The following is a 47,747-nucleotide window of genomic DNA, read 5'->3' as shown; positions in this document are numbered from 1 at the left end:
GTTATCGCCACGTTCATCACCGGCTTTATGCCGGGCAAAGACCAGCTCAATCCACAATATTAACCAGCGGTCAATGCGTAACTTCTAATATCGTAAATAACAAACTCATCACCTTTAGAAAATATCCTTTTTATTATGTTTCCAACGGTATCCGTTCCACCAACAACAAATTTTGCCATCTTTTCTTTGGTTTCCTTTTTATAATCTTCTTGCTCTTTTTGCTCTTCCGTTAAAGGCCGTGGTTGATTTTCTACCTGTTCTTGTTGAGTCATCAGAATCACCTTAACAAATAATCAATGGGGAGAGGTTAAAACCCAGCTATTTAAAATCGACGACACTGCCCCCGTTATTTACCCGGAAGATTGTTATCAACCATTTTCGATCCGAATAATGTAGACACTGCGGCGACTCCTGCGAGTGCCGGCTGAGCTACGCCTAGCGAGGCATCTATAGCAACGAGTGCTGCACCGCCAACAAGATAAGAAATTCTTCTCCAATCTTTTTGTACTGCTTTCTTTGAATCCAAAGCTTTTTCAGCATTTTCAAGTTGTTCTAAAGAGTTGTTTAATAGTGCTTTAGTTGCTTCTAGATGACTTTTAAGTTTCAGTCGATAATCTCCTGACAATGAAATAGTCTCTTTCCATTGATTTCTTGTTTGCTTAATCAGGATTTTTTTTGCATTGAAGCTTAATCCTGCTTTTTTTAGTGCCGTATTCTCAGCAGGTATAAACACTGTATCGAAGATGTTGATCTCTGTGACAATTTTTTCGTGATCGGTTTCGGTAGCCACAAGTCGTTTAAACAACTCCTCATCGGAAAGCATTAGATCAATCGAATTACATGCGCTTCGAAGTGATCGACGCATCTCCTTAGCTCTGAGAGTGCTATTTTTATCTTTCTTTTCTAATAGCCTAATTATTTCGTTAAGCGATTTAGCTAGTTCTTTATGAGAATCGGGCATTTTTCTCTTTCCTTACGATAAATTCAAAATATAAGACTAACGCGAAGCTCCATTGGGACGTTGAGTTAGGCGAGGGATTAGATAAACATACGGCGCAAAGCGCTATAGCTATACGCCTTACCGTGTTTAGCGCCTAAACGAATTAGCGCATTTTATTGCGTTTATGGCCTTTATTGTCATGAATCAATGCCGTTTGCAGAGCTTTGCTGATAGAGTCTTTGTTTTCAGGGACACCTGTGTTAGGGACAGGCTCGGCTTTGGTGACAATCTGTTGCCAATAGGCTTGGTAATAGGGATTACTGGCGGCAGGTTCGACGGTATAGAAATCGGTGTTTGCTTGCATCAGGTAGCGGGGTATTGCACCAGCACCTGCGTCTTGGCTGAAGGCAATGAGGTTGCGGGTGGCAGTGGCGGTGAGATATTTTGCCACATTTTGAGCATCGTCTAGACATTGGCTCGTGCAATTGGTGTTGAACACTAAGCCGTCCACATACATCACCGGCTTTTCTCCATTGCCCATGGGCGCGGAAATGACATGCAGCGGTGGGGCATCTTGGGGCCGGGCAGAAAGGATGTTAAACAGATTTTCGGTATATCCGACATACCCATTCGCCTCCCCTCGGGCGAATGCTTCCATAGCCAGAGAGTTGTCTTTGTAAGTACCATCTAAGCAGGGATTTTTCCCGTGAGAATCAGCACAGGAATGGACTGCTGTGTTGAGACTCTGCACTGTGGTGTCTTGCAGGGGAAGTCGAAGTGAGGCAGGCAGCTCTTTTGGGCTATTGGTATTGGTATCAGCCCAAGCGTCTGTATAGAAACCGGACAGAGTCCAACTTCCATTGTAATTGCCAATCAGTGAAGGCTTGTCAATCTGGTATTTTGCCAGAATCTTTACCAAATCTTTCGAGTTTTCAACCTGTTCAATGTCGGCAGGTGAATAAATAACATTGCTACATAAGTAAGTGGGGACGGAGTACAGAGTCTCGTTAATCATGGCTGCATCCAATGCTTGTGTCACAGTGTCGGTGGGGTGAAAACTGAGTGGCTGCACCAGCTTTTCTTTAACCAAGTTGCCCAGCATAACCGTATCAATCTCAACTAGTTGCGCCGCATCTGGATTTTTGCCCAACAGATTGGATAAGGTCGGCATGTCGTAAACATCAATATTTGGGTCTATCGTGAGATTAAGAGCAATATCCGGGTTATCCACTTCGAAGCGTTTTTTTAATTTGGCAATCAGAGCAGCGTATTGATCGTGGTTAGCATCGGGGATATAGCCAAACAATACTACATTGATCGTTCTGGGCGCGGCTACAGCCGAGGCTGTAGCAAGGCTAAGGAACATAGCGATCAGAAATTTATCAAGCCGATGAGAATTGAAAATTTGGGGGGGAAGGGTACGCATGATTTTGTCCTAATGTTATTGTGAAAGGAATTTGTCAAAATTAACTCGATAAGGTGTATTCCGTAGCATTCCGATCGGGTAGAGATGACGGGATTGCGCCCGTCATCTCCACCCGATTAGATTGCGTCTTACCGTGTTGATGTCCTTGTTGAATGGCCAATTAGGCGCCGCCAGCGGTCCAAAATTTGCGCAATGCTTCTGCTGAACCATTGAAATAGTCCCGGTCGCAGCGGCCAATTCCTGGCACTTGGTGTGGCTCATCGCCTGCCCCACCATCTGTATATTGCCAGAATGTCCAGTCTTGCCAAATCTTTGGTACGAGCGGTTTGGCACCGTAGCGTGCATACCAAAGCCAGCATTTTGATAGCTCTGTTTTTTCTGGAGAGGAAATGCCCGCAGTAATGAGAGCCTCCGAGATAGTGTGACCAGAGTACAGTCCTGGGTAGCGCCCAGTCTTAGTGAATACGTGGTGGACAAATTGTTCAGCCTCGAGTAACGACATGTCATGCCCTTGAGGATTGGACTCAAAGTCCAGAACAAGTAGTTCGGAATCACCTGCAACGGACAAAAAGAACTCTGCCTGTGCAATAGGGTCGCCTGCAGTTCCGAAATGATATGCACCGAAGTGAATGTCAGCATCATGGATGTTCTTTCGGTTTGTATTAAAAGTAGGATCCTTATATGTAAACCCTTGGGTAGCTTTTTGAAATACTCCAATGATTCCTGATTTGGCAACCTCTGAGAAGTTTGAAATGTTGTTGTGATGGGATATGTCGATAACAGCATTTAGCATGGATTATTCTCCTGGGCAATAAGATTAGATTATGAAAAGCATGCAACCCAACGCTTCTATTTAGCCCCAGTTAGTCCCTCGAATTGTGAGGCAAATTTGTTTACGGCATATGGCGCAAATAGCGTCATACCGGAAACGAGATAGCTCACGACCCCTTTTAATTCGTCGGACAGCTCGCCAGCTGCACCAAAAGAATATAAGGCGAAGATTCCAAACCCTATATACATGAACATTATTGCAATCATTCCCATTAACGCAATGACACGACTAGAGCTGGCTCTCATCTCCGGCAGGAGAACCGGTTTATCATCTTTGTCGAGGACATCCTCGACGATAGTCACTAGATTCCCATTTGCGTCATGAGTAGTTGTGGTTTTCGTGGCAGGCTTTATTGCGACTTCTTCCGATAGCGCATCGGCGAGCGACCAAGTTTCTGGAAGTGCTTTTCTTACGTTTGTGATTCCAATAATCGTACCGAGAAACACGACTATCGGAACGGAGTAGAGCATCCATTCGCTTGGAGCAATCCAATGGTTGTTTTTAGAAAGGGTATTTTCCGATATGGCAGTGGCGGTTTTTGGGGCCGGGCTTGTCTCTTCGGCGTTAACCGTAGGAACCATTACGATGAAGACGGCTAAGATGGATAATGTAAGTAGACAGGAATAGAAATATCTACTCATTTTTACTGCACATTCAATGTTGCTGTTCAATTCAAGCTTCTTGGTTATCATATATGCCTCTTAATAAATTTGTTATTGGTTAGTAGTTCGTTTAATGATTAAGCTTGCTTGCGAAGCAATTTGTTAGGCAGCAGTCATGTCGGGTATAAACAGCATGCCCGATGGGGGCATCACTCAACTCCCCAACACCGCCTGCTGCACCGTGCTCCACTCCCCATGGGGTGCGCTTTTATCCCACCAGCGCAGCCGGTATTCGCGGGTTTCATGCGTGTTGCCGGGCGCCAGGGGCCGTTCGTCGAGATAGGGTTTTACCGTGTCGATGGCGAGAAAAGCCCAGTCGCCGCCGTTGATGCGGCTTTCTATCCAGATGCCGTCATGGCCGTATTTTTTAAAATCGATACGCACCCTCGAACCGGTCGCGCCCAGTTCCACTGTAACCGTAAACTCGGGAACGGGATGATCCACGTTATTCGCTACAGCAATGACGCCTAGGTTATGACCGATAGCCTCGTTGTAGTTGGCGCCGGCCTTGATGCGGACGATTTGGCTGAATAGGCGTTTTTGGATGCCGGGCGCGGGAATCGGCGGCGGATCGGGAAAGGTGGACGCTTGCGGATGGTTGACTTTATCGTTGCTGCTACCGTTTATAATCAGTTGCTTAAAAGCGGTGGCTTCCTTTGCGTCGCGTTGTACGGCGGGATGCCAATGTTGCAGCAGCCAGACATAATAACGGATGTCCGCTAAGGTGCCGGCGATTTCCTCATCGTCGATGCCGCAGGCGGAGCCGTGGATAGGAAGCTTTGAGGAATAATTGCTGAGCCAGACAATTTGCCCGGCCTCTGTTCTAGGGAAAAAACTGTTGCTACTCATAATCGAATGGAAACTCCTGCCGGATTGTCTAGCGATGCTGAAACAGTTTGGAAAAAGGCGAATGTTATCGGTGCGATTGCCGGAAATAATCCCTCTATCACTCTGGGGTTTAGACTATGCCTTATTTATGTTAGCCGTCAATCAATTTATTGCAGTACCGGCGCGAAAATCTTTATTACTTGCTTTAGCCGTTGCGGGGCACGGGAAAAAACTTTTTGTGAGTTCCCAAAAAGTTTTAGTAAGCGCACAAAATCTTTTTGCGGGTTTACAGAAATGTTTTAGCTAACCCTTGAAAATAGCCGTTTTGCAGGCATTTTTCCTTTTTTTTCGGTTGTGCGGAACAGAAAAACTTTTAGGGAAAGCGCAAAAACTTTCAGGGAGGACGCAAAAACTTTTTGGAATGTAGAGAAGATTTTTGGTGGATTGCAGAAAACTCTCAGCGACAGACAACAAATATTTTGTAATTGGCAAAAACAGTTTGGGAGTAGATAAAAACTTTCCTGCGGGTTACAAAAACATTTTGGCTTACCTACAAAACATCCGATAGTGTCCCTGATGTTTAAGTCGATTTATACGCGTTTACCCGGCCATCAATAGAGCGGAGGATGTAAATCGGAGATATTTCGTGTATCCTTTTTTAAAGGCTGATGTTATACCACAAAGTGATTAATCGTCGCCTAATGACTGAAGAGCTAAAAATGAATACAGCAATTACCGAAGTAAAGTCTTTACTGGAAAGACTGCCGGAAGATAGTACTTACGAAGATATTCAATATCACTTGTATGTGATAGAAAAAATTCGACGCGGTATTGATAGGGCTGAGCTGGAAGGAACACTGAGCCAGGATGATGTAGAGTTGAAATTCGGTCAATGGATTACAAAGTAAACTGGTCGCCGGAAGCAATAGAAGATCTGCAATCAGTCGCAGATTATATTGCAAAAGACTCTCGCGTTTATGCGCAGTCAGTTATAGCAAAGGTCTTTGAAGTTTCCAAAAGCCTTGCTTCGCATCCATTAATTGGGCGTATTGTTCCTGAGATTGGGACTACTGAACTTAGGGAGCGTTTCATTTACAGTTATCGGCTTATTTATCAGATAGGCGGTAATAAAATTCTTATTGTCGCTGTTATCCACGGAAAAAGATTGATAATGTCTTGGACCGTTTAGACTCATAAAATCGTAATATCATCGTGAAAAACCTTGTTCCACACTATTTAGTCGGCATCGACCTCGGCACAACGCATACCGTAGTCGCTTATGCCAACGCCAATGACGCCTCCCAGCAGATACAAATTTTCCAGATCGAACAGCTGGTAGCGCCCGGCCAAGTCGCGGCAAGAGCGCTGTTGCCGTCGGTACGTTATCATCCTGCCGTCGGCGAATTGTCCGAGGCCGATCTTTCGTTTCCATGCGGAACGCCAACGGAAGAGGATGCGGCGGTCATTGGCGAAGCCGCGCGTCTTTTGGGAGCCAAAACCAAAGGGCGGTTTGTGACCAGCGCCAAAAGCTGGCTTTCTCACCCGTCGGTTGACCATGGCGCGGACATTTTGCCGTGGGGCAGCAGCGACGACGTCGCCAAGGTTTCGCCGATTGCGGCCAGCGCCAGCTATCTAGCGCATATACGGACTGTTTGGGGGCATAAATTTCCCGATGCGCCGCTGGAACAGCAGGATATTGTGATTACCGTTCCGGCCTCGTTCGACGAGGCGGCCAGATCCCTGACGCTGGCCGCCGCAAGGCTTGCCGGCTTATATAACGTCAGGCTGTTGGAAGAACCGCAAGCGGTTTGCTATGACTGGCTAAGACGCCATGGCGGCACCATCAAACAAGCACTGGCGAATGTGCATCTGCTGCTGGTTTGCGACGTCGGCGGCGGCACCACCGATTTGACGCTGATTAAAGTAGAGCAGGGTGAACAGGAACCTAAATTAACCCGTATCGGCGTCGGCGATCATTTAATGCTTGGCGGCGACAATATCGACTTGGCGCTAGCCCATCTTGCCGAAAGCCGTTTAGCGACCGGTGAAAAACGCCTGTCGGCGGCGGATTTGTCGCAACTGATCGAACAATGCCGGATTGCTAAAGAACGTTTGCTGGCGGAGGATGCGCCTGAGCAAATCAGCGTCACGTTGCTGGGCGGCGGCTCCAAATTGATCGGCAGCTCCCGTTCCGTTGCATTGACGAAAGAAGAAGTCAGGGAGATTGCGTTGGACGGTTTCTTCCCGCTGTCGGGTCTTGACGATTTACCGGACAGGAAGCGTAGCGGCGTGGTCGAGTTCGGTTTGCCGTATGCGGCGGAACCCGCGGTCAGCAAGCATATTGCGGCATTTTTGAAACTGCACAGCGCGGCATCCCGTGATGCCTTGCATGGGGAAGGTACTGTGCCCGATGCGTTGCTGTTGAACGGCGGCGTGTTTCGCAGCCAGCCGATTACCCTGCGTATCGTCGATTTAATCCGCTCATGGCGCTCCAGTCCGCCGGTCCTGTTGGAAAACAAGCATCCCGAATTGTCCGTTGCTTTTGGGGCGGTCAGCTATGCGATTGCAAGGAAAGACAAAAAACTGAAAATCGGCGGCGGTTCGGCGCGCAGTTATTTTCTGTTGGTCGATACCGACGATTCCAGCAGGCAGCAAGGCCCTTCGACTTTACTCAGGACAGGCATTTGCATCCTGCCCAAAGGCAGCGAAGAAGGCGATGAAGTCATCCTGAAAGATCGGCGTTTTGCGTTGCGCTTAGGCGTGCCGGTGCGTTTCCACTTGGTTTCGTTATCCGGCGACGGCGATTTCAAACCGGGCGATGTGGCAGAAATTACCGATTTGTTCCATTCCCTGCCGCCGTTGGCCGTGGCATTCGAAGGCGACGACAGCAAGCCGAATGCCGAGGTTGTCGTCGAGCTGGCGGTGACCCAAACCGAAGTCGGTACGCTAAAAATTCAGTGTATTGCTGTTGAAGACAGCAGCCGGCGTTGGGATGTCGAGTTCCAAATCAGGAAAAAAGCAGCTGCTTTGCCGACGGACGCGGCACTGCCGGCCAATTTTGACCGGATTGCCGAACAGGTACAGACGATTTTTGGCGCTAAGTCCAAACAGGTCGATCCCAAAGCGGTAAAGAACCTGCGCGCCGACCTGGAAAAGCTCACCGGCACGGCACGTACCGAATGGAATACGCCGTTGTTAAGAGCGATGTTCGGCGTTTTGTTGGACGGAGCAAAATACCAGCGCCGTTCCGAAAACCACGAACGCGTTTGGCTGAGCCTAACCGGCTTTTGTTTACGTCCCGGTTTCGGTTATCCGCTCGACGATTGGCGCGTCGAGCAGTTAGGGAAAAACTATCCGCACGGCATCCAGTTTGTTAACGAAACCCAAAACTGGACCGAATGGTGGACATTGTGGCGGCGGATTGCCGGCGGCTTGAATGCGGAAGCGCAGGAAAGAATTTTTGCCGATATTGCAAAATTTATAAACCCGGCAGCGGCAAGACAGCCCGGTGTCGCCAAGCAAATCAAGAATCGCGGTTACGACGACATGGTACGGCTGTCCGCTGTTTTGGAGCGCCTGCCGGTTGCGAAGAAAATCCAGCTTGGCGAATGGCTGTTAAAACGCCTGGAAAAAGCCGGCGAGCCCAGCCAGACTTGGTGGGCCGTTGGCCGCATCGGGGCGAGGATGCCGTTTCACGGCAGCAGCCATAATGTGATTCCTGCCGATATTGTCAGTTTGTGGTTACAGCAGATGTTGGCAATAGATTGGAAGAAAATTCCGCAAGCAGGCTTTGCCGCGACACTGATTGCCCGGATGAGCGGCGACAGGGCGCGGGATATTGATGATGCGATGCGTCTGCAAGTCATCGAAAAACTAAAACTGGGTAAAGCGCCTGCATCCTGGATAGACATGGTTGAGCAGTTCAGGGAGCTGGACGAAAAAGAAGAAAAACAAATTTTCGGTGAAGCGTTGCCGCCGGGATTAAAACTTATCAACGAAGCTTAATACTTAAAAAAGGTCGTCATGAGGTTAATCAGTGCTGTTGTAATCGTAGGTATCGTCTTGCTGTACTTTGTCGATTCGGCGTTTAAGTTCAATACGTTTGAGCCTGAAATGTTGATTCACAGCGGTCTGAGGTTTTTTATCGGCTTCCTGATTCTTGGGGTCGGGGTTTTCTATGCCCATAAAATCAAGCTCAGGTATGCGCTTGCTCTGGTCTTTATCCTGGCGCTGGCTGACGACATCTGGGATTACACCAGGGATGTTAACAGTTTTAGTTTTGAATTCGCGTTGCACGGACTATACATGTTGTCATGGGGAGCTTTGACCGGGTATGTGCTGATGAGGCAGCGGTTGGATCGGCGCAGGCCGGAATAATAGCGGCCGAGCTTGTCCTGAGTCATTTGCTCATGAGTATTATCTGAGACATGCCGATGGAAACCTTCCAGGTTTTGAGAACCTGGAAGGTTTGACTCCCTATGTTCATTATACCCCCTAGCCGATAATAACATTTAAAAAAAATCATGACCGACACAGATGTCATTATCATCGGCGCGGGCGCATCGGGCCTGATGTGCGCAATCGAAGCCGGCAAACGCGGCCGCAGCGTGCTGGTTATGGACCATGCGAATAAGGCCGGGAAAAAAATTCTGATGTCCGGCGGTGGCCGTTGCAATTTCACCAATTATTCCGTCGAGCCGAATAACTATATCTCCAATAATCCGCATTTTTGCAAGTCGGCGCTGAGCCGTTATACCCAGTGGGATTTTCTGGCACTGGTTGAGCAATACCAAATTCCTTTTCATGAACGCGATCACGGCCAGTTGTTTTGCAATGACAGCGCCAAGGATATTCGGGACATGTTGTTAGCCGAATGCCAAAAAGCCGGGGTATCCGTGCAGTTGAAGACCCGTATCGATTCAGTTGAGCGCTCGGCCGAGCGTTTTCAGGTTAAAACCGGCAGCGGCACTTTTACCGGTCAGTCGTTAGTGGTCGCGACAGGAGGCTTGTCGATACCCAAAATGGGCGCGACGCCGTTGGGCTATAAGCTTGCCGAGCAATTCGGCATTAATGTTTTGCCTACCCGAGCGGGTTTGGTGCCGTTTACGTTGCAGCCGGAAGATAAAGAAAAGTTCTCGGCCTTATCGGGCATTGCCGTGCCTTGTCGGGTCAGCAATAGCAGGCAGAGTTTCAGCGAGAATGTGTTGTTTACGCATCGAGGCTTAAGCGGCCCTGCGATCTTGCAGATTTCATCGTATTGGCGCGCCGGAGAGACGATCGAGATTAACTTGCTGCCGCAAATAGATTTGGACGCGGAGTTAAAATCCAAGCGCCGCCAAAAGCTTAGAAACAAGCTAAGAACAATTTTGGAAAGTTATCTGCCGAAGCGGTTGATTGGTGTTTTTGTGCCGGAAGAGGTGTTGGATAGGTCGCTGCAGGATTTATCGGATAAGCAGATCCAACAGGTTGCGGACCGTATAAACAGGTGGGCGATCAAACCTAACGGTACCGAAGGTTATCGCACAGCAGAAGTTACTTCCGGCGGCGTCGACTGCGACGCAGTTTCTTCTAAAACCATGGAGAGTAAACAGATAGCTGGGCTTTATTTTATCGGTGAAGTGCTGGATGTAACCGGTTGGCTGGGCGGTTACAATTTTCAGTGGGCATGGTCGTCAGCCTGGTGTGCGGGACAATATTGCTGAGCTGTGTAGGTATAATAAAGTTTGAATAAAGACAATAAATATTGAACACTAAATCTATCGTGGAATAATAAAGTTTGAATACAAATAATTGTTAGATTAGATATTATCTCAATGTTAGACAAGATTGAGTGTAGTGGTCAAGTTTTTTCGGACACCAAGATAGGTTGTTCTGCGGCCATTTCCCGTTCATAGTCATTGGGAGGCCGATAGCCCAATGTGGAATGTAAGCGTTGGCTGTTATAGAAGCCAACGATGTAGTCAGTCACATCGTTGATAGCCTCCTGATGATTCGCATACTCTCGCCGCCAGACACGCTCCATTTTCAGGTTGAGAAAGAACCGTTCCATGACGGGTCGAGTCAACCGAAGGGAAAACGGCGTCTCAATTTTGCCAGCTTTACGACAAAAGAGCGTTTTTAACTTCCCAGCTTTACGACAAAAGAGCGTTTTTAACTTCCCAGCTATCAATCACTATGCTATTGCCATTATTAGAGTCTATATTTTTGTCTGGAAAATATTGGAAGCCGTTTTCCAGCTAAATACGATCAATCGTCTTGATTCGGCCATTTTCTGCCGGTCGAGGTGTGCTCTGGAATGGCTGGTTCACGCCAAATCCAGTCATTCATCACTCGTGGGGAGCTATCTTTAGGTTAGGTGCAAAATAGCATGGAAAATTTGAAAGCCGTTTTGCAAACAAAGACCTCTGCCAGCAGTTAAAAACCAAATAAAACGTAGCAGGTGATACCCGCGACACAGATTGCAACAAGTTTGATTTTGTCGAATAAAGACAGCGTTTCCCAATAAAGAGAAATGCTTGTTTTTTCTCCTTCCCAGAGGGCAAGCAGACTATCTTTGACATAGTGAAATAAACGAGGCAGTACACGACACAGCCGATAGAACGTGTAGAGTACAACAGATATCATTATATAAAATACAATGATCTGAGTTTGACGGCGTTCGGTATGAAAAAAGTGTTCGATGAGGTGATCAAGAGCAGACTCAATTACCTCAAACAAGGTATGAAAAAACTCAAACAAAAGATGACCGAATTCAATCAATAACCCGAATATCACATCGGGTACGGTGGTAAAGATGACGGTCAGGATCGATGCGATAAGAATATCTCGATAGATCGGTGACATCATTCTTTCGCCTTGGGTAATGACGACTGGTATTTTGGAGGCTTCCATACCTACAAACATTATGGATGGTGATTTTTGCACTTCAACCTTAGCCAGCCTGACTTCAACCTGTTCCGAGTTGTTGCGTACAAAGCGCGACCAATGTTCGGCATTGGGAATGATTTCTTTCAACCCCAACATCATCTGGAAACCATTATCGCTATTCGAATGGATGCGATCCGGCTGGCGTGACTGGGGCTTATTCCCAGATCACCAGTGGTAGGCAGACTTACGGAGGCAAATGCTCCAAAATTGAGCAACACCAGGATGTTGTCCAACAGCAGGCTGAAGTTAATAAAGAAAAACTTCACGCCAGTCAGCGTGCGCTTGCCAACCTGCGCACTAAGACTGCCATGGGTTAACGTTGTATAGGAGGGTCGGACATTTTTATCGGTTATCATGGCTTTGTAGGCGTCTCCTCGGAGTCGCAATAACAGGTATTACTCTGGCAACAGCAAGCCTCATGCCAATACTAAGCTATATCAATTAACACCAATAAAATCATTGAATTGAATATTGTGGAGGCTTGAAAACGCAAAATTACAGTCAGACATGCTTACTATATATAGTCAAATAACGAAATATCGTGATTTTGAACTGATCTAAGCCTATCACTTATCCGAAGCCGGTTTGTAACGCAATTTAGAAATGTCCTACATTAGCTCACATTTGGCTGAGCCGATTTGGGTCGATAGTGCTACTTACTTTGCCAATAACCAATATAGGGAAGCTTATATCCATATCCGAATGTCTCAAAGTAGGCGAGTACTAACGGACAACTGGAATGCTTGAAGAGCCTTTGAAAACAGCCGCGCGACGATGGGGCTAGACTTCGTCAATGTTGATAGCTTGAAAATATTTGACGTTGATTTACAGACTACCTTGATAATTTTTACAGACATCTTTAACTTTGTCGCACCAGCCATCCACTCCATCAACAAGCTTTCCGCTGCCAACGCAGCTTCCGGCAACGACCGACTTACGCAACCGCAGCAGAGCGGCTTCCAGCGTCGCGATGTCTTCCGGGGAATACCCCTTAAATATTCGGTGAACATAGTCCAGATGCTCGGGAACAGCGTGTTCGAATAAGACCGTTCCCGCCGACGTTAGTCGCAAAATCTGACAGCGGCTGTCCGTTTTCGAGGCAACCCGCTGAACCAGCCCTTTATCTTCCAGACGATTGATAATGCCGGTTAACGTGCCTTTAGTAATTAAGGTTTTCTCGCCCAGTCTCTTGAAGGTCATATCTAACGCATTGCCCAAGGTCAGAATAATATCAAATTGGGGCAGCGTCAGATCCAGAGTGTGCGTATGGATGGCCGCATAAGTTAAAAAAGTCTGATGTGTGCGTACTAACTCATGTAGTACGGCAGGAAGTGCGAAGGGAGGAGACATGATGCTTACACCTATTTGGTTCTAATTAGAACAAAATAGTAATCCTAATCAAGACTATCCTCAAGCTTTTAAGGTGTATTACTTGTTTTCCAGCACGACTTGCCGACCCTGCAGCTCAAATCGAACGGAGTCACCAGCCCATCAAGCGTGCGAACAGAAATGTCTGAAAGCGGTATAACTAATTGATACATTGGCGGTAATTTTATAAGCGTCAATGGAAACTCAGGGTAAAAAGCAGGGCCAATAAAAAAATAGTTCGCGTTAGAACAAATAATTGTACTAATTAGGACTAAGCGTGTTATGCTTTACCCACCGTAGCGATTACTTGAATCTTTCTTAACCAAAAGCTCATTTTAATCGTTACGTAGCAATGCTTTATTTATCAACTGTGAGGTTTATCCCATGAACACATTCAACAAAATCCTAGTTTCTTCTGTCATGGCCGTATCTATGGCAGCAATGTCATTTACCGCTTCAGCTGTGGTGAATCCATCCTATGAGGACGTGAAGGCGGCTATCGACAATACGCTTGCGAAAGTAGAAGAGGCTAAAGCCGCTCTGGACAATGGAGCGAACAACGAAGCGGTCATCGATATGGTCACCGATGCCCGCCAATTGCAAAAAGACATTGCCAATAACGTGCTGGATTTAAAACGCAACCAGGCCAGCAATGTGTTGAAGCAAGCGCGCACGGCTTTGTCGAATAATGAGCAGCAAGCGGCGAAAGAGTCTTTGGCTGATGCTTTAAACCGGTATAAAGAAATCAAACAGCTCTACGCGGCTAACCACTAACTGCTCTAAAACAGGGTGGCCGTAAAGTCATCCTGTTTCGTCTCGGGGAAATGGTTGCCTGCGACTTTACAGCGAGACGCCATTTTAAGACTCTCATCATCAATAAAGTCAGTACATTTGATGCGCGTGTGCTGACCTTGGACACCAAGTCCGAGCGTTTTCTTACCTCCGAGAAGAGGAACGTGATTGTAGACTCGTTCGCCAAGTGGCGAATCGGTGATGTGGGGCTTTTTTATACCACGGTCGGTGGCCACGAATACGAGGCCAACCTCCGTTTTGAAAGGCGAAAAAACCCAAACATCAAATCAGGGTATCTTTGCCCTTTGCCTTGGGAGGCGACACCCCATGAAAAAATTATTAATCCCGCTGTTGTTCATACTGGTTGTGATCGGCATTACGATGTTTGCGGTGTTTAATCCCGCTTCTTCTGCATACAATCAGCAAAACGAGATTCCCTATTCGGAATTTATCGAGGCGGTGCGTAACAATGCGGTTACAGAAGTGATAATCGACGGCAAATATGTCGATGGTCGCCGTCACAACGGCACTGTTTTTTCCACCTACAATCCTAACGATGTCCGCATAATAGACGAGCTTTTGGAGCATGACGTCAAAATCAAGGGCCAGAAGCCGCAGATACCGTCTACTTTCATGCAGCTTTTTGAATCGTGGGCGCCGACCTTGCTGCTGATCGCGGTAATGGTCTATTTCATGCGTAAGCTGCAACAGGGCGGCGGTCAAAACACCTTTGGTAAAAGCCGCGCCAAACTGATGGCCGAAGATCAGGTCAAGGTGCGTTTCAAGGATGTGGCCGGTGTCGAGGAAGCCAAAGAAGACGTGATGGAAATGGTCGACTTCCTTAAAGACCCCGGTAAATACGAAGTGCTGGGCGGCAAAATTCCGAGTGGCGTGCTGATGGTCGGCCCTCCGGGTACCGGTAAAACCCTGTTGGCCCGTGCTATTGCCGGTGAAGCCGAGGTGCCGTTCTTCTCGATCTCCGGTTCGGATTTCGTGGAAATGTTCGTCGGCGTCGGCGCCTCCAGGGTGCGCGACATGTTTGAACAAGCCAAGAAGCGCGCGCCCTGCATCATCTTTATCGACGAAATCGACGCGGTAGGCCGCCAACGCGGCGCCGGCAATATGGGAGGCGCGGAAGAGCGCGAACAAACCCTGAACCAGCTGCTGGTGGAAATGGACGGCTTCAGCGGCAACGAAGGCATCATCGTAATCGCCGCCACCAACCGCGCCGACGTGTTGGACAAGGCGCTGCTCAGACCGGGCCGTTTCGACCGGCAAGTGCAGGTCGGTCTGCCCGATATCAAGGGCCGCGAGCAGATCTTAAAGGTTCACGCCGACAAGGTTCCTCTGGCCGACGATGTCAATATCAACGATCTGGCGCGCGGCACCCCCGGTTTTTCCGGCGCCGAGCTGGCCAACTTGATCAACGAAGGCGCATTATTCGCCGCCCGCAATAACAAGCGGGTGGTGACGATGAACGATCTCGACAAGGCCCGCGATAAAACGATTATGGGCGCTGAAAAGCGTACGATGATCATGAGCCGTGAAGATCTGCTGATGACCGCCTACCACGAAGCAGGTCACGCCATTGTCGGCCGTCTGGTGCCGGAGCATGACCCAGTCTACAAAATCAGCATCATGCCGCGCGGCGGCGCACTAGGCATTACCATGTTTCTGCCGGAACGCGACCAGTACAGCGCTAGCAAGGACAAACTGGAAGGCCAGATCGCCAGCCTGTTTGGCGGTCGGGTTGCGGAAGCGTTGATCTACGGCAAAAACAAGGTCACAACCGGCGCTTCAAACGACATCCAGCGCGCCACCCACTTGGCCCGCAACATGGTTACCAAATGGGGCCTGTCTGACCGTCTCGGGCCGATGGACTACGGCGACAGCGAAGGCGGCTACATGGGACTGCAATCCAAGCCGATGTCAGAACAGATGGCGCGGCTCATCGACAAGGAAATCCGGCTGATGGTGGACAGTAATTATCTGCGCGCCGAAACCATTCTCAAAGAACATATCGACATCCTGCACAACATGGCCCATGCCTTGTTGGACTGGGAAACCCTGGATAAATATCAGATTGATGAACTGATGCAGGGGCGGATGATTGCGCCTCCCGAACTCGAAATCGAGCCACCGGTCGACGGTGAGGATGAATATGCAGATGAACATGCATTGAGCGGCAGTGAGCTTGAACATCAGAAACCAGGCAGCGGGCCGCTGGTTTTGTCCTGAGCTCAGAATTAGGCCAATCGTTACCCAAAGGTGAGATATTTTTATTAATCTACTTGAGGCAGAGCACTGGGTTAATGGTCTCAAAATGAATTATCTTTCGGTTTTACAAATTTTGCGACAGAACCTCTCGCTATGGAAGACTGCGGCCAAACGCTTCGCTATCCGTATTCAAATCTCCCCGGCTTTGCCCTCCGGAAGCGTAAACCAGGGTTGCTGCGGATCGTAGCAAGGTGGAGCGACTGTCGATTTCGGTATAACGGGCACGCGCCAAATCCTTTTGCGCGGACAGCAGCTCAATCACCGTGGAAAAGCCGTGGGTATAAGATTCCTGTGTGGCGGCATAAGATTCTTCGGCAGCTTTCAACAACGCTAACGCAAACTCGCGTTTTTCCAACGAGGTTTTGGTGTCGGCATAGGCTTTCCAGATATCACGCATAATTTCCAGACGCAAGGCCTCAAGTTGAGCCTTGGAAGCCTCTTTCCTGGCCTCTGCTTCATGCACGGCATTGCTGCGATCAAAGCCATCGAACAAGGTCCATTCCATAGTCAGCATCGCTGTACCGACCCCATTACTTGCCGAGTAACTCTCATTACCGGGTGGTGTTGTGTGCACATTTCCCCAGTATTGATTGCCAAGCCTGCCTTCCAGCGAAAACTTGGGCCAGAATTCGGCCCTAGCCTTCTTCACTTCCGCTTCGCGTGCACGCAATTCCGCAAGCCGCGCCATCAGATCGGGACGTTGCTCCAATGCCTGATCGACAATTTTTTCGACCGACTGTACCAGCCCTGCCGGCAAAGGCAGCTTGCTTAAGTCTATCAGTTGCAGCGAATAAGAAGGCGAAATACCCAGGCTTGAAGTCAGATCGGCATGTTCCTGAATCACCGAGCTGCGTGCATCTTGCAGGTCATAACTGGCTTTCGCCTGCTCCTGAATCGCCAGCAACAAATCCGGCCGTGTCGCAAAACCTTTGTCGAGTTTCGCCTGGACAGAAGCAGAGCTGGCCCTTGCGGACTCAAATGTTTGCTGCGCCGCCGTCACCTTGGCCAGAGCAGCCTGATAGGCAAAAAAACTGGTTGCAACCCGATAGGCGATTTCCTGATGCTTGCGGTTGAAGGCAAAATTAGCGGCGCTCAAACGCTGTGCTCCCGCATCGACCAAGGCCTCCCGGCGTCCGAAATCTAACAGTGTCCATGCCAAATCCAGACTGCCAAACGAGGAATAACCTGTGCTAACCAATGCGCCTCCAGGGATCGGGAAGCTGGTTTTGAAATATTGCCCGAACGCCATAGCCGTCAGCGTCGGATACCAGGCGCTGCGATTCCTTTCGAGCCGAGCAGCGGCGGCTTTCGCCTCCTCCCAGCTAACCCTGGTTTCCGGGTTGGCATGCAAGGCCAGGTCGACTAGCGCAGGTAGATCGTAGGTCTGCTTGGTATCGATCTGGCTTTCTTCACGCGAACGGGTGGATATGGGAGTTTGCTGTTTGCCGGTTGTGGTCTGGTAATCATGCCAATAAACAGCATGGTCGGTCGGGGCCGCCGCATAGGGTTCATCAAGCTGCACCGCGCTCGGCGGCATGCAGGCTGTCAATGCCATCGCTGCGGGTATCACCAAGAGACTGACACCTCGCGGCAGACATGACAACAATGTTAACAAGTTATCGCACTTGTTGCGCCGCAACTTTTGCAAACTCAAAACACCTCATTCAAACGTCAATTTAGTTACAGAATATCCCTATTTTCGGAAAATTGAAGAGTTAGTTGACAATAGGGGATTCAAATACCAGAATCCAGATCAGATAAACTTTAGTTAATGCCTTTAAGTTTTACAACTTAAAGATTTATATCTTAAGGACCTGATCAATATTAAAAAAACGCCGCCTAAAATAAATCCAATGGCCTTACGAAAATTATTTAAGTTCAGTTTCTCCGCTCAGGCGCAAATTATGATCTTCATGACGAGATTACGAAAAACGGCTTTTCCGATTATTTTTGCGGTTTTTTTGACGGCTTGCGACCCGATGCTGAGTATTGAGGGCTCGTTCTGGCCTGCCTGGATTATCTGTATTCTTGCCGGACTGATGGCAAGCATGGTGCTGATGTGGCAATTGGTGCGACAAAGGCTGGCGCCGTATCTCGGGCCGCCACTGTTGATCGTGCCGAGCCTGTGGGCGTTATGCACCTTTGTTATCTGGTTGTTATTTTACTCGACGTAAATGCGGATGCCGTCCATCATGGAAAACAACGATCACTTTGTAAACCTTAAACACCGGATGAAACTAGGACGTATCATCGGTACACTAATCGTGCTGGGAGCACTGGTAACCGGAACGTTGGTCTGGCGCATAAACTATCAGCATCCCCGCACCAACGATGCGATGGTGCGGGCCAATATCGTCGGTATCGCACCCCAAGTAAGCGGCCGTATCGTGGAATTGCATGTCGAAGACAATCAGTACGTCAAACAGGGCGATCTGCTGTATATGATCGATCCGCGCCCTTATCAGGCCAAACTGGCCCAAGCCAGGGCGGAATTGCTGGTGGCGGAAAAAGAGGTGGATTCACGGCGTGCCTCCAGTGGTTCAGCCGAACTGGCCATCGAGCGACTGGAACACCAACGGGCCGCCGCTGAGGCTGAAGTCAACAGGATTGAGGCTGAGGATGAGTATCTGCATAGCTATCTGGAACAACTTAAGCCATTGGCGGAGAAACAGTACGTAACGGCAGACCAGCTCAAGCAGGCCCGTTCCAAGTACGCCGCATCGCGCGCTGAGCTGGCAGATGCCAGGGCCAAGGAGCTTTCGGCACGGAGCGCGATAGAAGAAGCCAAAAGCGACAGCCGCCGCGCCGTATCGTTGATTGCCCAGGTCGGCAACGTCAATGCCCGCATCGAAGCGGCCAGAGCCGTGGTTGCCGCCGCCGAACTGGATGTGGAATACTGTTCGGTGCTTGCGCCTTTCGACGCCTATGTTACCAACCTGAACACCCGCGAAGGCGAATACGCCAGAATCGGAACGCAAATGTTCGCCCTGGTCGATGACCGCCACTGGTATGCCATAGCTAACTTCAAAGAAACTTATCTACAATCCATCAAACCCGGCCAGGAAGCCGAAGTATTTCTGGTTGGTTATCCTGGAAAACGCTACCAAGGTGTGGTGACCGGTATCGGTTGGGCCAATTATCCCGATAATACCAAGCAGCAAGGGGTTCTGCCTGAGGTTCAGCGCACCCTAAACTGGGTCATCCTGGCATCCCGCTTCCCGGTGCGGATCGAAATACACGAACGCGACCCCGAGCATCCGCTACGCATGGGCATGACCGCTTTTGTCACCGTTCTGGATCGCCCTGCCGATATTCCGGGAGTTTTTCCAGCCAGTGAGAAGGGAGCCGGCAAAGCCCAGATTCCGCAATGAATAACGGCGACACTCAGCACACTTCGGTTCCGCACAATAGCCGAAGTAAACTTTGGTTTGGAACCAGCCTGGCACAATTTCTTAAAGTTGAGTTGAAAGATTCTCCAGGCCGTCGCGTAGCGGCATTCCGCCTGTTTATCGTCGCACTCATCATCTCCCTGGTCAGCCAAACCCTGCATGTGCCGCCATTAGGGGCGATCGCACTTTTGATATGCTTGAGTTACGATGCGTATGCTAATTCCGGTCAAGCATTGGCGTTTGGGATGCGCCAGCTAGGGTATATCATCGTCACCACCTTGGTGTCGGTGTTTACGCTTATGTTTGCCGGCAATGATGCCTGGCTGCTGCTACCCTTGTCTTTGTTAATAATGGCTGTCGCCCTGTTTCATGCCCGTCTGATCGCGTGGCCTACCGGGATCGCCCTATGGTATTCGGTGGCTGTGCTGTATAGCCCGAGTACTCCCGAGCAAGCTATCTACAATGCTTTATGGAATATCCCGATCATTGGCGTACTGGCTATCGGCTCATGGACTGTGGTGCACTGGGCCATCAAACCGCAAGACCCGCGCAACCAACTGAAGGCGAGTATTGCTGCACAACTGGCAGCAGTGGAAACCATTTTTACAGCACGTCTGGCTGACGGCGGCGTGGCTATCCATAAGCAGGTAGCCTCGAAACTTTTCAGCGCCGGCAGCTTCGGCAAAACACTGTGTTTGCTGGCAAACACAGAACTGGTACATCCGTCCATGCGTAAACAGCATGATACTTATCTGGCGCTGCTGCTGGAAATCGACGGTTTACGGCAGATGGCCATTTGGCTGGATCAGGTATTGACGGCAGAGTATCGCGCTCAAGCAATGACTCAGGAAAAATTAGATGTCTATCTAGCGCTGCAAAGCGCCTGTGCAAAGCTGCGGCAAGGCATAGAAGAGTCCCGCGATGTTTCCGGGCAAATAGAGGTGCTGCTGACCGATGAAGTCCTGCACAGTTATTCATTGCAAACCAACCCTTCGCTGTTAACCGCCATTTGGCGGGCGCAACAACGTATCGCCGTTTTGATGCATGACTTGCATAACCCAGCAGCAGCGCCTGAAGTTAAAATCACAGAGGCCGAAATCGACAGCAATGAAGCAGATGGCTGGTTTCCAGCCTGGTTTGGCTATGAATTCTGGGCGACACATGCTGACAGCCTGCAATTCGGAATTAAATTTTCCCTAGGCGCCATACTCTGCATGCTGATTGTGGAAAGCTTGGGCTGGCCGGATATCAATACCGCCATACCAACCTGTTTGGTCGCGGCCCAAACCAGTCTCGGCGCCGACTACCGGCTATCGATATTGCGTGTGTCGGGCGCGATTCTGGGCGGGCTATGCGCCTATTTTTATGTACTGGTATTCCAGTCCCAGCTTGACACCATCGTCGGCTTTGTGCTTGCAACGGCCCCGATCTGGGCCATTGCCGCCTGGATTTCCTCCGGTAGTGAGCGTATCGCCTACATGGGCAGGCAACTCGGGTTTTCATTCGCGACTTTTGTATTACACGATTTCGGGCAGGTGACCGATCTCTCTGTGCCGAGTGACCGTGTTATCGGTATTTTGCTGGGCATCGGCGTGATGGGAGTACTCGACTATGCGCTATGGCCTCGGCGATCGATTGTGCTTGCTCGTCACCATAGCGTAGCGGCATTGCGTACACTCACCAAGTTCACAACTCGGCTGCCGGATCTGAGCCTGATGCTCAAGCATACGTTGCCATTGCGCTTGTCGGCAGAAAAAGATCTGGCTGCTGCACAGGATTTGGTGATTCACGCGGTACTGGAACCGGATGCAAGATTGACCTACAAAGCCAATGAAAGAACGGCGCTGCGTGCGGTTATTGAAGCCGCAGGCAACTTGTCCGGCTTGCTGCAGATTCGGCGACGCTATCGATTGCTAAGCGGCCAACAATTCAGCAGCTTTCCTGATGAGCTACAAGAACATAGCCGAACTTTTGATGCTGCACTGACAAGCGCTTTGGAGAATGCAGCGCTAGTGTTGCAAGGACAGCAACAGGAGGCCCTGACTGAGGTTGCCGACATCCACGCGCAACTGAAACAAAGCTACACCGAACACCATCGCATCGACAGCTTGCCTGACGATCTGGCAATGGAATGGGAACTGCGATTCATGCTGGATCAGCAAATCATGGAACTGATAGAGCAAATCCAACGAATGGCCGTAAATTCTATTTCATATCGCCTGAAAGCCGGCTCTACTATTGATTAGTAACTCTGGTGTTACGCAGTCTTTTGTTGGCAAAACACTTCTGGCTAACTAACTTAAAAATTTCTGGCATTCATCCAAAAAATGCACGGTAATGCAGGCGAAGTAGCCCAGTAAAAAAAGGGCATCTAAGGTTCTGTCGCAAAGTTTAACCAAATGCAGATAATGCCTATCCTACAGACAAAGAATCCTGCTAAAGCCATAAACTGTATATTTTGATCGGCTACGCGAAATTGCAGCCTTAGCTTTATCGATGGTCTTCATTGTGGTCCGTGTGCTGTGGGCTAATAAGTGATTATATGGTTTCTGTATGCATTCCGACATCAGCTGATACACGGTTTGTTTTTATCAAGATAGCAGTCAGCTATGTGACATCAACCTGCCAGTCGAATTAGGGCTCTGAAAGGCCGGTTTGGGTCGATTGCGGCATTCATCACTTCCAAAAGCTGTTATTCAACACTGGCGTAATCATATCGGAATCGTTGGCCTGGTTTGCATCGGAATTGGTGGCGGTTTTCACTCGGAATGGCTGGCTGATTTTGGTTGGAATAGGCAGTCAACCTGATGGCGGTATTGCCTGGCCGACAACAAGCCCTCCTTTGATCAAGGTCAATCTTTTACGGTCAGCTTGATGGCTTATCCAGAATTCAGGTTAAGTAATGGCTGTGTGTTCAAACTTTATTATTCCAAAATTAATTAGTGTGCAAACTTTATTGTGCCTACACATGAGCACTTTTTGTTATCTGTAAGCAACAGGCTGAAGAATAGGAAAAATGGAAAGCCGGTTTTTCACTGTAACCTTAAACGCGGATTATCTTTAAAGATTAGGGAGTTTGAGTTTCCTGACTGTTTTGCAGAAAGCAGATCGATCAGTTTGTCTTGGCCAAGTTTTTGAGCCAGTATCATCGCATTTTCGCCTTTTCGTGTACGTAATCCAGGATTTGCTCCATACTGTAAAAGTAATTCAGCTACTTCAGCAGCCCCTCCTGAAATAGCCAACATCAAGGGAGTCCAGCCTAGCCTGTCACAGGCATTGACATCGGCGCCTAAGCGGATCAGCTTTTCGGCAATTCCTCTGTAACCTTGGGCTGCTTTACCGCAGGCCATCAGCAACGGCGTAAACCCTAGTGCATCGTGAGCATTGGGGTTCGCCCCGGCAGTGAGCAAAATATTGGCGATGACGGTATAGCCTCCTTTTAACGCAATCATAATAGCCGGGCAACCCGTTTCATCATTAGTATGTACATTTATGCCCGCCTGTATAAATAAGTCCACCAGTCTTTGATCGCCATCCTGGATAGCCTTTAAGAAAGCGCCGGGCCTGAATTCGATGCCGCGGACTTGCAGTTCTCGAATAGCATCGCGCCGGTTTTTCGCCTTACGTAAGCGCTCAAGCTCTTTAAACTTGTAGAGCGTATGAATATCTTTAAATACATCGGCTGCAAATCCCTGGCGTCCGCCTCGGGTATCGACGATCAGACTAGTGAAATAGTCGTCGATCTCCGGATCATCCCATAGCTCTACAATTTTTTTAATAATACGTTCGTAGTGCTGTTCCAAGGCAGTAGGGTATTGATCACCCAGTGGCTCAAATAGAGGGTATTTCATACAAAAATGTGAATTGGAAGATGGAGAAATTAAGGATTGCGGCAAAGAAGATAAGTCGCTCATAGGTACATTCTGCCGAGCCGGTGCTGATATTACTTCTATTAGCGGTACTTGTCAGAAAAAGATTGCAGGGAGTTTTGAAAAAAATCTGGGCCATTGCTTCGACAGTAATTTTCTGTCTAACAGCAAGGTAAAAGTTTTATCGGAAGGGCCGTGCTAATTTGAACGGCAGCAATTAGATTTGTTGCTTAACAGTGCGTCTATGACGAACTTGATAGGCGTAATAATTAGGAAAGCGATATGGCGAAAGAAGAAAACTTCCAGAGCCGCTAAACCCTGGAAGTCTTCAGATTATGTGGTTAATCGCTTGAGTAAAAACAATCAATCCCATGAAAATTGACCTGTTTTACTTCTTTTACGATTCACATTGACATTGCTGGCAATAGCGGCACCGGCAAATAGGGCCGATGAGATGATGAATTCGCCCGAAATAAAGCCGAGCAAGCCGATTACAAATACTGTTCCTATTAGAAGATCTTTATAGAAGTCGTTCATCAGTAAATCCCCGTACAAAGTTGAAGAAATATTTCATACTGCGGCTCAACTATAATCAAGATATTTATTGTTGACTATGGCACTGGGAGTTTATGGATTGTTTCGTATTTGAATATATTAAATCCGTAACGAGTTCATTTACTATAACGAGTCATGTCTGTGCTGCTGAATAGAATGCAGTTATAAAGCTGAGTTGAGCGGCTCGTCCGCTCAAACGAAACTTATGGCCTTTGGCTATAAAAATACCCATTGATCAAACCAGGCGGCTTGGCCTTTATAGCGGCTATTTTTATCGGCCAGATTCCAGATCACTGTATTTTTGATGAGAAATCTTTTGCCGGTGCTTGATATGCGCACGCCCTCATAATGATCGATATAACCTTTTTCCGATACTGTAGCCAAGACTTGATCACGCTTGGCCTGATTCACCGCTTCCGCAGATAGCCTGGAAGGCAAGCGGGTAAAGTCTTCCCAGCTTAGTTCGAATAATTCCAGCGCTTTCAGGTTAGCGTAATTAAAAATCGGATCACTCGCCGTATCGTGCGACACCACCGCAAACGGCGCATAAAACAATTGTTTTGCAAATTGCCGGTCGGACTGAACGTCCGGGATTAATTCTTTTAACAGCAATTGACGGTAGCTGTCTCTGATAACAACGGCATGTTCAACAAGAAAGCAATTTGCTTCAGCAGGGTATTCCATGGCAATCTCATGTTCCATTCAGTTTAAAAATTCTGGTATTCGGCAGTGGACACGAACATGATTTGCTACCGCTAAACTAAATTATTCAGATAATTGTTTTTCCTGGCCAGGTATTCATCGACAAATGCCTGCATCGGTTCAGCTTCATAACCATTCAGTACGCTGATTGCCAGTTTTTTAAAGCCTGCGCCAACCACTTGTTCACCGGCCTTAATTTGAAAATGTAAAAAAGCCGAAGCGCGCTTGCCGTTAACTTCCATTTTCGGTTCCAGCATTTCCACGGAGGCCTGCTGAAAATCGAGATGGTCGAAATTCAGGGTCATACTTTCGTAAATTACCAGCGGCCGACTGAGGTTGAACATAACGTTTTCGGTGGCTAATAACGGTACCAGCACATAGGGAAAATTTTGTCCTGAGAAGGCGACATAATCGCGAGTAAAGCTTTCAATCAATGCTGAATTTTTACTAACATCGCCGGAGCGCTCGACCTGCAAATAGGGTTTGCCCTCATTGTCGGTGACGGCAATTTGTCCGGCATCGCTGTCTGGAAAATTCAGCAGAACATCATGCCCGACCATGCCGGAAAAGGTAAAGTGCATGTTTTGGCTAAGGCCGTATTTCTCCAATACCAGAGAAAACAGCAAATCGCCCGGTACGCAAAACCGCTTCGCATCAACGTCATGTAGCGGGTTGAAGTCGTGCGCCACTTCTTTGGCAAACATGCTGGCTTGTTGGGCGGCAATGCTGATATTGCCATTATTGAGGTCGTAAAATTCTTTTAAAAACATATCTTCCATTAATATCAGTAAGTGGTATCGGCCTGAAAGGCAATCCGGGCGTTTCGCGGATGATCCGGAGCTGTCCGTATAAAGCTGAGTTGAGCAGCTTGCCTGCTCAATATGCCCTTGGGGTATAAGAAAAGCGAGAACGAACGCCGCTATTTTTGCGTTAGCTATCAATTCCTGTCGGTTTGAACAGGAATTCTATAATTAAATATCTTTATTTAGTAACTATTCAGCATATGCCCAATAGAACAAGGATTCGCCGGTTCCCAAGCTGGAGCTTTCGTTGTTATACACAAATATTTATTAAACACGTCATCCCGGCAGGGAATGCCGGGATGACGTGCTTTGTATAGAGCGGGTTATCTTCTCGTCCGGTACGCGAAGACTTGTGTATAACGACAAGAGCTCCAGCTTGGGAACCAGCGCAAGATACGCTGAATAATTACCTTAAGCGCCTGCTTAGATTACTTATCTTTCGATCTGAACTTGCTATAAAAGCCTTTCAGTTTCCCAGGCGCTTTCTCATCATCGGGTTGTTGATCCGTACTGGCTTGCTCTTCGCTTGACGGTAGCCTTTCATCCGCTTGCGTGTCTGTCCATTGCGGTTCTGTTTTGACCGGCTGTTGTTTTTTGCCGAATAGATTCTTGATTTTGCCAACCGATGCTTTTGCTGGAGCCGCAGGCTGTTGTTCCGGCTCTGCAGATACAGAGGGGACTTCTTCTACCTCAACGGGGTGAGGTTCTATTTCCGCGGCAGGCTGTGGTTTTTTACCGAACAGGCCTTTAATTTTTCCAAACGATCCTTTAGCGGGAGCAGTTGCCTGCTGTTCCATATCCGCCGATGCGGTTGACGGTTTTCTGGCGACCGGTTGCAGATTTTCGTCCAGCACCAAGTCCAAGGGCTCTTCCTCTTCTTCGATAGCGGTTACTAATTCGGCCGGTGTTTCTTCAACCTGACGGATAACCGCGGCTTCCGGTGCGGCGCTAACCGGCTTGGCCTGCTCAATGGGTTCAGGTTGGGTAATCACCGGCTCTTCAACGGGTGGCTTTTCTTGCGCTGGCGTTGGCTGTTGCCAGTCGGCAGGAGTAGGAGCGGTAACAGGCGTGAAGGCTTCCGGTTTAGGCACTATAGGCTGTGGCGCGGCGGGTTGAAAGTTTTTCAGGGTATCGGACAAAGCTTGCTGACTATTATTTTGTTGTTGCAGCATAGCTTTTTGTTCTTCAAGCGCCTGTTCCAGTTTGGAAAGCTGGCTGGTGTGATTGTTTAGAGTCGATTGCAGCGCATTCAGCAGAGATTCTTTTTCGGCCAATTTTACGGTTGCTGCTTGGCAGTTTTGCTGCAACTCGGCTTTTGCTTGTTGTTCGGTGCGCAGGCGTTCAATCAGTTGCGTAATGACTTTGTCGTGTTGCTGCCATAAAGCATCCGCCTTGACATCCTCGCTTGCAAGCAATGGCCTTTCGCCAAGGTCGAAACTGGTCGCCAACGTTTGAATGGTTCCGGCAATTTGCTGATTGCGTTGATAAATCAGTTGTTCAAGGGTTAAAACCCGTTGCTTTTCATCTTGGGCAACAGATTGGGCTTGTTCCATTTGCTCGGCGGTCGACGCCAATTCTTCCCGGCTGAGCTGTAGCTCTTGTTGCGCTGCATCCAGGTCTTTGAGGGCGGCTTTCTCGCCGGCGGCTTTTCCTCTTTTAATGGCGGCAATCCTGATGCTGTAAAGTATTGCCGTCAGCAGCCAGACTGCCGTCGCTAATGCCGCAGCGTACAACGCATTATTTAAGGTAAAAAGATACCATTCTGAAAGCGTAGTTTGGATGAAGGGTAGGTACGTTTGCATAGATGCTCCTCAAAAAAAGATTTTTTTTGCATATTGTACTCGGAGCATTGCCAACGACGCTGATATTTTTACCGGGAGTCTTATTTGGTGTTAGTTTTTGGAATTTTGTAATGTCGCTTTCTATTTAGCTACAGATCGATACGGATTGAACGGATAAAGGTAAAAGGCCTTGAACCTTTTACCTCCCGTGTGTATCTGGGCCAATCTGCGGCTGAATTGTTTTAGTCAAAGCAATGTCCGAGTTCCAGCCTCCGCCCAAGGCTTTGTAAAGCGCAGCCAGCGCCGTCGCGGTGGCGGTTTCGCTTTGCGCCAGGCTGTCCTGGTCTTGCAACAGGCGCAATTCGGTGTCCAGCACGGTCAGAAAGTCGGTCGCTCCTTCCGCAAAGCGCACGTGAGCCAGTTCATCGGCTCTTACACTGGCTTGGGCGGCCGAACTTAGCAGTTCTCTTCGGCTTCGCGCGCGATTGTAATTGACCAACGCGTTCTCGGTTTCTTCCAAAGCATTCAGCACCGTCTGCTCGTACTGGGCCAGGCTGGCTTCGGCGCGGGCGTCCGCGGCTTTGATACGGGCATAGACGCGGCCCAAATCCAGAGCCGCCCAACTGATCCTCGGGCCTGCCGAATAGGTATCCGAGCCTGCCGCGCCGACTCCCGACAGCGTGGCGGCTTCAAGGGCGATCGTGCCGACAAATGTCACGCGCGGAAAAAGATCGGCAGTGGCAACGCCGATGCGGGCGGTGGCCGCTGCCAAGGCGCGCTCGGCGACGCGGATGTCGGGACGGCGGCGCAGCAGTTCCGCGGGACTACCGATATTGATGGTCTCGGGTATTTTAGGCAGCGGCGCGGGCTGCGATAGTTTTTCCGTCAGCGCGCCGGGAAGCTGTCCGGTCAGTACGCTGAGCCGGTGCATGGCTCGATGAACGGCATTATCCAGAGGCGGAATAATCGCCGACGTAGAGTCAAGTTGCGCCTTTGCCCTGGACGTGTCGAGCTCGGTCCCGCGGCCGCTTTCGAGCCTGACGCGGGTTATTTCCAGTGTCTCGGCCTGGTTTGCAGCGTTCTTTTTCGCTACGGCCAACTGTTGTTGCAAGCCTCGTAACTCGAAATAGTTCCGGGCAACTTCAGCAATCAGGCTCACGCCGAGATCCCTAAGGCCGGCTTCCTGCGCATCAACCTCGTCGCTGCTTGCTTCGACGTTGCGACGCACGCGGCCGAAGAAATCGACTTCCCAAAAAGCGTCGAAACCGATGTTGTAAAGTTTCAGGTCTCGCGGTGCAAAAGCCCGGTTATTCAACGCGCCGGCACTACGAATCTGGTCGGTATAATTTGCATGGGAACTGACGATAGGCACCAAGTTAAGCCCCGCTTCCATATACAGCGCCCGCGCCTCAAGAAGATTGGCGCGAGCGGCCTGCAGATCGCGGTTGTGCCGTACCGTTCGGTCGACAAGTTCGTTCAGGTCTTTATCTTCAAACAATTTCCACCAAGCTACTTCAGGGCCTTGCGTAGAGAATTCGGGAAGTGAGGCATTTGCGAAGGCCTGGCCGGCATCGGTTGCAGGAGCTTTGTAATCGGGGCCTACCGCGCAGGCGCTCAGTATAGCGGCGCAGAGTAAAGCGGCAGGGGGGGCGGATAAGGCAGTCCAACCTTGCATCGGGCTGCGAAATTCAGCGGTGCGCATTTTTTTCATAGATTATGTCGTCGTTAAATATTGGTGCCGGAGTGCAGGCTTCGCCAGCATGGATGCTGGCGAGGGGCGTAAGCAGGAGCGAAAGCTTCGCCTGCCGGTGCAAGCGGAGCTTGCACTCCATCCCCATGCGATAAAGGTAATGCGGTTTTATCGGTCATGGTTTGCATGAAGTGTCTTGTGCCGGGAAGCTTGCCAGCGTTGCGCCAATGCCTGCGCGATTACATAGAATACCGGCGTTAGCAGTAGGCCGAACAAGGTCACGCCCAACATGCCGCTAAACACCGCGGTGCCGAGCAAGCGCCGCGATTCCGCACCTGCTCCCTGCGCGACGACCAGCGGAAATACGCCCATAATGAACGCAAACGAGGTCATCAAAATCGGCCGCAAGCGAATCCGCGACGCTTCCACCGCCGCATCGAAACGGTTAAGCCCGCTTTCCTGGCGCCGCTTCGCGAATTCGACGATAAGAATCGCGTTCTTGCTGGCCAGGCCCACCAAGACAATGAAGCCGATCTGGGTGAAGATATTGTTGTCCATGCCGCGCATCCATACGCCCGCCAACGAACACAGAATGCACATCGGCACGATCAGGATCACCGCAAACGGCAACGACCAGCTTTCGTACTGGGCTGCCAAAGCCAGGAATACAAAGATCACGCTTAACGGAAACACCAGCATCGCGACATTGCCGGCCAGCACTTGTTGCAGGCTCAGTTCGGTCCATTCGAAACTGAATCCGGGCGGCAATTCCGCATCCAGCAGCTTGTTCATCGTGTTAATCGCTTGGCCGGAACTGACTCCGGGCAACGTGCTGCCGTTAATTTCCGCCGTCGGATACATGTTGTAGCGGGTAATTTTGTCGGGACCGGTAATTTCCTTGACCGACATCAGCGACCCGAGCGGCACCATGCCGCCTTTGAGATTGCGCGTTTTCAGCTCGGCGATGTCCGACGGTTTCATCCGGAACTCCGAGTCGGCTTGAGCCACGACTTGGTAGGTTCTGCCAAAACTATTAAAGTCGTTGATGTAAAGCGAGCCGAGATAAATCTGCAAGGTGTCGAATACGTCCTTTAACGGCACATCCATAGACTTGGTCCTGATCCGGTCAACATCCAGGAAAAGCTGCGGCACTCCGGCGCGGAACGTCGTAAACAGCGCGGACAGCCCAGGTTGCTGATTGCCTTTGGCGAGCATATCGCCGGTCACCTGTTGCAGTGCATCGCTACCGGCATTAGTGCGGTCCTGAATTTGCAGTTTGAAGCCGCCCACGACGCTCATGCCCCGGATTGGCGGCGGCGGAAACGCGGCAATATAAGCGCCTTCGACCTGACCGAGATTTTGCTGGAGTTTTTTGACAATCGCATCGGCGTGAAGCTCAGGATGACCGGCGCGTTGTTCGAAAGGTTCCAGTCTGGCGAACATCGTCGCGACATTCGATTGGTTCGCGCCGGCCAAAAATGAATAGCCTGCATAGGCGATGACATGTTTGACGCCTTCGGTTTTCAGCACGATCTTGGTCGCCTGCTGAACCACTTCCTGGGTACGGGACAGCGAAGCCGCATCGGGCAGTTGCGCGTACAGAATCAGGTAGCCTTGATCTTGCTGGGGAATGAAGCCCGTTGGTACTTTTTCAAAAGCCAAGATGTTGAGCCCGTTGAGCCCCGCATACAGCACCAGCACGACCGCCGTCATCCGTATCAGCCGGGCGACCAAGCGTCCGTAGCCGTCGCTGAACCAATCGAAGAAGCGGTTGAAGCTGCCGAAGAACCAGCCGAACAGACGGTCGAACAGCCGCGTAAACCAGTCCTTGTCGCCGTGCGCGCGGTCCAGCATCAATGCGCACAGGGCAGGGCTCAAGGTTAGCGAATTGAACGCGGAGATTATCGTGGAAACCGCGATAGTCAGTGCAAACTGCTTGTAAAAAGCGCCGGAAACGCCGGTGATGAAAGCGGTCGGCACGAACACCGCGACCAGCACCAGCGCCGTTGCAATGATAGGTCCCACGACTTCGCCCATCGCCTGTTTGGTGGCCTCGCGGGCGGTCAAGCCCTCGGCAATATGGCGTTCGACATTTTCAACCACGACGATCGCGTCGTCGACGACGATGCCGATAGCCAGTACCAAGCCGAATAACGATAAGGTGTTCAGCGACAGGCCCAACGCCGACATGACCGCAAACGTGCCGATTAGCGACACCGGCACCGCCAGCAGCGGAATGATCGTGGCGCGCCAGTTCTGCAAAAAGATCACCACGACCAGTACGACCAGCAGCAGGGCTTCGAGCAGCGTTTTGGCCACCGCGTCGATGGATTGCTGCACAAACACGACAGTGTCGTAAACAAGCGTGTAGTCAAGGCCTTCGGGAAAACGCGGCTTCAACTTCTCCATCGTTTCCATCACGGCTTTCCGGGTTTCCAGCGCATTGGAACCGGGCATCTGGAAGATCGCAAGACCTACGCTGGGCTCGCCGTCCAGTACTAGGCCTGAGTTGTAATCCTTGGCGCCCAGCTCGATGCGGGCAACGTCCTTGAGACGCGTAACTTGACCGTCCTTGCCCTGTTTAATAATAATTTCGGCGAACTGGTCGGCTTCCATCAGCCGCCCGGTGGTCGTGACCGTGTATTGAAAATCGGCGTTTTCCTTGGCCGGCAACTGGCCGACCACGCCCGCGGCGACTTGAACGTTTTGTTCGCGGATAGCGTTGACCACGTCGCCGGCGGTCAAGTTGCGCGCGGCAATTTTCTCGGGATTCAGCCACAGGCGCATGCTGTAGTCGCGAGCGCCGAAAATCGCGATGTCGCCGACGCCGGGCAGCCGCGCCAGGGTATCTTTAATTTGCAGCAACGCGTAATTGCTCAAGTAAACACTGTCATAGCGCTTGTCCGGGGAGACCAGGTTGACGACCAGGCTCAAGTCGGGGCTGCGTTTTTTAACGCTGACGCCTTGCCGGCTGACTTCTTGCGGCAGTTTGGGCTCGGCCAGGGCTACCCGGTTTTGTACCAATACCTGGGCTTTGTCCAGGTTTGTGCCCGGTTTAAACGTAATGGTCAGCGCCATGTTACCGCTATTGGTCGATTGCGAGGACATGTACAACATATCCTCGACGCCGTTCACTTCCTGCTCTATGGGCGTCGCCACGGTTTCGGCCACTACCGCGGCATTGGCGCCGGGGTAGGTCGTGCTCACCTGCACGGTCGGGGGAGCGATTTCGGGATATTGGGCAATCGGCAGGCCAATCAGCGCCAATCCGCCGACGATGACGATAACGATCGATAATACCGACGCAAAAATCGGCCGGTCGATGAAAAAGTGCGTGAATCGGTTCATGGTCTATTTCCCGCTATCGTTTCCGGCCGGCACGATGCGTTCCGGGTTCACTTTTATGCCCGGTTTGAGCTTCGAGATGCCTTCGATAACCACCCATTCTTCAGCCTTCAAACCTTGCGTGATCACGCGCGATTGGCCGATATGGGCGCCGAGTTCGACTTTACGGTATTGCACTTGATTTTCCTGATCGACGATCCAGATGAATCGTTGCGCCTGGTCGGTGCCGATCGCGCGATCGGGAAGTAAAACCGCAGGGTAGGGTTTGCTTTGGCGAACCCGCATGCGGGCGAAAAAGCCGGGACTGAGCAATTCGTCCGGATTTGCAAACACGCCGCGCAACGTTAACGTGCCGGTGGCCGTGTCTTCGCGCGGCGATATATAGTCGAGATGGCCCTGGTGCGGGAAATTAACCTCATCGGCCAGAGCCAGTTCGACCGGCGTGCGCGCTTCGGCTAAATTGCCGCGTCCGTCTTGCTGGGCTTGACGCCGGTATTTCAACACCGAACGTTCGTCCGCATCGATATAAACATAAACCGGATCGGTAGAGACAATGAAGGTCAACAAGGTGGCGTCGGCTCCGCTACCGCTGACCAAATTGCCGGCAGTGATCAATTCGCGGCCGATTCGTCCGTCTATCGGGGCGCGGACTTTGGTAAATTCCAGGTTCAACTGGGCGGTATGAACATTGGCTTTCGCGGATTCAACAGCGGCCAATGTTTCCCGCAGGCCTTTGCTGCGCGCATCGTATTCTTCTTCGGAGATGGCTTTGCCGTGAAACAAGCGTTCGGCCCGGGACAGGTCGTTTTTTGCCAGCTCGTGCTTGGATTTAGCGCGCTCCAATTCAGCTTCGGCGTAACTCAGTTGCGCAGCAAACGGTTTTGGATCGATCAGGAATAAAAGATCGCCTTTATGTACTTTGTCCCCGGCCTTGAAATTGACTTTCTCCAGATAACCGCTGACGCGGGCGCGTATATCTACCGAATTGACTGCTTCGACGCGGCCCGTGTATTCGTCCCATTCGGTGACTTGCTGCGATAACGGCTGCGCGATTTTGATTTTGGGCGGCGGCGGTTGATTTGCTTGGGAGCCCGGAGCGTTAGAGTTTTCGCAGCCAATGACGGAGATCAAGATAAAAGTTGCCAGCAGACCGTTTCGTATCTTTCCATCCGAAAAAACAGGTGCAGGATTTGATTGTTTCGATAGCTTTAAGTTAGGGATGGCCGCCGATAGATGGGTTTGTTTTTGCATCCTTTTTTACACTCTGCGTTTGGAATAGAAAAATGGTAAGACATATTATCATTTAATTTAAGGTATCATTGCAGTTTGAGTCAATAAATTTCGAGAGCACTACAGATGATTAAATGCGGGCGACCTCGTAAAGGCGAGGAGCTTTTAAGTCGCGATCGATTACTGGATACAGCCCACAGCCTTTTCCTTGAGTACGGTTACGGCAACCTTAGCCTGGAAACCATAGCGAAGGATGCCCGCGTGTCAATGCGCACGATCTATAGCCAGTTCGGTGGAAAGGCCGGATTGTTCGGAGCTTTGATAAGGCGTTGCAGCGATCAGTTTGTCAGTGACTTGTCGTTGGAAAATGTCTTGGAACGTTCGCCGGAAGACGCGTTGGTTTCATTCGCAAAGCAGTTCCTGCACCGCATTACGCGGCCGGACGTGGTGCGGATGCGGGCGATATTGATCGGCGAGTCGCCGCGTTTCCCGGATTTAGCCACCCAATTCTATGAGCAGGGCCCGCAACGAACTCTACAGCATCTGGCTCAATTCTTCGCCAAACAGCAGAAGGCGGGCTATCTTGCCGAAATGGATCCTCATTTTCTCGCCGATCAATTCTTGAGCGCGCTACGTAGCGAAAGGTTCCAAAAATTGCAACTCGGTTTAGAGCCAACGCCGGACGAAGCGGAGATTGACGCCTGGGTACGGCAGGCTGTCGGCTTGTTTCTACGCGGTAGTTTGAAACACAAACAAGGCAATGCTTAAGGTAAAGAGTTCACCACGAAGACACGAAGCTTTTAATTCAATGTATTAGAAACTTCGTGCCTTCGTGGTGAATATGCTCTTTCTCCGGGTTTTAATTGTTGCCGGTAAGGCTTCATCTAGTTTTTGGAGTGCTCAGTAATAGCCGCTCCAATTCCCCGGCCGGTATCGGCTTGCCGAACAAATAGCCTTGAAATATTGTGCAGCCCAGGGATTTCAAAAGTTCATCCTGTTTAATGTCTTCCACGCCTTCGGCGATCACGGTTATTTCCATCAGCTTACCCAAGGTAATCACGCTGTGGATAATATAGGCGTCCTTGTTATTTTCGATGATGTTATCCATAAAGCTTTTATCGATTTTGATCTGGTCGAAGGGCAGGTTTTTCAGGTAACTGAGCGATGAATAACCGGTGCCGAAATCGTCCATGGCCAGAACGACGCCGATGGATTTTAGTTCAAGCATCTTTGCGATAGCCGTATCGATCTCTTTCAAGACCATGCTTTCGGTCAATTCCAGTTTGAGCTGTTTGGGTTCGATCGCATATTGCGCCATGATTTCCTGCACTTGCTTGACGAATCCCGGTTGATAGAACTGCTTGGCGCTAACGTTTACGGCAATGCTTAGGTTTTGGGCCAAAGGCAGGTTTTTCCAAGCTTTGAGTTGGGCGCAGGCGGTTTCCAATACCCAGCGTCCGATGGTCAGTATCAGGTCCGTCTCTTCGGCTAACGGAATAAACTGGATAGGAAGAACCAAGCCCAGTTCGGGATGATCCCAGCGGATCAGCGCTTCCACGCCAATCATCTGTTTGTTGTGATCGACTTGCGGTTGATAGAAGAGTTGTAATTGTTCGTTGTCGACAGCCCGGCGCAGGGCGGACTCAAATTTTGTGCGTTGCTCCAATTCTTGTTGCATGGCCGGATCAAAAAAACGGTAGGTATTTTTGCCGCTCTTTTTGGCCGCATACATCGCTGTATCCGCTTGCGCCAGCACGCCATTAGCGGTCGTGCCGCCATCGCAGAACAGCACTATGCCGATACTGCTGGAGCAGTTATGTACGACGCTGCTTAAAACGTAAGGTTCCGCCAGTGCCGAAACAATCTTTTCCGCAATCGTTTTTACTTGAACAGCTGCGTTGTCAAGCGCTGCGCCAAGCTCTCCCAATAACACGATAAATTCGTCGCCACCTAATCGCGCCAGGGTATCGGTTTCCCGTACACAGGTTTTTAATCTGCGTGCGACTTCGACCAGTAGCTCGTCGCCTATGCCATGGCCCTGGGTATCGTTTAGCAACTTAAAATTATCCAGGTCGAGAAATAGCAGTGCGCCGTAGTTTTCAGTGCGTGCTTGAATGGCGAGCGCATGATCCAGGCGTTCAGTTAAAAGACGCCGGTTCGCTAATTCCGTCAACGTGTCATAAAAAGCCAGGCTTTTGATTTTTTCTTCGGACGCCTTGCGTTCGGTGATGTCGGTAAAATTTCCGATATAATGGGTAACGCATCCAAAATCGTCCTTGACAGCCGTTATAGCCAGCCATTTCGGATAAATATGGCCGTCTTTATGGCGATCCCATATTTCCCCTTCCCACTGGCCGTCGTTTTGTAAGGCGCAACGCATGGCGCTATAAAATCCCTGGTCATGGTGTCCGGATTTAAGAATAGAAGGTTTTTTACCGATGACTTCTTCCGAACTGTAGCCGGTAATTTGGGTAAATGCCTGATTAACGCGGACAATGATTTCGTTAGCGTCGGTGATAGTGATGCCTTCCAAGGTCTCGAAAGCGGTGGCGGCAATGCGAAGTTCTTGTTTGGCCCTTTTGCTTTCGGTTATGTCCCTGAAGAAGCAGACAAAGTAGCCGCCGTCTTCGTCTATGAACGAAGCATTGACCTCAACATCCCATACGCTTCCATCCTTGCGCCGGTGCCGTGTTTCAAACATATCGGTGCCATGGGCCATAATGTAACGGATATGTTCGGCCGTTTTTTCCGGCGATTCCTGTGCTTCCAGGTCGGTGACTCGCATAGCGACCAGTTCCGCTTCTGAATATCCGGAAAGAAGGGCGTAGGCCGGATTGGCTTCGAGCAGGCGTCCTTCCCGATTTATTTGCCAGAAACCTTCTCCGGTGGTCCGAATCACAGAGCGGTATTTTCGATGCCGCTCGTAGAGTTCGGCGGTGCGTTCGGCAATTTTTTGCTCCAGTTCATATTCGGATGATTTGAGTTGGCTGACAGTGTTGTCTAGCTGTTTTGTCATTCTATTGAATAATTGCGACAACTCGGCGATTTCTCGATAACCCGCTAACGAAATCCGTTGCGTGAAATCTCCACGAGACAAGGCCTGAGCCATGTCTGTCAGCGCAATAATCGGTTTGGACATGCTCCTGCTAACCATTGCTGCAATCAGCCAGGCGCTGCAAGCAAAAAAGAAGACCGCACCGCTTAGACTGATAACCAGTTTTGTCAATGGCGCAAAAGCTTCCGATTGATCGATGTGCGCCATAATGCAGCCGCCGCCGATTTCCGGTACAAACCGGAAACCATGGATGATAGGAACGCCTCGATAATCAAAGTTCAGCGTTTCGCCGCTTTCATTGTGTAAACAGTGTTGCATCGGTAGTGCGGAAATGGGGTTGATGATTCCTTGTTGCGAAGGATAGCGCGGCTTGGTGACGAAAAGGCCGCGGTTATCGGCCAGGAAGGTTTCCCCGGATTGTCCCAATACGTTAGAACCGGTGAAAATCTTTTGCAGCTCTTGCGCGGGATAAGTTGTCACTAAGCTGAAGCCGGAGGGCTGATCGGTAGCTATCAGCGACAGTAGCGGATTGCCGTTTACCGTAGAGATTGTCGCTATTTGTCCGCTAAACAAGGTTTTGTTTAATTCGTCGAAAGGTATAGCTTCGCTGCCCCAAATAAGCTCGTTCTCGACTCCTGAGCGGAAAGTAAAACCGGCGACATGATTGATAGCGGCGAACTGTTCCAGCCGGGTCCGAACGCAATCATTGATACCTCCGTCGACGTTGCTGCAGACGCTTATCAATTTGTCCAGCAAAGCTTTGCCTCGCTCGTTGTCCTTCTGCAAGTGCGTACGCAGCTCTTCGTAACGGGTATCGGCGACACGTCCTACGTCCTTGATCCGATTTTCTTTGATGCTGTTATAAACAAACCAGTATGCTGTTGCGCCTATTAATCCGGTGGGCAGCAGAATGCACAATAACAATGTGACAGTTAAATGTGTTTTTATCGATCTCATTCCCATAGCTTGCTTATTTTATGTAGCTTTTTCAAAACATAAACAAAATAGCCACCGTACGCTTATTCCGGATTGGTGCGGTTTTTTTAAGTTTAACATCTTAAAACCGGATTATAAGCATAGTTTTCATTGATCGAATGGAAGCTAAACATCCATATGATTAACCGATGCTGCCGATTGTCCGTGAAAGTCACGAAAAGTACTAAAAAACTGTCCGCTTATGGCGGAAGTAACCGGGACGGGAGATTGGGGGGAGCTTGGCGAAATATGAAGGAAGGGGTATGGTTGGGATTCTTGATCTTGGGATACGGGCAGTAAATAGGAATTACCAAAATTTTTCCGTTCGCGCCGTCCCTATTCGGCCGGCTCATGACAGGTTTCGACTGCGCCCAGGACTAAAGGCCTTGTCGAATAGAGTTCAACGCGAACGGCTCGTCGACCAAAAATAATGCTTTTATTTCGGCGAACCCAGCGCATCGATATTATCTTGAGCTGCCGAGTTGCCTTGAGCGGCCGCTTGTTGATAGAGCTCAAGCGCTTTAGCTTCGTCCTTCGGTACGCCGAGCCCGTTTTCATAAATATAAGCAAGGTTGTATTGCGCGTCGGGATCGCCGGCTTTAGCTTCTTTTGTCCATTGGGCAATCTTGCTTTCCGTTACCGTTGCGACAGGAGGCACTGCTTTTTTTGTTTCAGGACGAGTGTTATCCGCGGCTTTTTCAGTGCAAGCCGCGAGCAATGCTGCAGTTGTTATAACGATGGCAATAAAGGGGAGTCGTTTATGATGTAATGTCATTGTTCAGCCCGGTTAAAAAATGGAAAAGAATCGGCGCATTGGATTATTTGCCGGTAATTCATTGTTTAGCATGAGCTAATTTGGGATGGTAACTTTTTAATTATATTATCCCTTTTAGTCATATTACGAAAATAGGTGTTTTTGCTTATATTTTGGTAAAAACAAAATAAGCTATCCGTCCGATGACTAGGCCAAACCGTTGGCATCGCCGGTTTGACCTACAACGATCTAAATAGTTATTACAGAATCGGATTCGCAGTATTAAGTCCAGTTATCGTCGTTATCATCGCTAGCTACGTCATCGTCCCAAGAGGATGCATCGGCGATACCGAAATCCGTTCCTCCCATGTCGTCATTGTCGCTGATAGTATTGGATGTAGAGGGGGCGCTCCATGGCGAAGTATCATGGCGCGGCGGTTCTTCGGCAACTTCATGCTTATCGCCATCGATAAATCGATGCATCAGCGCCTCGCCCGCCACTACGCCGGCACCCAAAGCCGCTCCGGACGCCAGATTTCCGAGAATGCCGGAGCCCATTCCGCCCGTGGCCGGTTGTCCCATGACTGTACCGTTCGGACCGACGGGCATATTTGCCCCAGGGCCGTTACCCGCATAGCTATTGGCGGGGATGACGTTGGCATTTCGCCGGCTGAAAAATCCAATCAGCATCACGATTAAAGCGATGCCCAATATCAACAGGATTGCCGGCATCCATTCCGTAAGGCTGGACGGTAGATTTTGACTCGGAGCGCCGGTATTTGATTGTGGCGCGCCATTGGATACTGAAGAAATACGGCTTTTAAGACTGTTTACAACTTCCGGCTTGGCAAAAGGTAATCCGGGTTGTAAGCGCTCAGCGGTGCTCAATTCAACGCCGGCGCCGCTGAACAGTCCCTGTTTTGCCAGTAGCTCGGCTTCCACAAAGTGCGCTTTGGCGCTGTTGGGATGCGCCTTCAGCACCTTGTCCATCATCGCTTGCGCTTCATTAAATTTCCCAGCCTCTGCGGCCAAATAAACTTGATGCATGGTAGGGTCATCTTCGGCAAAAGCGGGTGCTGTTAAAAACAGCAGGGCGAAGATAATAATGGAACGTTTTAACATTGTTCGACTCCTGGTTTGGTTTGTAGTTTATAAATTCGGTGCAATATAAAAATAATGGCGCCGGTTTATTAAGGGATGCTTAACGCTGCTAAAGGCGGTTGCTCAAGGCAAGGCCGGAAGCGAAAAATATTTTTGTAAATCTTTCAATCTCGGCTGATCCAGATAAACATCATCCGGATAATAACCGATATGATGAACTCTGAGTTTTCTCAATAATTCCAGTTGTTCAATAAAAAGCGGCGAGGGAATTTTCTCTCTTGTTTCCCAATTGACCGTTTGCAGCTCAAATACCGATTTTTTCAATCCTTCGGGATAGCGGGCTGCGGCATCGACTAATTGCGTCAGCCATTGCTCAGGTTTCTCTGTTTTTTCAATTGCCGGCGTACTTTCGATAACGACATAATCGTAATGCGCTAAAAAGGATTTATACCCAAAGGGCATAAGTTTCGTTTGAGCAGACGGGCTGCTCAACTCAGCTTTAAACGATTGGGCAGGCCATTCTTCGCTATCCGATTTTAATAAAGGCAAGGCGTGGAGTTTGCGTGCCGTTTTTATAGGGGGACGGTTAGCCCGCACCCGATTAGCCAGCTCATCGGTAAATTGATTAATCAAATCGTTTTTATGTTGAGCCCATGCCATACGCATTTGGGGGCTTGAATGCAATTTTTCAAACTGATCGGGCAATCCCCAGACATCATGCCCAAAAGCTAATGCTACAGCAGAAACATCTTCATAATCGGATAAAACTCCGTCTTGATGAAACAATATCCCATCGACATTACAGTATTGGCCCAGGTCTTCATAAAGTCCGGTAATAAAATGCCTGGCTTCAGGTTGGAAAACCGAAAGCCGCGTATAAATACGATTGGACTTTTGCGCTTTGCCGTCTTTCCATTGTTGCACATACCAGGCGTCGGGAAGGCCGTTTTGATAAGCGAAAACCGGCAGCCACGCATATACGTTGACCCCGGCGCGGGTTTTCAATTGCCAGGCGACATGGTTCAACAAATCCTGTTTAACCGGCATATAAGGGTTGGGAAAATATAATGCATCGGCATTACCGTCGCCATCGGAATCCGAGTATGCCTGTAAAAAGACGGTATTAATATGCGCGTTGGCGATGCGTTGAACCTCGGCTTCTATATTCAGTTCGGTCTGTTTTGGATTTTTATCGTACAGAAAATCCATGTCCAGGCGCGCTACCCGCAACGGCCTATCGGTACGCAGTTTGCCGACAATTTCAGCGAATTGGCGGACGTCCGGGTTGTCAGTCATAATCAGGCGGCGCAACACATCGATGTCGGCGACCGTATTAAAACCGTCAATCAAGCCCATCGTCATCGGCATTCCGGCTTCGCGCGACGCTTCCAGCGCAATGCTGTTGTATTCCCCATAGGGCCAAACCATCACTCTGGGCCATACGCCGGCATGCTGGAAAATGAATTCGGCGCTTTTTCTTAGGGCCAGATGGATGCGTTCCCGGTATTGTTCTTCCGTTTCGTAACGTCCGGCCGCAGGATCGTATAAGCGGGTGACCGCAGCCGCTTGAGCATCGTTTTGCGGATTGGCAACGACGCTTTTATGCAGATCGTAAGTATGCGAGGCCATTTCCACCAGGCCGGATTTCACCATCTCCCGTACCTGGCTCCAATTCAGCAATTGCTTGCCTGCTTCATCCGGCGTATCAATGCCTTCTATCCAAGTCCCTATCAAAGCGACAGTAGCCGGATAGTGGTATTTTTTCAGTAGCGGAAAAACACGCGTATAAAAGCTTTGATAACCGTCGTCGAAGGTCAGCAACACGGATTTATCCGGTATCGAATTTTTGCCCGCTGCCGCATCAAGCACGTTCTGCACGCTGACGATTTTATAGCCGTTCTTCTTTAGCCACAGCAAATGTTCCTCAAAATGGTCGACGCTGACGTCCATCGCATTTAATGAAGATCTTGGGCTGTCGGCTTTTACTATGTCGTGATAGTTGAGAACGATAAAGTGATGTTCTTCGGCATGGGCAACTGCTGCAAATTTTGCTAAAAAGCCCAGCAAAAATATAAGCTTGAATAATTTCGACAGCATAATGATATTTAACCGGGACATAATAAACGATGTGGAAATAATGACGGCGATGAATCAGGTTGTTCGCTATCAAGGTGCCCAAGCAGTTTATAGGCCATCAGCGTCAAGTTAAGCTAATTCAAGAAATAAGCTTATAAGCCTGATAAAAATAAGGGGCTAAAAGGTGAAAATCAACCGGCCATGCTGGTTTTTCAGGTGTAAAACAACCGGGAATTAATTGGACAGATACAAAAAGTCCGCAGTCGAATTAATCATAGCGTTTTATGTCCAATGCTTAATTAAGAAGTTGGTGGTTTTCAACCAAAAACGTTGGTTCATTTAAACGACGTTATATTAGCAATCCGGTATTTTTATCTTTTTTGCAACCGCTTAACTCTATTGGGCCGGACCGTAGACAGCCGCCAAAAAATTCTTAACAGTATTGATTGTAAAAAGTTTTTTCTAACCCGACTTGAGCGTCTAAGCATATCGGAATTTGTATTGCCGGGTTCTGGCATGGCTTATGCTTTGAAGTCAATAGGCTAAGACGCTTTTTAGTAACAATTCCGAGGTTAAAAAACAACATCATGGCTGATCGTGAGCACAACCAGTTTGTTTCAAATAGTTCCAATGAAACGGCCGAGAATTCTAAGTTTGACCTGGACGTATCGATAGAACATATCGCGCATTGGCTGCCGAGCCAAGGGCCGATCAAGGATTTTATTCACCACAACACGCTGCACGCCGTTCAGAATTATCCTTTTCATGAAGGCGTGGCTATTGCCGCAAAAATCTTCGGCGCACGCAGCTATTTGCCGTTGGAGGATTATCAGGAAAGGTACCGGCAGGGCAGGATTGACGACGATGCTTTGGACTGGGCTATCGAGCATTCCGGATGTGTTCCGCAAAATCGCGAGAAATTACGCAAGCGGCTGTTCGCTGAAGACGCCAATAGCCATTATCCGCCGGTTTCATTGGCTAACCACGGCATACGTAACGCTTGGCTGACCAGGCTCGAAGTCGACCTGAACTCGTTGGTGCATCCGATACTGTTCCGCCTGTTAGGTAATTTTCTCGACCAAGGCATTAGCCGCTGGAGCTTGCCGAAGAACGGCGAGCATTTCTGGGATTGCGTATTGCGGCTCGCGCAAAACAGCTTGTTGCCTCTGTATCCGTTAAATGAAGCGAGCGTGCATGGATTGCTGTCCCAAACACCGGATCAAGTCATTAAAGCCTGCTTGGAGCGGATAGTCGGCGATGAAACGCTTTACGAACAATACCTGCTGGAGCTGCTGTTAGCCCATCCCGGCTGGGCCGGTATGGTGCGAATTATTGAGCAAAATTCAAAGTCGTTGCTTGCCCGCCGGGAAATTTCATTGAAAGAAATGCTTGCAGTCGAGCTGGTGCTTGAACTGGCCTTTCTACATAAGAAAAAGGGCGCCCAATTTCCCGGCATTGCCGCATTGCCTCGTCACGATAGCACGCCGTTGCTAAAAAACGGCACATTGAAAGTGAAGATTCCATTGCATTTGCGAGTTTGGCACGAAGCCATGGAATGGTCTTTACATAAAGAATTGCTCGCCGGGCTGAAAGCGAATGCTAGTCCCGCGCCAAGGCCGCAGCCTGAGGCCCAGGCGCTGTTTTGTATCGACGACCGGGAATGTTCGTTAAGGCGTTATCTGGAAGAAATCAATCCGGCCATCGAAACATTCGGAGCAGCCGGATTTTTCGGCATCGATTTTCTGTATCAAGGCTTGGATGACGCTTACCCGGTCGCGCAATGCCCAAACATCATTGTTCCGAAGCATTTGATTAAAGAGCAGGGCAGTAAGCCGAAAGCGGACAACAAGACCGGCAAGCTGAGTAACATGCATTTCACTGCCCATTCAATGTTCCGGGGTTGGCTCTATACGCAAACCTTAGGCTTAGGCTACGCAGTACGAATGGCCTGGAATGTATTCCGTCCCGGCTCGAAACTGCCGGAAATCAGGACCTTGAGCGAAGTCGAATCGCACTCCCACCTGCACCTTGTCAGGGAATCCGACGAGCCGACCGAAGACGGCTATTTACTGGGATTTTCGTTTACCGAAATGGCCGATAGAGTCGGCGGCTTATTGCGCAATATCGGTTTGACGAAAAACTTTGCACCGACGGTCGTTATCGTTGCCCACGGTTCCAGCAGCGTTAATAATCCGCATTTTGCCGCTTACGATTGCGGCGCCTGTTCCGGCAAACCGGGCGCGCCGAATGCCCGTGCTTTCGCCTGGATGGCTAATAACAATTTAGTACGGGCAATCCTGGCCGAACGTGGCATCGATATTCCTGACGAAACCCGTTTCGTCGCCGCGTTGCACAATACCAGCCGCGATGAAATCACGTATTTCGATCCGCATTTGCTCGAAGAACATCCCGTTCCCGGCTTGCACGTTTTCCAACAGAGCATGAAAAAAGCGCTGCAACGCAATGCCCGCGAGCGCTGCCGCTGGTTCGAACTGGGCCCGCAATCGCAGTCAAACGAAGAAGCTCACGATCATGTAATGGAACGCGCGACCTCTATTTTCGAACCGCGCCCGGAATACAATCACTCGAATAATTTATACGCGATTGTCGGGCGCAGGGATTTAACGCGGGGCTTGTTCATGGATCGCCGCGCTTTCCTACATTCCTACGATCCGGCAACGGATACGCAAGGCGACATCATGGCGCGCATCCTGTCCGCGGTTATCCCGGTTTGCGGCGGCATCAACCTGGAATATTTGTTCTCGCGCATCGACAACTCGGTATACGGCGCCGGCACCAAGCTGCCTCATAACGTGATCGGCTTGCTCGGCGTCGCCAATGGCGTTGAAGGCGATTTGCGCACCGGGCTGCCGTCGCAAATGGTTGAAGTGCATGAACCAGCGCGGCTGCTGCTCGTTGTAGACCAGACCCGCGAAATCCTCGATAAGACCATAGCGAAGCTCGGCCCGCTGAAAGAATGGCTTGATAACGAATGGGTAAGGTTTGTCGCGTGCGATCCAAACAGCCGTGAGCTTTCGCTGTATTCGGTTAACGGTTGGGAAGCAGTCGAACTGTCCGGCAATTACCAGGTTCCGCAGGCGAGCCATTCTGAGCAGATTATCCCCGGTAAAACCAAAACCATCCCGGTGCATCAATTGACGAGGAGACATGCATGAACGCATTATTGTTAAGCTGCCAGTTCATACCGTTACTGGGCTTTTTGCTGGTTTTCCTGTCCGACAGGAACGAGAAAAAAATCGCCGCGATCAGCTTCTGGTGCAGCCACGCCTTGGGCCTTTGCCTTGCCGGTCTGTTGGCGCTATGGGCCGGCGCCGGATTTCCCGGCTATGAATATGAATGGTTTACGCTGTATGAAGCCGGCGAATACCGTTTCCCGGTATTGTTCTACCTGGACAGGGTCGGCGCTGTTTATATGTTTTGCGTCTGGGCTATTTTTTCGGTCATCGTCAAATATTGCCGCGTCTATTTGCATCGCGAAGCCGGTTACAAACGTTTCTTTTTGACCATCTTCGCTTTTGTGTTCGGCTTGAATATGGTTATTTTGTCCGGCTCGATCGACATGCTGTTTGCCGGCTGGGAGATTGTCGGCATCGCTTCGTTTTTATTGATCGCCTTTTACCGGCACCGCGTGCAACCGGTTCGTAATGCGTTAAGGGCTTATACGATTTACCGGTTCTGCGATATTGGCCTGTTGCTCGGTTCGTGGATGAGTCACCTGTTGTTCCACGAAAGCCAGCATTTCAGCCAGCTGGCCAACTTATTCGACAATCCGGCAATGCCGCCGGCAGGTTATGCTTCATTGCTGTTGCTGTCGTTTTTAATCCTGATCGCGGCTTCGGGAAAATCGGCGCAGTTCCCGTTCTGCTTTTGGCTGCCAAGAGCGATGGAAGGGCCGACGCCTTCGAGCGCGATTTTTTACGGCGCGTTGTCGGTGCATTTAGGCGTTTTCTTATTGTTGAGAACCACGCCGATCTGGGGATACCATTATTTCACCCGCTTTATCGTTTTTAGTATCGGTTTACTGTCGGTTATCATCGCCGCTATTTCCGAAAAAACGCAATCGAATATTAAAGGCCAAATCGCCTATGCATCGATTACCCAGGTCGGGTTTATGTTTATCGAATTGGCTTTAGGGCTTGAAACTCTGGTGCTGATTCATTTCCTGGGCAATGCGTTTTTACGCTGCTACCAGCTATTGGTATCGCCGTCGATCGTAGCGCATTTATTAAGGGTGGAAGGCGCTGTCGATACCGATTTTTATATTAAAAACGGCAGTTCAAGATTCCAGTTCCTGCCTGCGTCGATACGCGACACGTTGCCGGAAGTCTTGCAAAACACCTTGTATGTGTTCTCGTTGCAGGAAGGTTATTTGAAACTGATAGTGCGTGCTGTGCTTTGGAGTCCGTTAAAGCGGCTGGGCGCAACGATCAATACGATGAATCCGCGGCTGAAACTGCTTAGCGCTTGCGCCGTCTTCGTATTGTTTTGGTTACCGGTTGCGGCTATCGGCATTAACAGCAAATATTTGGCGATTCCGATAGCGGTCTTTATGGTGCTTGCATCGTTAAGCGCTTTCAGCCAAAAACACAGCCCTTTTGGCGTATGGAATGCAATCGGCCTTAGCTCGATTCTGGCGGGCGTCGCGGTTTGGTTTTTAAATCCCGATGCTTGGTTCGACGTGGCGATATTTACCAGCGGTATCGTCCCGGCCTGGATTTTAGGATTGGCGGTATTGGCGGCTCTGCTGAAAAATGAAAATTTTGCCGATACGCCGTTCGCCTACCGGGCGATGGCGGAAACTCAGCCTAAACTTTCGTTGCTGTTGTTTTTGAGCTTTTTAGGTTTGGTCGGCTTCCCGATTTCTCCGGCTTTTCTCGGCGAAGATTTATTGCTGTCCCATGCCAGCAATCACGCTCCGTGGTTTGCATTGCCGATAACGATTGCTTTCGTGATTAACGGTATCGCTGCTGCTAGGGTATTCCAACGGCTGTGCATGGGCAGGCCGAGTGAGTTGAATGTTGCCGCGGAAGACATGGCCCTGGAAGTAAAACATACGGTCGAAACTTCGCAGCCGCATACGGCCTAAAAAACTAACCCCCAACTTTAATTAACCGGGAGGAATAATATGAAAAGAAATATCCATAAACGGGCAACTCGTACCGCATTGGTTTTGCTGGCGTCATTAGCTTTACCAATGGCTGTTTTTGCCGATGCCGGCAAACAGGCTTCTACCGTGCGAGCGCTGCCGGACATCGATAACAGCACTGAGACAACGAGAAGTAAAATTCAAAGCGAAAAAGAACAACAAATCGTTACGGAAGCCGCCGAAGCGCTGTCGAATATCCATCAAGCCTTGGATGCTCTAAATAAGAACGACGGCAAAAAAGCTTTTTACGCGTTGCAGACTGCGTCGGAAAAACTGGATACCGTATTGGCGAAGCATCCGTACCTAAAATTAATCCCTACCGATGTCGTCGTGAATACGATCGATTTTACAGGCGACGCGAAAACAATCGAAAAAGCGGTCAGCGAGGCCGAAGATTTGCTCGGCGACGGTAAAGTTCAGGCCGCAAGGCAAATGCTGGGCGGACTGGCCAGCGAAATAAGCATTTCGACGCTTAACATGCCGTTGGGTTCATTTCCGGCGGCGGTTAAAAAGGCGATGGCAATGGCGAATAACGGAGAAAACAAAGCAGCGCTCGACTTTTTGAACGACGCGTTAAACATGCTGGTCGAAACGACGGATATTCTGCCTCTGCCGTTTATTCGCGCTGAAGCTTTGGTAAACAGGGCTTCGGATTTGGAGCATAAAAAAGATGTCGCAAAAGAAAAAAATCGGGAGGAAATCCTGAAACTGGCCGATGCCGCGAAGGAACAACTGAAAATTGCCGAACTGTTGGGTTATGGCGATAAGAACGATTTTAAACCGGTATATACGGAAATCGATGACATAAAGGAAGATGTGCATACCGAAAAATCGACAGCCGCTTGGGAAAATATCAAGCGTAAGCTGGCCGGATTAAAAAACAAAATCAGTCCTTTCCAGAAGTAATCCGGAGCTCAGGCACAAAATAGCAGGAAGAAAATAGCTTGGATTGAGATTGCTCAATCCGGGCTTTTTATGGAAATTAACAATCGGTCGCGCTACTGTTTTTTATTGTGGAGTTTTATTGGCTATGCCGGTTCGTAAGCCGATGACATTACAACTCAACGGCATTAAATAAACGGCGCGATCAGGATGACGATATGGCGAACGTTTTTAGTGCGTGTTTTAAAAGTAGCCATTGAGTTGCAAAACCTGCAAAATTTAAAATTTGCAATGGCTAAAAGAAAACACCGCAAGCGCTAC

At 49.6% G+C, this 47,747-nt stretch carries 38 protein-coding genes and 1 pseudogene; 16 read left to right on the top strand and 23 right to left on the bottom strand.

The features are described 5' to 3' along the window. Nucleotides 1–59 precede the first annotated feature (59 nt). The 6 genes from EKO24_RS10535 to EKO24_RS10510 form a co-directional block, all read right to left on the bottom strand. Nucleotides 60–272 (bottom strand): hypothetical protein, encoded by a 213-nt coding sequence (locus EKO24_RS10535; RefSeq protein WP_127029713.1) that lies wholly within the window; start codon nt 270–272, stop codon nt 60–62. Between the two features lie 74 nt (nt 273–346). Continuing rightward, nucleotides 347–961, bottom strand: a complete 615-nt coding sequence (locus EKO24_RS10530) for a hypothetical protein (RefSeq protein WP_127029714.1) — start codon at nt 959–961, stop codon at nt 347–349. A 142-nt stretch (nt 962–1,103) separates the two neighbouring features. Beyond that, the gene (locus tag EKO24_RS10525; protein ID WP_127029715.1) at nt 1,104–2,366 is read right to left on the bottom strand and encodes an extracellular solute-binding protein; all 1,263 of its coding nucleotides are present in this window, start codon (nt 2,364–2,366) and stop codon (nt 1,104–1,106) included. Nucleotides 2,367–2,526: 160 nt separating this feature from the next. Further along, the gene (locus EKO24_RS10520) at nt 2,527–3,159 is read right to left on the bottom strand and encodes a glycoside hydrolase family 25 protein (protein ID WP_127029716.1); all 633 of its coding nucleotides are present in this window, start codon (nt 3,157–3,159) and stop codon (nt 2,527–2,529) included. Nucleotides 3,160–3,215: 56 nt separating this feature from the next. Then, nucleotides 3,216–3,890, bottom strand: a complete 675-nt coding sequence (locus EKO24_RS10515) for a hypothetical protein (RefSeq protein ID WP_127029717.1) — start codon at nt 3,888–3,890, stop codon at nt 3,216–3,218. A gap of 123 nt (nt 3,891–4,013) precedes the next feature. Then, nucleotides 4,014–4,709: a hypothetical protein gene (locus EKO24_RS10510; RefSeq protein ID WP_127029718.1), complete on the bottom strand. Its 696-nt coding sequence runs from the start codon at nt 4,707–4,709 to the stop codon at nt 4,014–4,016. A gap of 34 nt (nt 4,710–4,743) precedes the next feature. Here EKO24_RS10510 and EKO24_RS10505 point away from each other — a divergent pair, with 34 nt between their 5' ends. From EKO24_RS10505 to EKO24_RS10480, 6 genes are all read left to right on the top strand, one after another. Next, nucleotides 4,744–4,995, top strand: a complete 252-nt coding sequence (locus EKO24_RS10505) for a hypothetical protein (RefSeq protein ID WP_127029719.1) — start codon at nt 4,744–4,746, stop codon at nt 4,993–4,995. 412 nt (nt 4,996–5,407) lie between these two features. After that, nucleotides 5,408–5,596 (top strand): hypothetical protein, encoded by a 189-nt coding sequence (locus tag EKO24_RS10500; RefSeq protein WP_127029720.1) that lies wholly within the window; start codon nt 5,408–5,410, stop codon nt 5,594–5,596. Next, nucleotides 5,581–5,877 (top strand): type II toxin-antitoxin system RelE/ParE family toxin, encoded by a 297-nt coding sequence (locus tag EKO24_RS10495; protein ID WP_127029721.1) that lies wholly within the window; start codon nt 5,581–5,583, stop codon nt 5,875–5,877. The genes EKO24_RS10500 and EKO24_RS10495 overlap by 16 nt, the downstream gene beginning before the upstream one ends. A gap of 23 nt (nt 5,878–5,900) precedes the next feature. Continuing rightward, nucleotides 5,901–8,693: an Hsp70 family protein gene (locus EKO24_RS10490; RefSeq protein ID WP_127029722.1), complete on the top strand. Its 2,793-nt coding sequence runs from the start codon at nt 5,901–5,903 to the stop codon at nt 8,691–8,693. Between the two features lie 18 nt (nt 8,694–8,711). After that, nucleotides 8,712–9,065 (top strand): hypothetical protein, encoded by a 354-nt coding sequence (locus tag EKO24_RS10485; RefSeq protein WP_127029723.1) that lies wholly within the window; start codon nt 8,712–8,714, stop codon nt 9,063–9,065. Nucleotides 9,066–9,211: 146 nt separating this feature from the next. Continuing rightward, the gene (locus EKO24_RS10480; protein WP_127029724.1) at nt 9,212–10,390 is read left to right on the top strand and encodes a BaiN/RdsA family NAD(P)/FAD-dependent oxidoreductase; all 1,179 of its coding nucleotides are present in this window, start codon (nt 9,212–9,214) and stop codon (nt 10,388–10,390) included. 137 nt (nt 10,391–10,527) lie between these two features. Here the strand turns inward: EKO24_RS10480 and EKO24_RS10475 are convergent. The 4 genes and pseudogenes from EKO24_RS10475 to EKO24_RS10460 form a co-directional block, all read right to left on the bottom strand. Further along, nucleotides 10,528–10,740, bottom strand: a pseudogene (locus EKO24_RS10475) (IS3 family transposase); the annotation flags it as partial. A 362-nt stretch (nt 10,741–11,102) separates the two neighbouring features. Further along, nucleotides 11,103–11,702, bottom strand: coding sequence for a phosphoribosylformylglycinamidine synthase subunit PurQ (locus EKO24_RS10470; protein WP_241674461.1), 600 nt, complete (start codon nt 11,700–11,702; stop codon nt 11,103–11,105). Nucleotides 11,703–11,710: 8 nt separating this feature from the next. After that, nucleotides 11,711–11,971, bottom strand: coding sequence for a hypothetical protein (locus EKO24_RS10465; RefSeq protein WP_196240014.1), 261 nt, complete (start codon nt 11,969–11,971; stop codon nt 11,711–11,713). 469 nt (nt 11,972–12,440) lie between these two features. After that, nucleotides 12,441–12,965 (bottom strand): MarR family winged helix-turn-helix transcriptional regulator, encoded by a 525-nt coding sequence (locus tag EKO24_RS10460; protein ID WP_127029726.1) that lies wholly within the window; start codon nt 12,963–12,965, stop codon nt 12,441–12,443. A gap of 402 nt (nt 12,966–13,367) precedes the next feature. Between EKO24_RS10460 and EKO24_RS10455 the strand changes: the two genes are divergently transcribed. From EKO24_RS10455 to ftsH, 3 genes are read left to right on the top strand one after another with little or no spacing between them, the layout of a single operon-like run. Continuing rightward, entirely contained in the window at nt 13,368–13,757 is a 390-nt protein-coding gene (locus tag EKO24_RS10455) for a hypothetical protein (RefSeq protein ID WP_127029727.1), read from the top strand. A 50-nt stretch (nt 13,758–13,807) separates the two neighbouring features. Then, entirely contained in the window at nt 13,808–14,173 is a 366-nt protein-coding gene (locus EKO24_RS23465; protein ID WP_338324005.1) for an SPFH domain-containing protein, read from the top strand. Next, complete coding sequence (gene ftsH, locus EKO24_RS10445) at nt 14,103–16,013, top strand: ATP-dependent zinc metalloprotease FtsH (RefSeq protein ID WP_127029728.1); 1,911 nt, start codon at nt 14,103–14,105, stop codon at nt 16,011–16,013. Before EKO24_RS23465 ends, ftsH begins: the two co-directional genes overlap by 71 nt. A 130-nt stretch (nt 16,014–16,143) precedes the next feature. Here the strand turns inward: ftsH and EKO24_RS10440 are convergent, their stop codons facing one another. Then, entirely contained in the window at nt 16,144–17,622 is a 1,479-nt protein-coding gene (locus EKO24_RS10440) for a TolC family protein (protein ID WP_241674462.1), read from the bottom strand. 334 nt (nt 17,623–17,956) lie between these two features. Between EKO24_RS10440 and EKO24_RS10435 the strand changes: the two genes are divergently transcribed. The 3 genes from EKO24_RS10435 to EKO24_RS10425 are packed head-to-tail and all read left to right on the top strand — an operon-like array spanning nt 17,957 to nt 21,687. Then, entirely contained in the window at nt 17,957–18,226 is a 270-nt protein-coding gene (locus EKO24_RS10435) for a YtcA family lipoprotein (RefSeq protein WP_127029729.1), read from the top strand. Continuing rightward, a complete protein-coding gene (locus EKO24_RS10430) occupies nt 18,227–19,423 on the top strand; it encodes an efflux RND transporter periplasmic adaptor subunit (RefSeq protein ID WP_241674460.1) in 1,197 nt (398 codons plus the stop codon). After that, nucleotides 19,420–21,687 carry an FUSC family protein gene (locus EKO24_RS10425; protein WP_127029731.1) on the top strand — a complete coding sequence of 756 codons (2,268 nt, stop codon included), beginning with the start codon at nt 19,420–19,422 and terminating at the stop codon, nt 21,685–21,687. The genes EKO24_RS10430 and EKO24_RS10425 overlap by 4 nt, the downstream gene beginning before the upstream one ends. A gap of 786 nt (nt 21,688–22,473) precedes the next feature. Here the strand turns inward: EKO24_RS10425 and EKO24_RS10420 are convergent. The 8 genes from EKO24_RS10420 to EKO24_RS10390 all read right to left on the bottom strand — a co-directional run bounded on the left by EKO24_RS10420 (nt 22,474) and on the right by EKO24_RS10390 (nt 33,437). Continuing rightward, a complete protein-coding gene (locus EKO24_RS10420; RefSeq protein WP_206667256.1) occupies nt 22,474–23,355 on the bottom strand; it encodes an ankyrin repeat domain-containing protein in 882 nt (293 codons plus the stop codon). A gap of 318 nt (nt 23,356–23,673) precedes the next feature. Beyond that, nucleotides 23,674–23,847 carry a hypothetical protein gene (locus EKO24_RS22640; RefSeq protein ID WP_162853355.1) on the bottom strand — a complete coding sequence of 58 codons (174 nt, stop codon included), beginning with the start codon at nt 23,845–23,847 and terminating at the stop codon, nt 23,674–23,676. A gap of 234 nt (nt 23,848–24,081) precedes the next feature. Next, nucleotides 24,082–24,549, bottom strand: a complete 468-nt coding sequence (locus EKO24_RS10415; RefSeq protein WP_127029732.1) for an MEKHLA domain-containing protein — start codon at nt 24,547–24,549, stop codon at nt 24,082–24,084. A 71-nt stretch (nt 24,550–24,620) separates the two neighbouring features. After that, nucleotides 24,621–25,337 carry a DUF3581 domain-containing protein gene (locus EKO24_RS10410; RefSeq protein ID WP_127029733.1) on the bottom strand — a complete coding sequence of 239 codons (717 nt, stop codon included), beginning with the start codon at nt 25,335–25,337 and terminating at the stop codon, nt 24,621–24,623. A gap of 461 nt (nt 25,338–25,798) precedes the next feature. Then, nucleotides 25,799–27,172: a hypothetical protein gene (locus tag EKO24_RS10405; protein ID WP_127029734.1), complete on the bottom strand. Its 1,374-nt coding sequence runs from the start codon at nt 27,170–27,172 to the stop codon at nt 25,799–25,801. Between the two features lie 178 nt (nt 27,173–27,350). Next, on the bottom strand, nt 27,351–28,826 hold the full coding sequence (locus EKO24_RS10400; protein ID WP_127029746.1) for an efflux transporter outer membrane subunit: 1,476 nt from the start codon (nt 28,824–28,826) through the stop codon (nt 27,351–27,353). A gap of 183 nt (nt 28,827–29,009) precedes the next feature. Beyond that, nucleotides 29,010–32,189, bottom strand: a complete 3,180-nt coding sequence (locus EKO24_RS10395) for an efflux RND transporter permease subunit (RefSeq protein ID WP_127029735.1) — start codon at nt 32,187–32,189, stop codon at nt 29,010–29,012. Nucleotides 32,190–32,192: 3 nt separating this feature from the next. Next, complete coding sequence (locus EKO24_RS10390) at nt 32,193–33,437, bottom strand: efflux RND transporter periplasmic adaptor subunit (protein ID WP_127029736.1); 1,245 nt, start codon at nt 33,435–33,437, stop codon at nt 32,193–32,195. Nucleotides 33,438–33,542: 105 nt separating this feature from the next. Between EKO24_RS10390 and EKO24_RS10385 the strand changes: the two genes are divergently transcribed. Next, nucleotides 33,543–34,184, top strand: a complete 642-nt coding sequence (locus tag EKO24_RS10385) for a TetR/AcrR family transcriptional regulator (RefSeq protein ID WP_127029737.1) — start codon at nt 33,543–33,545, stop codon at nt 34,182–34,184. A 112-nt stretch (nt 34,185–34,296) separates the two neighbouring features. Here EKO24_RS10385 and EKO24_RS10380 read toward each other — a convergent pair whose 3' ends face one another. The 4 genes from EKO24_RS10380 to pgaB form a co-directional block, all read right to left on the bottom strand. Further along, complete coding sequence (locus EKO24_RS10380) at nt 34,297–37,428, bottom strand: EAL domain-containing protein (protein WP_161990595.1); 3,132 nt, start codon at nt 37,426–37,428, stop codon at nt 34,297–34,299. 454 nt (nt 37,429–37,882) lie between these two features. Continuing rightward, nucleotides 37,883–38,221 carry a tetratricopeptide repeat protein gene (locus EKO24_RS10375; protein WP_127029738.1) on the bottom strand — a complete coding sequence of 113 codons (339 nt, stop codon included), beginning with the start codon at nt 38,219–38,221 and terminating at the stop codon, nt 37,883–37,885. Between the two features lie 261 nt (nt 38,222–38,482). Further along, nucleotides 38,483–39,322: a tetratricopeptide repeat protein gene (locus tag EKO24_RS10370; RefSeq protein ID WP_127029739.1), complete on the bottom strand. Its 840-nt coding sequence runs from the start codon at nt 39,320–39,322 to the stop codon at nt 38,483–38,485. Between the two features lie 102 nt (nt 39,323–39,424). Next, a complete protein-coding gene (pgaB, locus tag EKO24_RS10365; RefSeq protein ID WP_127029740.1) occupies nt 39,425–41,419 on the bottom strand; it encodes a poly-beta-1,6-N-acetyl-D-glucosamine N-deacetylase PgaB in 1,995 nt (664 codons plus the stop codon). A 545-nt stretch (nt 41,420–41,964) separates the two neighbouring features. Between pgaB and EKO24_RS10360 the strand changes: the two genes are divergently transcribed. From EKO24_RS10360 to EKO24_RS10350, 3 genes are read left to right on the top strand one after another with little or no spacing between them, the layout of a single operon-like run. Continuing rightward, complete coding sequence (locus EKO24_RS10360) at nt 41,965–44,553, top strand: YbcC family protein (protein WP_127029741.1); 2,589 nt, start codon at nt 41,965–41,967, stop codon at nt 44,551–44,553. After that, nucleotides 44,550–46,484 (top strand): proton-conducting transporter transmembrane domain-containing protein, encoded by a 1,935-nt coding sequence (locus EKO24_RS10355; protein WP_127029742.1) that lies wholly within the window; start codon nt 44,550–44,552, stop codon nt 46,482–46,484. The genes EKO24_RS10360 and EKO24_RS10355 overlap by 4 nt, the downstream gene beginning before the upstream one ends. Before the next feature lie 39 nt (nt 46,485–46,523). Next, nucleotides 46,524–47,450, top strand: a complete 927-nt coding sequence (locus EKO24_RS10350) for a YfdX family protein (protein ID WP_127029743.1) — start codon at nt 46,524–46,526, stop codon at nt 47,448–47,450. Nucleotides 47,451–47,747 lie beyond the last annotated feature (297 nt).

The organism is Candidatus Methylobacter oryzae (assembly GCF_003994235.2).
Classification (GTDB): domain Bacteria; phylum Pseudomonadota; class Gammaproteobacteria; order Methylococcales; family Methylomonadaceae; genus Methylobacter_A; species Methylobacter_A oryzae.
The sequence above is the reverse complement of the archived record's forward strand: the minus strand, read 5'-3'. Positions and strand labels throughout refer to the sequence as shown.

Coding starts and splice junctions, on each gene's coding strand:
- EKO24_RS10535 (WP_127029713.1), bottom strand. CDS start 272: ATGACTCAACAAGAACAGGTAGAAAATCAACCACGGCCTTTAACGGAA.
- EKO24_RS10530 (WP_127029714.1), bottom strand. CDS start 961: ATGCCCGATTCTCATAAAGAACTAGCTAAATCGCTTAACGAAATAATT.
- EKO24_RS10525 (WP_127029715.1), bottom strand. CDS start 2,366: ATGCGTACCCTTCCCCCCCAAATTTTCAATTCTCATCGGCTTGATAAA.
- EKO24_RS10520 (WP_127029716.1), bottom strand. CDS start 3,159: ATGCTAAATGCTGTTATCGACATATCCCATCACAACAACATTTCAAAC.
- EKO24_RS10515 (WP_127029717.1), bottom strand. CDS start 3,890: ATGATAACCAAGAAGCTTGAATTGAACAGCAACATTGAATGTGCAGTA.
- EKO24_RS10510 (WP_127029718.1), bottom strand. CDS start 4,709: ATGAGTAGCAACAGTTTTTTCCCTAGAACAGAGGCCGGGCAAATTGTC.
- EKO24_RS10505 (WP_127029719.1), top strand. CDS start 4,744: ATGCTGAAACAGTTTGGAAAAAGGCGAATGTTATCGGTGCGATTGCCG.
- EKO24_RS10500 (WP_127029720.1), top strand. CDS start 5,408: ATGAATACAGCAATTACCGAAGTAAAGTCTTTACTGGAAAGACTGCCG.
- EKO24_RS10495 (WP_127029721.1), top strand. CDS start 5,581: ATGGATTACAAAGTAAACTGGTCGCCGGAAGCAATAGAAGATCTGCAA.
- EKO24_RS10485 (WP_127029723.1), top strand. CDS start 8,712: ATGAGGTTAATCAGTGCTGTTGTAATCGTAGGTATCGTCTTGCTGTAC.
- EKO24_RS10480 (WP_127029724.1), top strand. CDS start 9,212: ATGACCGACACAGATGTCATTATCATCGGCGCGGGCGCATCGGGCCTG.
- EKO24_RS10465 (WP_196240014.1), bottom strand. CDS start 11,971: ATGATAACCGATAAAAATGTCCGACCCTCCTATACAACGTTAACCCAT.
- EKO24_RS10460 (WP_127029726.1), bottom strand. CDS start 12,965: ATGTCTCCTCCCTTCGCACTTCCTGCCGTACTACATGAGTTAGTACGC.
- EKO24_RS10455 (WP_127029727.1), top strand. CDS start 13,368: ATGAACACATTCAACAAAATCCTAGTTTCTTCTGTCATGGCCGTATCT.
- EKO24_RS23465 (WP_338324005.1), top strand. CDS start 13,808: ATGGTTGCCTGCGACTTTACAGCGAGACGCCATTTTAAGACTCTCATC.
- ftsH (WP_127029728.1), top strand. CDS start 14,103: ATGAAAAAATTATTAATCCCGCTGTTGTTCATACTGGTTGTGATCGGC.
- EKO24_RS10435 (WP_127029729.1), top strand. CDS start 17,957: ATGATCTTCATGACGAGATTACGAAAAACGGCTTTTCCGATTATTTTT.
- EKO24_RS10430 (WP_241674460.1), top strand. CDS start 18,227: ATGCGGATGCCGTCCATCATGGAAAACAACGATCACTTTGTAAACCTT.
- EKO24_RS10425 (WP_127029731.1), top strand. CDS start 19,420: ATGAATAACGGCGACACTCAGCACACTTCGGTTCCGCACAATAGCCGA.
- EKO24_RS10420 (WP_206667256.1), bottom strand. CDS start 23,355: ATGAGCGACTTATCTTCTTTGCCGCAATCCTTAATTTCTCCATCTTCC.
- EKO24_RS22640 (WP_162853355.1), bottom strand. CDS start 23,847: ATGAACGACTTCTATAAAGATCTTCTAATAGGAACAGTATTTGTAATC.
- EKO24_RS10415 (WP_127029732.1), bottom strand. CDS start 24,549: ATGGAATACCCTGCTGAAGCAAATTGCTTTCTTGTTGAACATGCCGTT.
- EKO24_RS10410 (WP_127029733.1), bottom strand. CDS start 25,337: ATGTTTTTAAAAGAATTTTACGACCTCAATAATGGCAATATCAGCATT.
- EKO24_RS10405 (WP_127029734.1), bottom strand. CDS start 27,172: ATGCAAACGTACCTACCCTTCATCCAAACTACGCTTTCAGAATGGTAT.
- EKO24_RS10400 (WP_127029746.1), bottom strand. CDS start 28,826: ATGCAAGGTTGGACTGCCTTATCCGCCCCCCCTGCCGCTTTACTCTGC.
- EKO24_RS10395 (WP_127029735.1), bottom strand. CDS start 32,189: ATGAACCGATTCACGCACTTTTTCATCGACCGGCCGATTTTTGCGTCG.
- EKO24_RS10390 (WP_127029736.1), bottom strand. CDS start 33,437: ATGCAAAAACAAACCCATCTATCGGCGGCCATCCCTAACTTAAAGCTA.
- EKO24_RS10385 (WP_127029737.1), top strand. CDS start 33,543: ATGATTAAATGCGGGCGACCTCGTAAAGGCGAGGAGCTTTTAAGTCGC.
- EKO24_RS10380 (WP_161990595.1), bottom strand. CDS start 37,428: ATGAGATCGATAAAAACACATTTAACTGTCACATTGTTATTGTGCATT.
- EKO24_RS10375 (WP_127029738.1), bottom strand. CDS start 38,221: ATGACATTACATCATAAACGACTCCCCTTTATTGCCATCGTTATAACA.
- EKO24_RS10370 (WP_127029739.1), bottom strand. CDS start 39,322: ATGTTAAAACGTTCCATTATTATCTTCGCCCTGCTGTTTTTAACAGCA.
- pgaB (WP_127029740.1), bottom strand. CDS start 41,419: ATGTCCCGGTTAAATATCATTATGCTGTCGAAATTATTCAAGCTTATA.
- EKO24_RS10360 (WP_127029741.1), top strand. CDS start 41,965: ATGGCTGATCGTGAGCACAACCAGTTTGTTTCAAATAGTTCCAATGAA.
- EKO24_RS10355 (WP_127029742.1), top strand. CDS start 44,550: ATGAACGCATTATTGTTAAGCTGCCAGTTCATACCGTTACTGGGCTTT.
- EKO24_RS10350 (WP_127029743.1), top strand. CDS start 46,524: ATGAAAAGAAATATCCATAAACGGGCAACTCGTACCGCATTGGTTTTG.